The 55,856-nt window shown below is 70.3% G+C and carries 51 protein-coding genes and 1 tRNA gene; 30 read left to right on the forward strand and 22 right to left on the reverse strand.

Going from position 1 to position 55,856, the window contains the following annotated elements; translation table 11 throughout:
- Positions 1-135 precede the first annotated feature (135 nt).
- Positions 136-588: a subtilase-type protease inhibitor gene (locus ACWGO0_RS08905; protein ID WP_453530249.1), complete on the reverse strand. Its 453-nt coding sequence runs from the start codon at positions 586-588 to the stop codon at positions 136-138.
- Between the two features lie 386 nt (positions 589-974).
- Here ACWGO0_RS08905 and ACWGO0_RS08910 point away from each other — a divergent pair.
- A tRNA-Met gene (locus ACWGO0_RS08910) sits at positions 975-1,048 on the forward strand.
- A 150-nt stretch (positions 1,049-1,198) separates the two neighbouring features.
- Complete coding sequence (locus tag ACWGO0_RS08915; RefSeq protein ID WP_453530252.1) at positions 1,199-2,062, forward strand: NAD(P)H-binding protein; 864 nt, start codon at positions 1,199-1,201, stop codon at positions 2,060-2,062.
- A gap of 75 nt (positions 2,063-2,137) precedes the next feature.
- Here the strand turns inward: ACWGO0_RS08915 and ACWGO0_RS08920 are convergent, their stop codons facing one another.
- Entirely contained in the window at positions 2,138-3,091 is a 954-nt protein-coding gene (locus tag ACWGO0_RS08920; RefSeq protein ID WP_453530255.1) for an AraC family transcriptional regulator, read from the reverse strand.
- Between the two features lie 113 nt (positions 3,092-3,204).
- On the opposite strand from ACWGO0_RS08920, the gene ACWGO0_RS08925 reads away from it, so the two are divergent.
- The gene (locus ACWGO0_RS08925) at positions 3,205-4,062 is read left to right on the forward strand and encodes an NAD(P)H-binding protein (RefSeq protein ID WP_453530257.1); all 858 of its coding nucleotides are present in this window, start codon (positions 3,205-3,207) and stop codon (positions 4,060-4,062) included.
- Between the two features lie 11 nt (positions 4,063-4,073).
- Here ACWGO0_RS08925 and ACWGO0_RS08930 read toward each other — a convergent pair whose 3' ends face one another.
- Positions 4,074-5,225, reverse strand: a complete 1,152-nt coding sequence (locus ACWGO0_RS08930) for a flavin-containing monooxygenase (protein ID WP_453530260.1) — start codon at positions 5,223-5,225, stop codon at positions 4,074-4,076.
- A gap of 174 nt (positions 5,226-5,399) precedes the next feature.
- Between ACWGO0_RS08930 and ACWGO0_RS08935 the strand changes: the two genes are divergently transcribed.
- On the forward strand, positions 5,400-5,852 hold the full coding sequence (locus ACWGO0_RS08935) for a DoxX family protein (RefSeq protein ID WP_453530703.1): 453 nt from the start codon (positions 5,400-5,402) through the stop codon (positions 5,850-5,852).
- Entirely contained in the window at positions 5,849-6,265 is a 417-nt protein-coding gene (locus tag ACWGO0_RS08940; RefSeq protein ID WP_453530263.1) for a Zn-ribbon domain-containing OB-fold protein, read from the forward strand. Before ACWGO0_RS08935 ends, ACWGO0_RS08940 begins: the two co-directional genes overlap by 4 nt.
- Positions 6,266-6,290: 25 nt before the next feature.
- On the opposite strand, the gene ACWGO0_RS08945 is transcribed toward ACWGO0_RS08940, so the two are convergent.
- From ACWGO0_RS08945 to ACWGO0_RS08960, 4 genes are all read right to left on the reverse strand, one after another.
- Entirely contained in the window at positions 6,291-7,382 is a 1,092-nt protein-coding gene (locus tag ACWGO0_RS08945; RefSeq protein WP_453530266.1) for a barstar family protein, read from the reverse strand.
- A 52-nt stretch (positions 7,383-7,434) separates the two neighbouring features.
- Positions 7,435-7,839, reverse strand: coding sequence for a hypothetical protein (locus tag ACWGO0_RS08950; RefSeq protein WP_453530269.1), 405 nt, complete (start codon positions 7,837-7,839; stop codon positions 7,435-7,437).
- Positions 7,840-7,946: 107 nt separating this feature from the next.
- A complete protein-coding gene (locus ACWGO0_RS08955; protein WP_453530272.1) occupies positions 7,947-8,612 on the reverse strand; it encodes a pyridoxine/pyridoxamine 5'-phosphate oxidase in 666 nt (221 codons plus the stop codon).
- Positions 8,613-8,649: 37 nt separating this feature from the next.
- Positions 8,650-9,831 (reverse strand): thiolase C-terminal domain-containing protein, encoded by a 1,182-nt coding sequence (locus tag ACWGO0_RS08960; RefSeq protein WP_453530275.1) that lies wholly within the window; start codon positions 9,829-9,831, stop codon positions 8,650-8,652.
- 162 nt (positions 9,832-9,993) lie between these two features.
- On the opposite strand from ACWGO0_RS08960, the gene ACWGO0_RS08965 reads away from it, so the two are divergent.
- Complete coding sequence (locus ACWGO0_RS08965) at positions 9,994-11,208, forward strand: acyl-CoA dehydrogenase family protein (RefSeq protein WP_453530278.1); 1,215 nt, start codon at positions 9,994-9,996, stop codon at positions 11,206-11,208.
- Positions 11,208-11,717, forward strand: coding sequence for a nitroreductase family deazaflavin-dependent oxidoreductase (locus ACWGO0_RS08970; protein WP_453530281.1), 510 nt, complete (start codon positions 11,208-11,210; stop codon positions 11,715-11,717). The genes ACWGO0_RS08965 and ACWGO0_RS08970 overlap by 1 nt, the downstream gene beginning before the upstream one ends.
- A gap of 169 nt (positions 11,718-11,886) precedes the next feature.
- Here the strand turns inward: ACWGO0_RS08970 and ACWGO0_RS08975 are convergent, their stop codons facing one another.
- Positions 11,887-12,534: a TetR family transcriptional regulator gene (locus tag ACWGO0_RS08975; protein WP_328905225.1), complete on the reverse strand. Its 648-nt coding sequence runs from the start codon at positions 12,532-12,534 to the stop codon at positions 11,887-11,889.
- A gap of 324 nt (positions 12,535-12,858) precedes the next feature.
- Here ACWGO0_RS08975 and ACWGO0_RS08980 point away from each other — a divergent pair, with 324 nt between their 5' ends.
- Positions 12,859-13,674 carry a VOC family protein gene (locus ACWGO0_RS08980; protein ID WP_453530284.1) on the forward strand — a complete coding sequence of 272 codons (816 nt, stop codon included), beginning with the start codon at positions 12,859-12,861 and terminating at the stop codon, positions 13,672-13,674.
- A 250-nt stretch (positions 13,675-13,924) separates the two neighbouring features.
- Complete coding sequence (locus tag ACWGO0_RS08985; protein WP_453530287.1) at positions 13,925-16,351, forward strand: outer membrane protein assembly factor BamB family protein; 2,427 nt, start codon at positions 13,925-13,927, stop codon at positions 16,349-16,351.
- Positions 16,352-16,412: 61 nt separating this feature from the next.
- On the opposite strand, the gene ACWGO0_RS08990 is transcribed toward ACWGO0_RS08985, so the two are convergent.
- The gene (locus ACWGO0_RS08990) at positions 16,413-17,102 is read right to left on the reverse strand and encodes a hypothetical protein (protein WP_453530290.1); all 690 of its coding nucleotides are present in this window, start codon (positions 17,100-17,102) and stop codon (positions 16,413-16,415) included.
- Between the two features lie 227 nt (positions 17,103-17,329).
- Between ACWGO0_RS08990 and ACWGO0_RS08995 the strand changes: the two genes are divergently transcribed.
- Positions 17,330-17,875, forward strand: a complete 546-nt coding sequence (locus ACWGO0_RS08995; RefSeq protein ID WP_453530292.1) for a hypothetical protein — start codon at positions 17,330-17,332, stop codon at positions 17,873-17,875.
- Positions 17,876-17,911: 36 nt separating this feature from the next.
- Here the strand turns inward: ACWGO0_RS08995 and ACWGO0_RS09000 are convergent, their stop codons facing one another.
- From ACWGO0_RS09000 to ACWGO0_RS09010, 3 genes are read right to left on the reverse strand one after another with little or no spacing between them, the layout of a single operon-like run.
- Positions 17,912-18,685, reverse strand: coding sequence for an enoyl-CoA hydratase/isomerase family protein (locus ACWGO0_RS09000; RefSeq protein ID WP_453530295.1), 774 nt, complete (start codon positions 18,683-18,685; stop codon positions 17,912-17,914).
- Positions 18,686-18,691: 6 nt separating this feature from the next.
- Positions 18,692-19,144 carry a Zn-ribbon domain-containing OB-fold protein gene (locus tag ACWGO0_RS09005; protein ID WP_453530298.1) on the reverse strand — a complete coding sequence of 151 codons (453 nt, stop codon included), beginning with the start codon at positions 19,142-19,144 and terminating at the stop codon, positions 18,692-18,694.
- 1 nt (position 19,145) lies between these two features.
- Positions 19,146-20,294 carry a lipid-transfer protein gene (locus tag ACWGO0_RS09010; protein WP_453530301.1) on the reverse strand — a complete coding sequence of 383 codons (1,149 nt, stop codon included), beginning with the start codon at positions 20,292-20,294 and terminating at the stop codon, positions 19,146-19,148.
- A gap of 110 nt (positions 20,295-20,404) precedes the next feature.
- Between ACWGO0_RS09010 and ACWGO0_RS09015 the strand changes: the two genes are divergently transcribed.
- The 3 genes from ACWGO0_RS09015 to ACWGO0_RS09025 all read left to right on the forward strand — a co-directional run bounded on the left by ACWGO0_RS09015 (position 20,405) and on the right by ACWGO0_RS09025 (position 22,720).
- Positions 20,405-21,985 carry a FadD3 family acyl-CoA ligase gene (locus ACWGO0_RS09015; protein WP_453530304.1) on the forward strand — a complete coding sequence of 527 codons (1,581 nt, stop codon included), beginning with the start codon at positions 20,405-20,407 and terminating at the stop codon, positions 21,983-21,985.
- A 64-nt stretch (positions 21,986-22,049) separates the two neighbouring features.
- On the forward strand, positions 22,050-22,325 hold the full coding sequence (locus ACWGO0_RS09020; RefSeq protein ID WP_453530307.1) for a hypothetical protein: 276 nt from the start codon (positions 22,050-22,052) through the stop codon (positions 22,323-22,325).
- Positions 22,322-22,720: a PIN domain-containing protein gene (locus tag ACWGO0_RS09025; RefSeq protein ID WP_453530310.1), complete on the forward strand. Its 399-nt coding sequence runs from the start codon at positions 22,322-22,324 to the stop codon at positions 22,718-22,720. The genes ACWGO0_RS09020 and ACWGO0_RS09025 overlap by 4 nt, the downstream gene beginning before the upstream one ends.
- Positions 22,721-22,908: 188 nt before the next feature.
- Here the strand turns inward: ACWGO0_RS09025 and ACWGO0_RS09030 are convergent, their stop codons facing one another.
- Together ACWGO0_RS09030 and ACWGO0_RS09035 are read right to left on the reverse strand one after the other, a co-directional pair.
- Positions 22,909-23,082: a hypothetical protein gene (locus tag ACWGO0_RS09030; RefSeq protein ID WP_453530313.1), complete on the reverse strand. Its 174-nt coding sequence runs from the start codon at positions 23,080-23,082 to the stop codon at positions 22,909-22,911.
- 194 nt (positions 23,083-23,276) lie between these two features.
- On the reverse strand, positions 23,277-26,249 hold the full coding sequence (locus ACWGO0_RS09035) for an AfsR/SARP family transcriptional regulator (protein WP_453530316.1): 2,973 nt from the start codon (positions 26,247-26,249) through the stop codon (positions 23,277-23,279).
- Between the two features lie 250 nt (positions 26,250-26,499).
- Here ACWGO0_RS09035 and ACWGO0_RS09040 point away from each other — a divergent pair, with 250 nt between their 5' ends.
- Positions 26,500-27,720, forward strand: coding sequence for an amidohydrolase family protein (locus ACWGO0_RS09040; RefSeq protein WP_453530319.1), 1,221 nt, complete (start codon positions 26,500-26,502; stop codon positions 27,718-27,720).
- 45 nt (positions 27,721-27,765) lie between these two features.
- Here ACWGO0_RS09040 and ACWGO0_RS09045 read toward each other — a convergent pair whose 3' ends face one another.
- Together ACWGO0_RS09045 and ACWGO0_RS09050 are read right to left on the reverse strand one after the other, a co-directional pair.
- Complete coding sequence (locus tag ACWGO0_RS09045; RefSeq protein ID WP_453530322.1) at positions 27,766-28,593, reverse strand: MerR family transcriptional regulator; 828 nt, start codon at positions 28,591-28,593, stop codon at positions 27,766-27,768.
- Positions 28,594-28,644: 51 nt separating this feature from the next.
- Positions 28,645-29,544 (reverse strand): MurR/RpiR family transcriptional regulator, encoded by a 900-nt coding sequence (locus ACWGO0_RS09050; RefSeq protein ID WP_453530325.1) that lies wholly within the window; start codon positions 29,542-29,544, stop codon positions 28,645-28,647.
- Positions 29,545-29,675: 131 nt separating this feature from the next.
- Here ACWGO0_RS09050 and ACWGO0_RS09055 point away from each other — a divergent pair, with 131 nt between their 5' ends.
- Genes ACWGO0_RS09055 through ACWGO0_RS09080 form a run of 6 tightly spaced genes read left to right on the forward strand, consistent with a single transcriptional unit; the run spans position 29,676 to position 36,140 of the window.
- On the forward strand, positions 29,676-30,860 hold the full coding sequence (locus tag ACWGO0_RS09055; RefSeq protein ID WP_453530328.1) for a C45 family autoproteolytic acyltransferase/hydolase: 1,185 nt from the start codon (positions 29,676-29,678) through the stop codon (positions 30,858-30,860).
- A gap of 13 nt (positions 30,861-30,873) precedes the next feature.
- Positions 30,874-32,529, forward strand: coding sequence for an ABC transporter substrate-binding protein (locus tag ACWGO0_RS09060; protein WP_453530331.1), 1,656 nt, complete (start codon positions 30,874-30,876; stop codon positions 32,527-32,529).
- A gap of 6 nt (positions 32,530-32,535) precedes the next feature.
- On the forward strand, positions 32,536-33,483 hold the full coding sequence (locus ACWGO0_RS09065; protein WP_453530334.1) for an ABC transporter permease: 948 nt from the start codon (positions 32,536-32,538) through the stop codon (positions 33,481-33,483).
- Entirely contained in the window at positions 33,480-34,328 is an 849-nt protein-coding gene (locus ACWGO0_RS09070) for an ABC transporter permease (RefSeq protein ID WP_453530337.1), read from the forward strand. The genes ACWGO0_RS09065 and ACWGO0_RS09070 overlap by 4 nt, the downstream gene beginning before the upstream one ends.
- Before the next feature lie 4 nt (positions 34,329-34,332).
- Positions 34,333-35,316 carry an ABC transporter ATP-binding protein gene (locus ACWGO0_RS09075; RefSeq protein ID WP_453530340.1) on the forward strand — a complete coding sequence of 328 codons (984 nt, stop codon included), beginning with the start codon at positions 34,333-34,335 and terminating at the stop codon, positions 35,314-35,316.
- Positions 35,313-36,140: an ABC transporter ATP-binding protein gene (locus ACWGO0_RS09080; RefSeq protein ID WP_453530343.1), complete on the forward strand. Its 828-nt coding sequence runs from the start codon at positions 35,313-35,315 to the stop codon at positions 36,138-36,140. The genes ACWGO0_RS09075 and ACWGO0_RS09080 overlap by 4 nt, the downstream gene beginning before the upstream one ends.
- A gap of 115 nt (positions 36,141-36,255) precedes the next feature.
- Here ACWGO0_RS09080 and ACWGO0_RS09085 read toward each other — a convergent pair whose 3' ends face one another.
- On the reverse strand, positions 36,256-36,459 hold the full coding sequence (locus tag ACWGO0_RS09085; RefSeq protein ID WP_003967102.1) for a cold-shock protein: 204 nt from the start codon (positions 36,457-36,459) through the stop codon (positions 36,256-36,258).
- A gap of 319 nt (positions 36,460-36,778) precedes the next feature.
- Here ACWGO0_RS09085 and ACWGO0_RS09090 point away from each other — a divergent pair, with 319 nt between their 5' ends.
- From ACWGO0_RS09090 to ACWGO0_RS09105, 4 genes are all read left to right on the forward strand, one after another.
- Positions 36,779-37,657: a menaquinone biosynthetic enzyme MqnA/MqnD family protein gene (locus tag ACWGO0_RS09090; RefSeq protein ID WP_453530346.1), complete on the forward strand. Its 879-nt coding sequence runs from the start codon at positions 36,779-36,781 to the stop codon at positions 37,655-37,657.
- A gap of 322 nt (positions 37,658-37,979) precedes the next feature.
- Entirely contained in the window at positions 37,980-39,656 is a 1,677-nt protein-coding gene (locus ACWGO0_RS09095; protein ID WP_453530349.1) for a serine/threonine-protein kinase, read from the forward strand.
- Between the two features lie 72 nt (positions 39,657-39,728).
- Positions 39,729-40,928: a cyclic dehypoxanthinyl futalosine synthase gene (gene mqnC / locus ACWGO0_RS09100; RefSeq protein ID WP_453530352.1), complete on the forward strand. Its 1,200-nt coding sequence runs from the start codon at positions 39,729-39,731 to the stop codon at positions 40,926-40,928.
- 17 nt (positions 40,929-40,945) lie between these two features.
- Positions 40,946-41,584 (forward strand): hypothetical protein, encoded by a 639-nt coding sequence (locus tag ACWGO0_RS09105; protein WP_453530355.1) that lies wholly within the window; start codon positions 40,946-40,948, stop codon positions 41,582-41,584.
- An 8-nt stretch (positions 41,585-41,592) separates the two neighbouring features.
- On the opposite strand, the gene ACWGO0_RS09110 is transcribed toward ACWGO0_RS09105, so the two are convergent.
- The 3 genes from ACWGO0_RS09110 to ACWGO0_RS09120 form a co-directional block, all read right to left on the reverse strand.
- A complete protein-coding gene (locus ACWGO0_RS09110; RefSeq protein WP_453530706.1) occupies positions 41,593-42,360 on the reverse strand; it encodes a DUF3152 domain-containing protein in 768 nt (255 codons plus the stop codon).
- Between the two features lie 79 nt (positions 42,361-42,439).
- Positions 42,440-43,261 (reverse strand): hypothetical protein, encoded by an 822-nt coding sequence (locus ACWGO0_RS09115; protein WP_453530357.1) that lies wholly within the window; start codon positions 43,259-43,261, stop codon positions 42,440-42,442.
- A 10-nt stretch (positions 43,262-43,271) separates the two neighbouring features.
- Positions 43,272-43,799, reverse strand: a complete 528-nt coding sequence (locus tag ACWGO0_RS09120; protein ID WP_453530709.1) for a SigE family RNA polymerase sigma factor — start codon at positions 43,797-43,799, stop codon at positions 43,272-43,274.
- 142 nt (positions 43,800-43,941) lie between these two features.
- Here ACWGO0_RS09120 and ACWGO0_RS09125 point away from each other — a divergent pair, with 142 nt between their 5' ends.
- The 6 genes from ACWGO0_RS09125 (at position 43,942) to ACWGO0_RS09150 (ending at position 52,775) form a co-directional block, all read left to right on the forward strand.
- Positions 43,942-44,634: a demethylmenaquinone methyltransferase gene (locus ACWGO0_RS09125; RefSeq protein WP_328905249.1), complete on the forward strand. Its 693-nt coding sequence runs from the start codon at positions 43,942-43,944 to the stop codon at positions 44,632-44,634.
- Positions 44,635-44,771: 137 nt separating this feature from the next.
- Entirely contained in the window at positions 44,772-46,055 is a 1,284-nt protein-coding gene (locus ACWGO0_RS09130; RefSeq protein WP_453530361.1) for a geranylgeranyl reductase family protein, read from the forward strand.
- A 123-nt stretch (positions 46,056-46,178) separates the two neighbouring features.
- Positions 46,179-46,652 (forward strand): SseB family protein, encoded by a 474-nt coding sequence (locus ACWGO0_RS09135; RefSeq protein ID WP_453530364.1) that lies wholly within the window; start codon positions 46,179-46,181, stop codon positions 46,650-46,652.
- Entirely contained in the window at positions 46,649-47,293 is a 645-nt protein-coding gene (locus ACWGO0_RS09140) for a hypothetical protein (protein ID WP_453530367.1), read from the forward strand. The genes ACWGO0_RS09135 and ACWGO0_RS09140 overlap by 4 nt, the downstream gene beginning before the upstream one ends.
- The gene (locus ACWGO0_RS09145; protein ID WP_453530370.1) at positions 47,293-51,981 is read left to right on the forward strand and encodes a putative T7SS-secreted protein; all 4,689 of its coding nucleotides are present in this window, start codon (positions 47,293-47,295) and stop codon (positions 51,979-51,981) included. The genes ACWGO0_RS09140 and ACWGO0_RS09145 overlap by 1 nt, the downstream gene beginning before the upstream one ends.
- A 32-nt stretch (positions 51,982-52,013) precedes the next feature.
- Positions 52,014-52,775, forward strand: coding sequence for a hypothetical protein (locus ACWGO0_RS09150; protein WP_453530373.1), 762 nt, complete (start codon positions 52,014-52,016; stop codon positions 52,773-52,775).
- Between the two features lie 273 nt (positions 52,776-53,048).
- Here the strand turns inward: ACWGO0_RS09150 and tnpB are convergent, their stop codons facing one another.
- Positions 53,049-54,545 (reverse strand): IS607 family element RNA-guided endonuclease TnpB, encoded by a 1,497-nt coding sequence (gene tnpB, locus ACWGO0_RS09155; RefSeq protein ID WP_453530376.1) that lies wholly within the window; start codon positions 54,543-54,545, stop codon positions 53,049-53,051.
- 274 nt (positions 54,546-54,819) lie between these two features.
- Positions 54,820-55,650 (reverse strand): C40 family peptidase, encoded by an 831-nt coding sequence (locus ACWGO0_RS09160; protein WP_453530379.1) that lies wholly within the window; start codon positions 55,648-55,650, stop codon positions 54,820-54,822.
- Positions 55,651-55,856 lie beyond the last annotated feature (206 nt).

Genomic DNA, 55,856 nt, shown 5'->3' on the forward strand with positions numbered 1-55,856 from the left:
TTGTGTGGTGTGTTTTTGTGGGGGGGCGGTGGTTGGTGTGGGGGGGTTGCCCCGGGGGGGGCGGGCGGCGCGGGCGCGGCGCGCGGGGGGCCCCCCCCCCCCCCGCGACGCGCGACCGTATCCGCGCGGGCTCGATCAGAAGGCGAAGACCGCGCCCTCGGCCAGGCTTCCCTGCATCTCGCACGGGTTGCCGAAGGTGGTCGACCAGGAAACGTTCCGTCCCTGCCAGGCACCGCTGGCGGTGATCACGACGGGGTCCCACTGGCGCGTACAGGTCCGCTGTGACGACGACGTCGTCAGCTGGGTGAACTCGCCCTCGACGGAGCGCAGTTCCGCGCACGCGGCCGCGGGTGAGGGGTGGGTGCCATCGGGGCGGGGCGCGCAGCTCAAGGTCACGGCTCGCTCGACGGTGGCCGTGGCGGCCGTATCGCCCTTGCTGACCGTCAGTACGAGCGCCGACGGGGCGTGGAGGCCGGCCGGCTGGGCGGGCTGGGCCTGTGCGATGCCCATGGCCATGGGCATCGCGCCGGTCACGACAAGTGCGGTTCCCGTGAGGGCTATGCCGATTTTGGCGAGCATGTAACGCATCTGTGAAACTCCTTCGCTTGGGGGGGCGATTGCGGTCGGGAGTCTTGCCCATGCGGACAGTGAGCGCATGTCGATCAGCTCATTCCGGCCCGGCCTCCTCGTCCCGGATCTACCGAATGGTCGTTTGGGCAGCTCGCGGCGGGTGCGGACGCCTCCCCGGGGGTGTCCATCATGTGGACAATTTGCGGTGGTACAACCGCGAACTATCCCCTGACCTGCGCGTATTTCAGGCTGGTTCACTCAGCGAACGGACTGCTTCGGCCGGAAAATGTCGCTGGACAGGCGATCGGTGGGGCGCTGCGACCGGCCGTGCGACGGATTGCCCGCACTTCGCGAGGGCCGTGGTCCTGGAGCCGCTGCGGCTGGCGTACTGTGATGTCTACCGACGCGGGGTGGAGCAGCTCGGTAGCTCGCTGGGCTCATAACCCAGAGGTCGCAGGTTCAAATCCTGTCCCCGCTACTGCACGAAGAGGCCCGGATCCAAGCACTGGATCCGGGCCTCTTCTGTTAAGGGCGTACAGGTGCCGGTTCCCGTACCGCCGGACGTCCGGACATCCATCCCGGTTTCTGGGACATGGCGCCGGGTGGCCTGCCGGGACAGAGTTTCGGTATGACCCAGATGGCAAGCACACACGAATCCGTAGTGGTGATCGGCGGCACCGGCAAGACCGGGCGCCGCGTCGTGGCCCGGCTCCGCGACCAGGGAATCGAGACGCGGTCGGCCTCCCGGTCCGGGGATACCCGGTTCGACTGGGCGGACCGGGCCACGTGGGGGCCCGCCCTCGCCGGTGCGACGGCCGCCTACATCGTTCCGTACGACCCCTCGCCCGCCGCGGCGCCCGCCCTGGTGGCGGAGGCGGTGGCGAGCGGGGTACGGCGGCTCGTCCTTCTCTCCGCCCGGGGCGTGGACATCCCCGGATACTTCGGGGCGTCCTACGACGGCAGCGGGCCGCACACGGAGGCGGAGACCGCGGTACGGGACTCGGGCGTCGAGTGGACGATTCTGCGCCCCGGCTGGTTCGCCCAGAACTTCAGCGAGGGCGTCTTCCTGGACGGCGTGAACGCGGGTGAACTCGCGCTGCCCACCGCGGACGGCGCCGCCGCGTTCGTCGACGCCGAGGACATCGCGGCGGTGGCAGTCGCCGCGCTCACGGAGGACGGCCACCAGGGCCAGGTGTACGAACTGTCCGGCCCTCGGGCCCTCACCATCGATGAGGTGCTCGCCGAGATCGCGAAGGTGACCGGGAACAGGGCCACCTATGTCCCGACGAGCGAGGACGAATTCCGGTCGGCCCTGGTCGCCCAGGGCGTGCCCGAGGAGGAGGCGGAACTCTGGATCGCCGGCCTGGAGCCCGTCCGGACGGGCCGTGAGGCGGCGCCGGCCGACGGCGTCCGGCGCGCACTCGGCCGCGAACCCCGCGACTTCACCGACTTCGTACGGGACGCGGCGGCGGGGGGCGCTTGGCGGGGGTGAGCGGGGGTGAGCGGGGGGTGGCTGGGCGCCCACTCAGCACCCCCACCAAGCACCCCCACTCAGCACCCGCACTACTCAGCCCGCCGGGGCCTCGTGCTCCCGGCGGGCTTCGGGCACGGACCGGCGGTACGCGCTCGGGCTCTCGCCCCGTAGCCGCTTGAACGCCGCGCTGAACCCGAACGCGTCCGCGTACCCCACGCGCCGCGCCACGGACGCCACCGTCAGCTCGGGGCGTGTCAGCAGGTCGGCGGCGAGCGTCATCCGCCACTCCGTCAGATACGCCACCGGTCCCTCCCCGACCAGCTCCGTGAACCGCTTCGCCAGGGTCGTGCGCGACACCCCGGCCCGGCTCGCCAGCTCCGCCGTCGTCCACGGGTGCGCCGGGTCCTCGTGCATCGCACGCAACGCGGGCCCCGCCACCTCGTCGCCGAGCGCCCGGTACCACTTGGGCGGGTCCGCCTCCGGCCGGTCGAACCAGTCGCGCAGCGTGCACACCAGCAGCCAGTCGAGCAGCCGGTCGAGCACGATCTGCCGGCCCGGCCGCGCCGCGGTGATCTGCGCCTCCAGGTAGTCCCGCATCGGCGCGCAGTCGCCGTCGTCCGGTACGACGAGCGCCGGCGGCAGAACGCGGAGCAGCCGTTGCGGGGCTTCGGCCTGTACGTCGTAGGCGGCGGCCAGCAGCACGGTGGGGCCGGTGATCTCATCGGCGGCAACCGGCCCGCCGCCGGTACCCGTGGACCAGCGCACGTCCCGTACCCCCGAGGCCCCCGCCCCGTCCCCCGTGCCCCGCTCCGGGTCATCGGTGAAAACGAACGGCGCCGGCCCCCGTACGATCGCGGCCTCACCGAGCCCCAACCGCTGCGGAGCACCGCCCTCCGGGACGATCCACCCGGCGCCGCGCATCGGCACGCACAGGGTCAGATACGCCCCGTCCGTGAACCGCAGCGACCACGGCGGCCACAGCACCGAACGGCCGAACACCGCTCCCTTGCCCCGCACTCCGTGCAACAGCTCATCGAACACGTCCATGGCACAACGATAGGCAGACGCGGGCGGACGCCCCGGCTGGAGCGGACGATCGCCTATGTCCCGCGGACGGACAGCCATGGTCGCGGACCCCGCCGCCGCGATGGAATCGCCTCATGACAACAACGGAGCGAGCACACGACATCCTCGTCCTCGGCGCCACCGGCAAGACCGGCCGCCGGGTCGTCCGGCACCTGCGCGACAGCGGTACGGCCCGGGTCCGGGCGGCTTCGCGCTCCGGTGAGGTGACCTTCGACTGGACGGTCCCTTCGACCTGGGAGCCCGCGCTGAGCGGCGCCTCGGCCGTCTACCTGGTGGCGCCCGAGGACCCGGCCCTCGTGAAGGAGTTCGTCACGCAGGCGGTGAGCGCGGGCGTGCGCCGTTTCGTGGCGCTCTCCGGGCACGGCGTCGAGGCGGCATCCGGAGAGGACTTCGGGCAGGACTTCGGGCAGGGCATGCTGGCGGGTGAGGCGGCGGTACGGGAGTCCGGCGCCGAGTGGACGATCCTCAGGTCGAGCAACTTCTTCCAGAACTTCGACGAGGACCTTTGGCACGCGCCGCTGAAGGCGGGCCGCCTTGCCCTGCCGATCGGTGCCGTGCCCGAGCCGTTCGTCGACGTCGACGACGTGGCCGAGGTCGCGGCGGCCGTCCTCACCCGCGACGGTCACGCGGGCCGGACCTATGAACTGACGGGCCCCCGCGGGCTGAGCTTCGCCGAGGCCACGGAGACGATCGCCCGGGCGGCGGGACGCCCGATCCGTTACGAGGAGCTGACCCCGGAGGCGTACCGCACCGAACTCCTGGGCCAGGGCTGGCCGGAGGCCATGGCGGACCTCCTGGGCGGGATGTTCGCCCTGCACCGGGCGGGTCATTCGGCGGCACTGGGCGACGGAGTCCAGCAGGTCCTGGGCCGCGAACCGGCGGACCTGGCCGTGTGGGCGCGACGCGTCGCGGCGACAGGGACCTGGTCGTAACCCACTAGAATTCAGGCGCTGTTCGCCAGCCGCTTGGCGATCTTCCCGGCATCCAGGGCCATTTCACGGAACATGCCGCTGATCGGGTTGGTGAACCCGGTGAAGTACAGCCCCGGCGCGTCCTTCGGCGTACGTCCCCCATGCACCACCGGACGTCCCCGCGCGTCCAGGACGCCGAGGTGGCCGACCAAGCCCTCCAGGGCCCGCAGGTACCCGGTCGCGGCGATCACAGCGTCCGGGGTGATCCGGGTCCCGTCGGCCAGGACCACCGTGTCCCCGTCGAAGGACTCCACGGTCGCCACCGGCACCACCCGGCCCGTCCTCACCGCATCGATCAGGCCCACGTCCTGGACCGGGATCGCACCGTCCTTGACCCGGGAGTACAGGCCGGTGGCGGGGCGGGGCAGCCCCTGGGCGGAGAGGTCAGGGACGGCGAGCTTCGCCATGACCCCGCCCAGCCGGTCCACGAGCCGCACCGGCAGCCGGCGCACGAGAATGCCGGTCGCCTGGGCGGGCCAGCCCGCCGTTGAGCGCCGCACGATGTGCGGAACGGTGCGTACCGCGATACGTACCCGGGAAGCGCCGCCCTCCACCAGGTCGACGGCGATCTCGGCCCCCGTATTGCCGATGCCGACCACGAGGACGTCCTTGCCCGCGTACGGGGCGGGGGTGCGGTACTCCGAGGCGTGCACCAGCTCACCGGTGAACGTGTCGCGCCCGGACCAGTCCGGAACGCGCGGGGTGTGGTTGTAGCCCGTGGCCACGACGACGGCCCGCCCGGTCAGCACCCGGCCGCCGCTCGCGGTCAGCTGCCAGCCGGTGCCGTCGGCGGCCCGGTCGACGCGGGAGACCTCGACGCCGGTGACCACTTCGAGTTCGTGGTGCTCGGCGTACTTCTCCAGATAGCGCACCACGTCCGCACGGGCGACCCAGCGCCCGAATCTTCGGGGCATCGCCAGGCCGGGCAGCGCGGACCAGCGCCGGGTGGTGTGCAGGCGCAGCCGGTCGTAGTGGCGCCGCCAGGAGGCCCCGACGCTCTCGGACTTCTCCAGCACGACGGCCCGTACACCCTGCTCCCGCAGGGCGGCGGCGACGGCGAGACCGCCTGGGCCACCGCCTATGACGTAGACGGGCCGACGGTCGGTAAGTGCGCTTTCGGACATGATTATGGAGCGTAATCGCGTGCTCACTTGATTGGTCTCGGTCAAGGCCGGAATCGGTTGCGAATTGATCACGGGGTCACCTCTTGCGCGGGGCGCCCCGGATCAGGTGAACTGACGTACCGTCAGATTCCCGGTCGTGACCGGCCGTGACCGGAAGGAGCGCCGATGCAGCCGATGCAATCGATCGTGCTCGGTGGAGCCGAGTGGCTCGCCGTCCTGCGCATAGGGCTCGGCCTGTGGTGGCTGGAGAGCTGGCGCCACAAGGACAAGAAGGGCTGGTTCGAGCGCGGCACGGGCATCGCCTGGGCGGCGGACGTCGCCGGAAAGCACCGCTGGGCGGTGGTCCGCACGGGCTTCGAGCGCGTGGTCGCACCCCGCCCGAAGGTCATGGCGTACGTCGTCGTGTACGCCGAACTCGCCCTGGGTCTGGGGCTGATCGCCGGGTTCCTCACCCCCGTAGCCCTGGTCGCCGGGCTCCTCCTCAACCTCCTCTATCTGGTGCTGATGGTCCACGACTGGGCCGAGCAGGGGCAGAACGCGATGATGGCGCTGATCTCGCTCGTCGCGCTGTTCGCCATGTCCTGGCAGACCTGGTCGCTCGACGCCGCGATCGGCCTGTTCCTGTGACGGCGGAGGCGGTGCGCTTCGACCTCCCTGAACCGGACGCCTTCACCCGCCCCTACTGGGACGCCGCTGCGGAAGGCCACCTGCTGCTGCGCCGCTGCGGCGCCTGCGCCCGGGCCCACCACTACCCCCGGGAGTTCTGCCCCCGCTGCTGGAGCGAGGACGTCACCTGGGAACGCGCGAGCGGCCACGCCACGCTCTACACCTGGTCGGTCGTCCACCGGAACGACCTGCCACCGTTCGGCTCACGGGTCCCGTACGTCGCAGCCGTGGTCGACCTTGCCGAGGGCCCGCGGATGATGACGGAGATCGTGGACTGCGAGGAACAGGCCCTGGCGATCGGCATGCGTCTCCAGGTCGCGTTCCGGAGGGAAGGGGGCGGGGAGGCGGTCCCTGTCTTCCGCCCCCGGCTCTGATCGATGCCCGGCGGCGGACCGTGGATCACGCCAGGGTGACGCGCATGCCGCCCTCGGCCAGGAGATCGAGGATCACACCGAACAGGTCGTAGGGCCGGCCATCCGGTGACAGTGCCCGGGACAAGTGCTCGCGTGCGGTCGCGGCGTCCCGCCAGAGCAGAGTTGCGGGGGCGGTGTAGCCGAAGGTGCCACCCAGGCAGTCGTAGAGGGCGCCAAGACTGCCGCCGAAGTAGCCACCCGGCCCGTTCACCGCCTCGCCGAGCGCCAGGTAGAGGCCCGGTTCGTCGGTGACATGCCGACCGTCGAGTTCGTAGGCGTGACCGGCCGGGCGGTCACCGGGGGCGCGGTAGGCAGCTCGCTCCCGGACGAGATCGTGCCAGGCCCAGCGGTGCCGGGTATCAAGGCCGGCCCAGGCGGCCGCCGTGTCGGGCGGCCCGACGAGCCACCGCTCCCAGACGGGCCGGGCGTGTTCGGGAACGGGTGTGAAGAGCCCTTCGAGCTCCAGGTCGATCAGATCCGTCCCGTACGAGGACGGGCGCCAAGCACTGACTCTGGCCCAGAGCAGGCGTTCGGTGAGCGGCTCACCTCGATCGTCTCGAATCTCCAGGGCGGCCTGCTCCAGGTCCAGCGCCCGCCGGGTGCCCTTCGCCAGTGCTGCCCGCAGCTGATCACCCTCGGCGAGCCCCCGCAGGACGAGCGGGGGCGTCGGCCGTTTGTGCGGCAGGACACGGGCGAATTCCCGGCAGGAGCCCAGCCATCGGTGCCCGTCATGCACGCGAACGCGGCCCCTGTGTCCCTCGGGCGGACCTTCGTAGTCGTCCAGGCCGGTGAGCACGAGACTGTCTGCCCCAAGGGGCTGCCCCGGACTCTCCGCGTCCTCCAGCAACCAGGGGTCGAGTGCCTCGTCGTCCGGCACCAGCCAGAGTCGGTGACCGACCCAGCCGCCCACCTCTGCTTGTGGAACCCAGCCGAACAGCTCGTAGGTCCCGCGTCGGGGTTCTCCGAACAGCCCTTCCGCCTCGGCACAGACGCCCCAGGCATGCCCGTGCTCCGTCTCGGTCAGCGTGTACCGCGTTCGCCCGCGATGGTCCTCGTCCTCGTGCACGCTGGGAATCATGCCGGGACCAGGTTCCAACGGCGAAGTCATTTTCCCCGTAGCTACGTGGGTCTCACTCGTCCTGCACGAACTGCGCCAGCACCAGTGCGTGCAGCAGCTCCGCATCCACGAACTCCCCCTGCTCCGGCGCCCCGCACCGCCAGCTCAGCGGATACGTGTTGCCGTCGGCCGCCGGAATCCCCACGTACTGGTCCCGGACGGTGGGCCCGAAGCACTTGGCCCCTGGCGGCCAGTCGTACTCCTTGCTCGATCCGGGCGGGATCAGGAAGTACGTCCACCTCCCGCCCGCGATCTCCCGCACGACCGGCCCGGGTTCGCCGTCGGTGACCGTACCGAGGTGATGCAGCACCGCCTCGCCCCGTACGCCGCGCAGCCGGATGGCGTCGAAGTAGATCCCGGTCAGATGGAGTTGGAGCCCGGCGGCGGGTACCCAATCGGGGAGTTCATTGCTCGTCATGCCTACGAGGATTCCGGTGGTTGCGTAGCGTGACCAGGAGGACACGGTCTACATCGGACCTTCGTGTCCGGCGCGTTCAGCGACTGATTTCGCAGGTCCGCCCGGGCTTACGGCCAGAGCAGCTCCCTCACCCATGACCCGCCGTCCAGGCGGTAGCGCAGTCGTACGTGCTGCCGCCGCGCGTCGCCCTGGAAGAACTCGACCTCCTCCGGCTCGACGACGTACCGCGTCCAGCTCTTCACGTCCGCGTCGGGTTCGGTCTGCGCGCGCTCCCAGGCGGTCTCGGAGGCCCGCACCAGCTCGTCCCGCGTGTCCAGGATCTCGCTCTGCCGCCCCACCAGCGCCGAGGCCAGCGCACCGGTCGAGCGGGCATGCAGATCGGCCAGGCTCTCCGCCGGGCTCGCGACGGTGACCGTTCCCCGTACCCGTACCTGCCGCCCCTGAGCCGGCCAGTAGAAGCCCAGCGCGGCATACGGGCGGGCGGCGAGCTGGTGGCCCTTCGCGCTGGTGGCGTGCGAGGCGAAGTGCCAGCCGCGCTCGTCCGCGTCGTGCAGCATCAGCGTCCGCACGTCGGGGCGGCCCTCGCCGTCGACGGTGGCGAGCGACATGGTGTGCGGCTCCGGCTGCCGCGCGGCCACGGCCTCGGCGAACCAGGCGTGGAAGAGGGCGACGGGTGCGGCGGGCGCGGTGGCCGGGTCGAAGGCCGGGAGGTCGATGTCCCACACGCGCTGGGCGTGGAGCAGGTCCAGGAAGGTGCTGTGCGAATCGGGCATGGGCCCATTCCATCGCAAAGGGCCCGGCGCTTCCCTCTCACCCCCGCCCCAGCACCACCGTCCCCGATGAGCAGAACCAGCCACCCGTGCCCGAGGCCACGGCCAGCTCCGGGAGTCGGCCGCCGGGGCGGTGCACCTGGCGTTCGCCCGCCTCGCCGCGCAGTTGGCGTACCGCCTCCACCAGCAGGAACAGGCCCCGCATGCCCGGGTGGCAGGCCGAAAGGCCGCCGCCATCCGTGTTGACCGGGAGCTCGCCCGTCAGGCCCGTCCGGCCCTTCTCCATGAACGGGCCGCCCTCGCCCTTCGCGCAGAAACCCAGGTCCTCCAGCGTCACCAGCGTCATATAGGTGAACGCGTCGTAGATCTCGGCGAGGTCGATGTCGGCGGGACGCACCCCGGCCCGTTCGAAGGCCAGGCGGCCCGAGACCGCCGCGGGGGAGACCGTGAAGTCCTCCCACTCGGACATCGTGGAGTGCGATACGTACTCGCCGGTGCCCAGGATCCAGACGGGGTCCTTCGCCGTGTCCGGTACGTACTCCTCGGCGGCCAGCAGCACCGCGCATCCGCCGTCGCTGCGGATGCAGCAGTGCAGCTTGGTGAACGGGTCCGCGATCATCGGGCCCGACAGGACCTCGTCCACCGTGATCGGGTCCCGGAACATCGCGTCCGGGTTGGCCGCCGCGTTCGCCCGCGCCTGGACTGCGACCTCGGCGAGCTGTTCCGGTGTCGTGCCGTACTCGTGCATGTGGCGGCGTGCGGCCATCGCGTACTTGGCGATCAGTGAGTGCCCGTACGGCACTTCGAACTGGAGCGGGCCGCGTGCCCCGAACGACAGGTTGGACGTGCGGCGGCCCGCCCTGATGTCGGCGCGGGCGGTGGAGCCGTAGACGAGGAGTACGACGTTGGCGCGACCGGCGGCGATGGCGTCCGCCGCGTGGGCCGCCATGACCTCCCAGGTCGCGCCGCCGACCGCCGTGGAGTCCACCCAGGTGGGGTGGAGACCGAGGTATTCGGCGACCTCGACGGGCGCGAGCATGCCGAGCCCCGCGGAGGCGAAACCGTCGATGACGGACCGGTCCAGGCCCGAGTCGGCGAGCGCCCGGCGGGCGGCCTGGGCGTGCAGGGCGTACGGGGTGGCCTCGTCGACGCGTCCGCAGTCCGCGAGCGATATGCCGACTGCGGCGACCCGGCGCGGGGCGGGGGAGGGTGAGGAAGGCATGAATCTGATGGTACGTCAGATAGTGCCGGCGGCAAGGGGTGTGCGTCACGGGAGGGGGTGCGCGGCTCTGGGTTTCTGGGGGGTTCCCACCTAGCATGACGGGCCGTCAGGTCAGGGCGCTGGTTCCTGATCGAGGGGAAGTCGAGGGGAAGGAGCCCGACGATGGACGCCGCCTTCACCGCGGAACAGGACGAGATCCGCCGTACGTTGCGTGAGCTGCGGACCAAACGCAGCGGACAGGACGAGGCCGGGGCCGACGCAGGGGCCGTCGACGGGTACGACGCGGCCCTGTGGCGGCAGCTCGCCCGCGACCTAGGGCTGCCGGGGCTCGCGATCCCCGAGGCGTACGGAGGTGCCGGGCGCGGGACCGCCGGGCTCGTCCTGGCCTGCGAGGAGACCGGCCGGGCCCTGCTGCCCTCACCGCTGCTCGCCACCGCCGCACTCGCCGCCCCGCTGATCACCGCACTCGGCACCGAGGCCCAGCGCGCCGCCCTGCTGCCCGGCATCGTGGCGGGGGAGCTGACCGCCGCCCTCGCCGTCCCGGGCGCCGGCCTCTCCACCGCCCTCGGCCTGACCGGCGACGAGAGTGAAGAGAGTGGTGGCAGCGGTGGCTGGGCGGGTGGCGGCCGGGCCGGTGGCGTACAGGCCAGGCCGGCCGGTGGCGGGCAGGGCTGGCGGCTGTACGGCGAGGCGGCACAGGTGCTCGACGGCCACAGCGCGGGACTGCTCGTGGTCGCCGCCCACATGGGCGGCTTCCCGCGCAGCCGTACGCTCCTCTTCCTCGTGCGTACGGACACGGCGGCCGGACTCGTCCGCACGAGGCAGACCTCGATGGACGGGACACGGCCGGTCGGGCGTATCGAACTCCGCGACACCGAGGCCGAACTCCTTGGCGTGGACAGTGCCATTGAGGCAGCGGCGGCCCTGGTCGCGACCGGGCGCACGGCCGCCGCCGTGCTGGCGGCGGAGGCAGCGGGCGTGGCGGCGAGCGCACTGGACCGTACCGTCGCGTATGTGAGGAGCCGGGAGCAGTTCGGCCGGGCGGTCGGCTCCTCCCAGGCGGCGAAGCACCGTCTCGCGGACGCGTACGTACGGGTGCAGGGGGCCCGCTCGGCGGCGTACTACGCGGCCTGGGACCCGGCGGGCGCGGGTCTGGCGCTGGCCCAGGCGCTGGAGGCACTGCGGGTCACCGCCGCCGAGGCCGTCCAGTTGCACGGCGGCATCGGGTTCACGTGGGAGCACGAGGCGCACCTCTACTTCAAGCGGGCCACGGCCGACGAGCTGCTCTTCGGGCCCGTACACCGGCTGCGCGACCGTGCGGCACAGCAGGCCGGGCTGTTCCTGACCGGTACCGCCGGGGCAGAGGTGGCCGTCTGATGGCGCCCGGAGTCCGGCTGGTCCAGAAGGTCTCGTCGACCCGCGCCTTCGCGCGGATCGCCCCGCACGTCATCCCGGTCATGGACCGCGCGGTGCACCGGCTCAGCCGGGGCAGGGTGATGCTCAGCTCGCAGATGCTGCCGGGGCTGGTTCTCACCGTGCGCGGTGCGAAGAGCGGGCAGCTCAGGACGGTCCCGCTGGCCTGCATGCCGCAGAAGGGTCCGCCGGAGAGTTGGATCCTGGTCGGCAGCAACTTCGGGCGGACCGGGCATCCGGCCTGGACCGCCAACCTGCTCGGCAGCCCGGACGAGGCCGTCGTCAGCTGGAAGGGCCGGGACGTGCCGGTGCGCGCGCGGCTGCTCCGGGGCGCGGAGCGGGCCGAGGTGTGGGAGGAGGCGCTGAGGTTCTGGCCGCCGTACGCGACGTACCAGGCGAGGATCGAGCGGGAGATCCGGCTGTTCCGGCTGGAACGGCGGGAGCAGGGGGAGCAGGGGGAGCAGGGGGACTGAGGGTCAGGGCGCATGGCGGCCGGGGCCGCGGGCGCCGACGGCGGACCACAGGGTGGTCCGCCGTCGGTGAGACAGGACGTGGGTGCCCGGGTTGCGGCTGAGCGCCCAGCGTGCGGGGGAGCCGGCGCCGCGACTGATTGGCCTGGTCGGCCTGTTCGGCCTGCTTCGCCTACCTCGTCGGCTTCTTGCCGGTGATGCCCAGGTGCACCAACAGGGCGAGATTTGGCTTGAGTTCGGCCTGCTTGACGCCCCAGGTGGTGAAGCCCTTCTGGTGCGAGGCGACCGCGGCCAGCATCGCGACGAGGGAGCCCGCCATCGCCGCAGGGCTGACGTCCTTGTCGACCTTGCCCTTGGCCTGAAGCTCCTTCACCGATTCCGTAAGGGAGTTGGTGACCGAGTTCAGGATCTTCATGCGGATCTTGTAGAACCGCTTGTCGCCTTCGGCCGCGCCGAGGTCGACCACCCGGAGAATGGCGTCGTGACGGCGCCAGAAGTCGAGGAATCCCTCGACCAGTTCCTCGGAGGTCTGCCAGCCGGCCTTGCCGACCCAGGAGCGGCCGGCGACCAATTGGGTCAGTCCGGCGCCTTCCTTGGCCATTTCCTCGGCGATTTCGAGGACAGCGCCCTCGACGTCGGGAAAGTACTGGTAGAAGGTCGCGGGTGAAGTCCCCGCCTTCCGGGCGACGTCGATGACTTTGACGTCCCGGTACGGCGAGGAGCTGAGCATCTCGCTGAGGCAGTCGAGCAGCTTCTGCCGCGTCGCCTGACCGCGTCGACCGGCCACGCGGCCGTCGACGGTACGTACTTGTCCTGTCATGCCGTCAGCTTACCGAGGGGTGATCGGAGCGCGATTCGGCCGACTGCAAATGGGGAACGCCGCAGGACCGGCGGGGTGTGTGGTGGGTTTTCGGCCACGGCGGCGACGGGGGGCGCCGCCCCGTTGTGCACGGGGGATAAGTGTTATCAACAGCCTGTGGACAACTTCGGTGGACAACTTTGTCCACGCCGGGCGCCGGGCCGTCACGATTGGGGCGAATGTTCTATATGGGTGCGCCGGGGCGCGCTGCGACGCGCCCGACGTTACGTTGACTGTGACGGGCGTCACTGCTACCGCGTCACTGCGACGGAAGGATCCGGGCCCATGGCCGCATTCGCGCACTCCGTGCCGTGCTGGGTGGATGTGCAGCTCTCCGACCTCGAAGCGGGCAAGCGCTTCTACGGCGGGCTCTTCGGCTGGACCTCTCGCGCGGGCGACGGCCTGCCCTTCGCCGACGCCTTCAGCGACGGCCGGCTCGTCGCCGCGCTCGCCGCGAAACAGGACGGCCGGATGCCGACCGCCTGGGGCATCTACTTCTCCACCGACGACATCACCGCCACGGTGGCCCTGATCAGGGAAGCCGGCGGCCAGGTGATCACCGACCCGGTGCGGGCGGGCCGGGCCGGGGTGCTGGCCCAGGCCGCCGACCCCGGGGGCGCGGTCTTCGGGCTGTGGCAGGCGGGCGACCGCGCGGGCTTCGAGAAGCAGAACGAGCCGGGATCCTTCTGCTGGACCGAGGTCTACACCCGGCGGCCGGAAGTCGTCGACCCCTTCTACGCGCGGGTCTTCGGCTTCCAGGGGACGGACATGGACGAGACCGCCGACACGGTGACCGGAACCGGCACCGCCGAGTCCGGCATCGACTACCGGATGTGGTCGCCCGCGGACGCCGAAGCCGGGCCCGATACTGCGGTCGGCGGGCGCAGCGTCATCACGGACGCCTTCCCCGCCGAGATGCCCAGCTACTTCCTCACCTATTTCGCCGTCGCCGACTGCGACCGGGCCGCCGAGACCGTCGTCCACCTGGGCGGCCGGGTCACCGCTGCGCCGTTCGACATCCCGTACGGGCGGATGGCCGTCGTCCAGGACGACCAGGGCGCCGCCTTCGCCGTACTCCAGCCGACCGAGCTGCTGCCCTGACGCGAGTTCCTGCTCTGACGCCAGCGATACGTGGCCTTCCGGCGCCCCCGACCCCCGTCCCCGGTGTCCCGGTACCGGACGAAGTGACATGAGACACCCCGATCCGCCCCCGGGTTCGCAACCGGGGGCTCCGACAGGAAGAATCGGGGTGCGCACCGCCAGGTGGTGCCCAGTGGTGAGACGCTGCACATGGCGGGATTTCGCGGGCTTCTGTTCTCTGAGGTCCGTACGGGGAGGTGGCAGGCAAGTGATGGAACAGCTGACGCAGCACGACCCGAGGCGGATCGGCCCGTTCGAGGTGCTGGGACGACTCGGCGCCGGCGGCATGGGGCTGGTCTATCTCGCGCGCTCGGCGTCGGGCCGGCGGGTGGCGATCAAGACGGTACGCACGGAGCTGGCCGAGGATCAGCTGTTCCGGGTCCGCTTCACGCGCGAGGTGGAGGCGGCACGCGCGGTCAGCGGTTTCTACACGGCCGCCGTGGTGGACGCCGACCCGCGAGCCGCGGTGCCGTGGCTGGCCACCGCCTACGTACCCGCCCCCTCGCTCGAAGAGATAGTGAATGAGTGCGGGCCGATGCCGACCCAGGCGGTGCGGTGGCTGGCGGCCGGTATCGCGGAGGCGCTCCAGTCGATCCACGGCGCGGGCCTCGTCCACCGCGATCTGAAGCCCTCGAACGTGCTCGTCGTCGAGGACGGGCCGCGCGTGATCGACTTCGGGATCGCGTCCGGTGTCTCCAACACCCGGCTGACCATGACGAACGTGGCGGTCGGCACTCCCGCCTACATGTCCCCCGAGCAGGCGCGGGACTCGCGGAGCGTGACCGGGGCCAGCGATGTGTTCTCGCTCGGTTCGACGCTGGTGTTCGCGGCGACGGGGCATGCGCCGTTCCACGGTGCCAATCCCGTGGAGACGGTGTTCATGCTGCTGCGGGAGGGCCCCGACACCGAGGGCCTGCCCGACGATCTGAGACCGCTGATCGAGTCGTGCATGCAGATGGACGCCACACGGCGGCCCAGCCCTGCCGACCTCCAGGCCCAGCTCGCCCCGCACCTCTTCGCCTCCGGCAGCGACGACAGCGGTACGGCGTCCGCGTGGCTTCCGCACCGGGCCACCGCGATGATCGAGCAGCGGCGCGGCGGTGGCCGCACGGTCGCACCGGCTGCCCAGGTACCGGCCCCCGCGCACGCCCCGGCGCGCGCTCCCGCGCCGGTAGCAGCGCCCCCGCAGCCGCCGAACCCGCCGCAGGGCGGCGCGGACTGGGACACGGCCTGGCGCAGCGGCGCCGATCTCCGTTCCCCGTCGCCCGGTCCGGCACACGCCTCGTCGCCTGCTCCCGACGGCGGCCCCGTACAGCTGGCCGGTGCGAAGGTGCCGATCGGTCCCGGGCCGCGGCCCGGCGAGATCCGGGGCGCCGCTGCCGCGCACGCAGATCCGGCCACCGGCTGGGTGCGCCCGCCCGCGGGGGTGAACGGCGCCACAGCGCCGGCCGCTCCCGTGCCCGCCCCCGCGCCCGCCCCGGATGCGGCGCCCGCCGCTCCGGACCGCTGGCGGCCCTGGCGTTTCCGCATGTCGAACGATGTGTGGGGTACGCCGGTCGTCGCCGGGGACCTGCTGTACGTGACGTCCTTCGAGGTCCACGCGCTCGATGTGGGCAACGGGCGGCGCCAGTTCAAGACCCGTGACGTGGCCTGGGCGATGGCGGTCGACGGCGGCCGGATACACGGTTCGGACGGCCCGTCCCTGTACGCGCTCGACGCGACGAGCGGTGCCGAACGGTGGCGGTTGCAGACGGATGCCTGGGTCTACTCCCTGAAGGCCGACCGCGGCACCGTCCTGACCGGGACGAGGGGCGGAGGCGTACAGGCATGGGAGGCGTCCAGCGGCGAGAAGCTGTGGGAGACCTCGGGTGTCCAGACTGACTTCGAGACGCCGGAGTCCGGGCCCGTGATTCATGACGGCACGGTGTACCTGTGGCAGGACGCCCGGCTGCGGGCCGTCGACGCCCGTACCGGTGGCGAGCGGTGGTCGTACCCGATCGGCGACGCGGCCTCCTGCGGCGGTGTGCCGGTACGGGTGGCCCCCGCGCCGGACGGCTGCGTGTACGTCTCCGCGGGGACCCGGGTGCTGGCCATCGACTCGGTCTCCGGCCATGTGCGCTGGCACTTCGAGTCGCCGGCCGTCTTCCTGTCCCCGCCGGCGTTCGCCCCGGGGCCCGCGGTCACCGGGGGCGGGGTGTACCTCGCCGACTACCTCGGCACGGTGTACGCGCTCGACGCCTCGACCGGCAAGGACCGCTGGCGGATCGCCACGGAGGCCCGCCAGTCCATCGAGCCGGTGCTGGTGGCGGCGGGCAACGTGCACGTCGGCAGCGGCAGCGCGCTGTACACGCTGGACGCGGTGACCGGCACTCCGAAGTGGCGGTTCGCGGCGGGCGGTGAGGTCGTGGGCGCGCCGGTGGTCGCGGACGGACGCGTGCACTTCGGCTCCGCGGACCACGTGCTCTACACGCTGGACGCGGCGGGCGGCCAGCTCCGCTGGAAGCTCGCCACGGGCGGCGAGATCACGGGCTCGCCGGTGGCGCAGGCGGGCGTGGTGTACGCGTGCAGCAAGGACCGCTGCGTGTACGCGCTGGACGCGCTGAAGGGCACGGGCACGGGGAACAGGGCGCGGGCGTAGGGCGGATCCCCGGCCTTCCCGGCGGCCCCGTCCGGGTGGTCCCCGGCGGCCCGTCCCGGCGTCAGAACTGCGGTGGTGGGCGTCGGTGGTCGGGGGGCTCGTCCTGGACCGGGTACGAGCGGGTTTCCTGGTCCTCGCGGGGGCCGGGGTCAGGACCCCCGTACGGGTGCGTCTGCCGCTCCGGGTCAGGACCCACGTACGGGTCCATCTCCCGCTCCGGCCAAGGAGACGTCTGCGCGGCGGGCCCCGGCTCCTGCGTGGGTGGCCACGTGTCCGGATGGTCCGATCCCGGCGGTGCGAAGGGTTCCGTACGCCGGGTCCGCCGTGCGGCACGCGCTCCCTGCCGCCCCGACATCAGCGCCGCCCCCAGCAGGATCAGCAGTCCGCCCGCCCCCGCGATCGCCACTCCTGTCTGGAGTCCGGTGCCCTCCCCGCCCACGGTCAGTCCGCCGGCGGCCTGACCCTGACGGACCATCCACAGCACGGTGAAACCCAGCACCACCACGCCCGCGAACGCCACCACGAAGCGCGACCGGAGCAGCACCCCGACCAGGGTCACCACGGCGGCGAAGAGGAACGGCAACAGGATCGAGCCCAGCACCGCGGACTCCGTGGCGGTGATGCCTTCGAAGAGGTCCTGAATCCGGTAGTCGCGCCCGAGCCGGTCCTCGTACCAGTGACGGAAGGGGCTCACTACGGCAGCCGCCGCCCCGATGAGAGCGACGACGGAGCCGAGGACATTGCGGATCACTGGCAGCCTCCCGATGCACCCCTCCGAAAACTGACGCTACGCGCGGCCGATCGCGCCCGCGACCGGAGCTGCCATCCCGCCGGGGCCGGGCGCCCGCAGACGATGACAAGACCGTGACAGGGCCATGACCGGACTGCCGGTCACGGCCGGAATGCTGTGCGTTACGGTGTCGCGCGGTCCGCTCGACGGCCGATGGATGTGTCGACAACACAAGGGGGGCTGCATCGATGATGCGGCGACGTATGAGGTTCGCGGCGGTACTGGTCGTGGTCGTGCTCGCACTCACCGGATTCTCGACCTCCAGCAGCGGAGGCAAGGGCGGCGGGAAGAGCCGCAGCGGAAAGAGCAGCAGCTCGGGCGGTGGCTGCTCCAGCTCCAAGAAGAGCAACAGCGACTACGACTACGACGACAGTTCCTACGACGACTCGTCGAGCAGTTCCTCCGGCGGCACCGACTACGGCACGCCGACCCCGGTCTCCACCGCATCCGACGCCCCCGCGGCACGCGTCATCCGCTGCGCCCAGCCCCGCAAGGGCAAGCGCAGGGCCACCACCTCGTCCGTCATCGAGCTCAGGTCCACGGCGTCCGGCACGGCGAAGACGTACGACATCGAGGTGACCTTCCTGGACGCACTCGGGAACACCGTCGACACGGGCGAGACCACCGCGGAGCTGGCGTACGGCGACGTCAAGAGCCTCACCGTGCGCATGGACAGCCCCCGCAAGGTGTCGAAGGTGAAGAAGTGCCGGGTCACGGCGGAAGTCCGCTACTGACCGAGGCCCGCCCCGCTCACCGCAGCCGGTACGTGATCACCGCAGCCGGTATGTGCCGCCCCCGCTCCGCTTCCCGAACAGCTCGGCCTGCTCCTCCGGTGCCAGGTTCCCGAGCGCGATCAGCTGCGGGGCGTGGGCCAGTGCCTGCGTCCGCGCCGCCTCCTTCGCCGACCACAGAGCCCGTACGGTGCCCTGGACCGCGGCCGTCGGGTACGAGGCGATGACGGCCGCCGCCCGCAGCGCCGCGGCCACCGCGCCGCCGACCGGGGTGACCTCGCTGACCAGCCCGGTCTCGTACGCCCGCCGGGCCGTGACCCGTTCGGCGGTGCCCATCAGGGACATCCGGGCGACCTCGCCGAACGGCATCCGCTGCGCCATCGAGATCGCCTCGTACGCGCTGACCATGCCGTACGTCGTGTGCGGATCGAAGAACGTCGCCTCCTCGGACGCGATGACGAACTCCGCCTCGCCCAGCAGATAGAAGGCTCCGCCGCAGGCCATCCCCTCCACCGCCACGATCACGGGCTTCCACAGGTCGTTCGCCTTGGGCCCGATCGCGATCAGTGGATCGTCGATCGCGTACGGGGAAGGGGGCTGCGGAACATCCACCCCCCGGTCGATCCCCGTGCAGAAGGCGCGACCGCCCGCTCCGGTGAGGACGACGGTCCGTACCGCCTCGTCGTAGCGGAACGCCCGCCAGGTGGCGGCGAGTTCATCAGCCGTGGCGAGGTCGATCGCGTTGAGCTTCGCAGGCCGGTCGAGGGTGACGAGCGCGACCCCGGTCTCGTGATCGGTCTCCGTACGCAGCACAGCCGCTCACCGCTCCAGCAGCCAGCGCACCACGGATACGCCGGGGGCTTCGGGCCCGACGGGGCAGAAGACCGCCTTCACCCCCGCCCCGATCCGCAACCTCCCCGGATCGACCGAGTTCAGCGGCGCGTCCGGCCCGGTCACCACGTTCCCGACCAGCCGGATCTTCGGTGCCTCGGCCAGCTCGACGACGACCGCGTTGTACGGGGCCTGTGCGGCGTACGCGGGGAGGAGGGGCGGATGCGGCACCACGAACGACCAGATCCGGCCGCGCCCGCTCATCAGCCGCCACTCGCTGTCGAAGGACTGGCAGTGCGGGCAGCAGGGCCGGGGCGGGAAGCGGAGCTCGCCGCACTCGGGGGTGGCGCACGCCTGGACGCGGAGTTCGCCGCGGGCCGCGTACTCCCAGAAGGGCGCCCCGTCCTCGTCGGCAACGGGCACGAGCAGACTGTCCGACATCTCAACTCCTCAGCAGAACGGCGGAGGTGGGCACACCCTCACCCGCCGTGACCAGGCAGGTCGCGGCGTCGGGGACCTGGGCGGTGGACACACCGCGCAGTTGCTTCACACCCTCGTTGATGAGGTTGAAGCCGTGTACGTACGCCTCGCTGAGCCCGCCGCCGCCCGTGTTGAGCGGCAGCCGTCCGCCGGTCTCCAGGGCCCCGCCCTCGGTGAAGGCGGCGCCCTCGCCGCGTCCGCAGAAGCCGTAGCCCTCCAGGGAGAGCGGGATGAGCGGCGTGAAGGCGTCATAGATCTGTGCGACGTCGACATCGTCGGGCCCGAAGTCGGCCTGTTTCCACAGCTGTCGGGCCGCCGTCCAGGCGGGGCCGGTGAGCGGGTCGTCGTTCCAGTAGTTGACCATCCCGTGGTGCTGGGCGGGGAGTCCCTGGGCGACGGAGTGGATGTAGACGGGCTTCTGCCGGCAGTCGCGGGCGCGTTCGGCGGAGACGATGACGCAGGCGAGCGCTCCGTCCGTCTCCAGGCAGTTGTCGAAGAGGCAGAGCGGCTCGCTGATCCAGCGCGAGGTCATATACATGTCGCGGGTCAGCGGACGTTCGTACATCATCGCGTCGGGGTTCTGGTTGGCGCGGTTGCGGCAGGCGAGGGCGACGTTGAAGAGATGGTCGCGGGTGGCCCCGTACTCGTGCATATAGCGCCGCGCCAGCATCCCGATCTCGTCCGAGGGCCGCAGCAGCCCGTACGGACGGGTCCACTGGGCGGGGGTGGGGAGCTGCACGGCGGTGTTCTTCCAGGGCCGGGGCCCCGATCCGCGCTTCCGGGACCGCCAGGCGACCCCCACGCTCGCCTGCCCGGTGGCGACGGCGGCGGCGAGATGGGCGACCGTCGCGCACGAGCCCCCGCCCCCGAACCCCGCCTTGCTGAAGAAGGTGACATCGCCCGCCCCGATGGCCTTGGCGATCTCGACCTCGTCGGTCTCCTCCATCGTGTACGAGGCGAAGGCGTCCACCTCCGATGGAGCGATCCCGGCATCGTCGAGGGCGGCAACGATGGCCCGACAGGCCAAGGTCTTCTCGCTCTCCGGGAGTCGCTTCGCAAATCCCGTCTGCCCGATGCCCGCTATCGCTGTCACGTCTTTGAGCGTCGCCATCGCCACCTCCGAGGCCGTCATGACTGCTGACAGCGCCAGAGGCTACAGCTAATCTGACGGATAGTCAGCTACGAGGCAGCTACTGTGCGGTTCGGCCGGGAGGTCATGTGATGCGCGGCGACGAGGAATGGTCCACCATCCCGAAGCTGGTACGGACGGCGGCCGAGCGGTACGGGGACCGCGAGGCGGTCGTCGAGGGCCGCACCCGTATCTCGTACGCGGAACTCGGCGAACGCGTCGAACGGGCCGCGGCGGCGTGCATGGCCTCCGGCGTGGAACCGGGAGACCGGGTGGCGGTGTGGGCCCCCAACACTCTGGACTGGATCGTCTCGGCCCTCGGGGCGGTGACGGCGGGCGCGGTCCTCGTGCCTCTCAACACCCGCTTCAAGGGCACGGAAGCGGCGTACATCCTGGAGCGGAGCCGCGCGAAGCTGCTCTTCGTCACGGGCACGTTCCTGGGTACGTCGTACGTGGCGTCGCTGCGCCGGGCCGCTGTGCAACTGCCGCACCTTGAACGGGTGGTGGTCCTCGCCGACACGGCACCCGAGGACTACGTCACCTGGAAGGACTTCCTTGCGGCGGGTGAGGGAACATCCCCGGCGGCGGTACGCGAACGGGCGGACGCGATCACCCCGTCCACCCCCTCCGACATCATCTACACCTCGGGCACGACGGGCCGCCCGAAGGGTGCGGTCATCACGCACGCGCAGACCCTGCGCTGCTACGCGATCTGGAGCGACCTGGCCGGCCTCCGCGAGGGCGACCGCTACCTCATCGTGAACCCGTTCTTCCACACCTTCGGCTACAAGGCGGGGATCATCGCCTGCCTCATGCGGGGCGCGACGATGGTTCCGCAACCGGTCTTCAACGTGGACACGGTCCTGGCGAACATCGCCGCGGAACGCATCTCGGTGCTGCCTGGCCCGCCCACCCTCCACCAGTCCCTCCTGGACCACCCGTCCCGCTCGGCCCACGACCTCTCCGCCCTCCGCCTGGTGGTCACGGGCGCTGCGGTGGTCCCCCTCCAACTGGTGAACCGCCTGCGCACGGAACTCAACATCGCCACGGTCCTGACCGCCTACGGCCTCTCCGAGGCGAGCGGAATCGTCTCGATGTGCCGCAGGGGCGACCCGGCGGACGTCATCGCCGCCACCTCGGGCCGCGCGATCCCCGGCACGGAGATCCGGGTCCTGTCCACGCCCGGCACTCCCGGCGAGGTCCTGGTCCGGGGCTTCAACGTCATGCAGGGCTACTTCGAGGACCCGGCCACGACGGCCGCCACGATGACCCCCGACGGCTGGCTCCGCACGGGCGACATAGGAGTCCTGGACGACGCCGGCAACCTCCGCATCACGGACCGGATCAAGGACATGTTCATAGTCGGCGGCTTCAACGCGTACCCGGCGGAGATCGAACAACTCCTGGGCCTGCACCCGGACGTGGCGGACGTGGCGGTGATCGGAGTCCCGGACCCGAGACTGGGCGAGGTCGGCAAGGCATACGCGGTACGCAGGCCGGGCTCGACGGTGACGGCCGACGACCTGATCGCCTGGTCGAGGCGGGAGATGGCGAACTACAAGGTCCCGAGGACGGTGGAGTTCGTGCCGGAACTCCCGAGGAACGCGAGCGGCAAGGTGCTGAAGGGGGAGCTGCGGGGGAGGGGGCCCGCTGGTAGTCACTCCTCGGGGTGAAGCGATCACCCCGAGGAGTGGAGCAAGCTGCCGCGTGCGCATGCCCAGAGGTATGGTGATGGGTATGGCAACCAAGAAGTACACGGTCACGCTGCCGGAGGAGCTCGCGGAGGAGATCCGGAGCGAGGTGGGCCCGGGGGCGTTCAGTGCGTACGTCACGCACGCCATAGAACGGCAGCGTGAGCATGACCGGCTGGGGGAGCTGGTGGCGTGGATGCAGGAGAAGGGCGGGCCGCTCACGGAGGAGGAGCAGGCCGCGGCCTCGGCGGAGCTGCGTGACATCGAGCGGTGGTTCGAAGAGCGTGAATCCGGTGCGCAGGGTGGGGCGGCGGCCGCGTGACGACCGAGCTCTGCTTTGTGCTGGACTGCGAGGCCCTGGCGAGGGCTGTGCGGCGTGAGCGGAACCTGACCGGGGTGCTCACGAAGGCTCACCAGGCGGGCATTCGGGTGGTGACCAGTTCCATGACCCTCATCGAGGCGTATCACAGCAAGATCAGGCACGCGGAATGGAGCTGGGCCATGTCCCGGGTCGTCGTAGAGCCTGTGACCAGGGATGTGGCCGACGAGGCGATTCGCTTGCTCGGGTCCACCGGTCTGCACGGCCACAAGTACGCCATCGACGCGGCACTCGCGGTGATCGCGGGGCGCCAGCGGGGGCGGGTGGTGGTGTTCACCTCGGACGAGGACGACATGCGGAAGCTGTGCGGGGGCGGGGTACAGGTCAGGGGGTTGTAGGGGGACGCGAAGTGGGGCCCGAGCCGGGTGGCTCGGGCCCTCTTGCGCATGGGTAGCTCAGGTGGCGTGAGCGTCCTGCGTGGTGACCGGGGTGCGTTGGCGTGAATACGTGAACCGTGTGCAGACATGCAGCGGCCGCGATGGCTCCCCCTCCGCGCCATCGCGGCCACTCCCCGTGCGGGTTAGGTCTACTTGGCCGGCTCGCTGGTGGCGTGCGCGTCCTGGGTGGTGGCTTCTCCGCCGGTGGCGTGCGCGTCCGTCGGCTTGAGCGGCTCGCTCGTGGCGTGCGCGTCCAGGGTGGTGATTTCTTCGCCGGTGGCGTGCGCGTCCGTCGGCTTGAGGATGTCGCTCTTGTCGGCCATGACGTTCAACTCCTGAATACGTTGAGGCTATGGATGGACAAGCCCGCCCGGCGGTTCCCCCGAGGATCGCCGGACGGGCCTTCCAGGGCCGTTCACCCTAGCGGTGAGGCCACTCGACAATCCGTCTGCCCCCCGACGCGACGGATCGATGAGAGGAGAATGTCGTGGGGCGATAAACGATTGATGAACGCGGGTCAGGAAGCCCGCGCAACCCGTGCCGGGTGCAGCAGTTCGCGTACGGAGTCGGCCTCCGGAGACGCCAGGTCATCGAAGATCGAAAGGGCCTCGGTCCAGCAGACGTGGGCCCGGTCGGTCTGGCCGATCGCCGCGAGGCCGCGGCCGAGTGTCGTGAGGACGTTGGCGCGGCGCCATTCGCCGCCGATGCCTCGCAATACGGCCAGCGCCTGTTCGGCATGTGATGCCGCGTGGGCCGGCTGCCGGACCGCGAGGTGTACCTCGGCGAGCCTGAACAGAGTCATCCCGTGCCACAACTGCTGTCGGCTGTCGCGGAATATGGCCATGGCCTCGGTCAGTGCTTCCTGCGCGAGGCCGGTCTGACCGGTGCCGGTGAGGGCCAGCCCCAGCGCGTACTTGCCGTTGGCGAGGCGCAGCGCAAGACCGGAGGCGTCCCCTTCATAGATGCTGACGCCCTGCTGAGCGAGGTCCACGGCGCTTGCCGTTCTCCCGGTGGCCAGGTGGACACGTGAGAGGTTGCAGAGGGCCGAAGCCTCGCCCGGCTTGTTTCCGTCGGCACGGAAGGCGGCCCGTGCGTCGTTGAGGTGGCTCTCGGCGTCGGTGTGCCGGTTCTGGTACAGGGCGATGATGCCCCGCTGGTTCGGGACCTGCCCGAGGGTCACCGGATCGTTGACCTGTCGGCCCAGCTCAAGAGCGCGTCTGGCTTCTGTCTCGGCATCGGCGAATCGTCCCGAGACGCTGTGTACGTGTGTGAGCATCGTGCGCGCACGCCCCTCGGCCTGGGCGTCACCTGCGGCTCGCGCTGCCTCGCTCACCGCTGTTGCCGCGGTGGCGAACTGGTGTGAGTTCGCCCCCGATTCGCCCAGATCCACCACGGCCATCAGGAGATCGGAAGCGCGCCGAGACATGCCGATCCCGGCCGACTGACGTGCGCAGGCCAGGAGGCCGCTGGATTCCGCGAAAAGCCAGTCCAGGGCGGTCTCTCGGTTCTGGAAGGTGAGACCGGGGTGCTCGGTGCGGGAGAAGTGGTCGAGCACCCGTTCCCCCGGCCGCTCCAGCGCATACACCCCCGCCGCCGTGGCCAGATAGAAGTCCAGCAGTCGCGAAAGCGCCAACTCCCGCTCCACCGGCGGCTGCTCGTCCCGTTCCGCGCATGCACGCGCGTAGAGGCGGACCAGGTCGTGGTAGCGGTAGCGGCCCGGGGCCGCTGATTCCAGGAGGGACGTGTCGACCAGGGACTCCAGTACGTCCTCCGCCGTGTGGATCTCCAGGTTCAGCAGCGCCGCTGCCGCCGCCAGCGAGATGTCCGGGCCGTCCGCCAGGCCCAGCAGGCGGAACGCGCGGGCCTGGGGCGGCTCCAGCTGGCCGTAGCCGAGTTCGAAGGTGGCCTTCACTGCCAGGTCGCCCGCCTGGAGTTCGTCCAGGCGGCGGCGCTCGTCGGCCAGCTTCGCGGCCAGGACCGAGACCGTCCAGGTGCGGCGGGCGGCCAGGCGGGAGGCGGCGATGCGGATGGCCAGGGGGAGGAAGCCGCACGCGGCGACCACGTCGAGGGCCGCCTCGCGTTCCGAGTTGACGCGTTCCTCGCCGACTATGCGGGTGAAGAGCTGCAGCGCTTCCTCGGGGGACATCACGTCCAGGTCCACCAGGTGCGCGCCCGCCAGGTCGACCATGCGGACCCGGCTCGTGACCAGCGCCGCGCAGCCCGCCGTGCCGGGGAGCAGGGGGCGGATCTGGGCCGCGTCGTGGGCGTTGTCCAGGAGGACCAGGATGCGGCGGCCGTCGAGGGTGGAGCGGTAGAGTGCCGCCCGCTCGTCGAGGGAGTCCGGGATCGCGGAGTCCGGGGTGCCGAGCGCGCGGAGGAAGGCGCCGAGGACCGTTTCGGGCTCGGCGGCTCGGGCTCCCGCGCCCTGGAGGTCGACGTACAGCTGGCCGTCCGGGAAGTGCGGGCGGGCCTGGTGGGCGACGTGGACGGCGAGGGTCGTCTTGCCGACGCCCCCGATGCCGGCCAGCGCGGACACGGCCATGACGGAGCCCTCCGCCGTGGCGAGCCGGTTGCCCAGTTCGCGTACGAAGGAGTCCCGGCCCGTGAAGTCCGGCACGGTGGCGGGAAGTTGGGCCGGGCGGATCGGGGCGGGGGCCGGGGAGGGGGCGTCGGCCGGGTGGGCCAGCTCCTCGTCGGCCTGGAGGATCCGCTGCTGGAGCTGGGCCAGTTCGGGGCGCGGGTCGACGCCCAGCTCCTCGGCGAGGAGCCGGCGCGTGTCCGCGTACACCGCGAGAGCCTCGGCCTGCCGGCCGCTGCGGTAGAGCGCGACCATCAGCAGTTCGCGGAGGCGTTCGCGCAGCGGATGCGCCGCGGTGAGCGCGGTCAGTTCGGAGACGGCCTCCGCGTGGCAGCCCGCCTCCAGGTCCAGGTCGAGCCGCGTCTCGGTCAGCTGGAGGCGCCACTCCTCCAGGCGGGTGCGCTGGTTCTCCGCGTACGGGCCGGGCACGGAGGCGAGGGCCTCGCCGTCCCACAGGCCCAGCAGCTTGTTGATCAGGGCGCGGGCCCCGTTCCGGTCCCCGGCGGCCCGGGCCTTCTCCGCCTCGGCGGCCAGATCCTGGGCGAGCGTGACGTCGAGGGCGTCGCGGCCGATCCGGATCGCGTACCCGCCGGACTCGCTGACCAGGGTGTCCTGGCCGAGGATCTTGCGGAGCCTGGAGGCGTACGTACGGATCGTGGCCAGCGCCTGCGAGGGCGGGTCCTCGCCCCAGAACGCGTCGATGAGTTCGGCGGCGGTGGCCGTGCGGCCGTCGCGCAGGAGCAGCGCCGTCAGCAGGGCCCGCTGCTGGGGCGATCCGGAGGGCAGTGCCTCCGCTCCGCGCCAGGCGCGAACGGGGCCGAGTACGGCGAAGCGCAGTCCGGCGCCGGCCGCCCGCTCCTCCGGAGCGCGCTGCTCCGGAACACGCACGCGTGGCCCGTGGTCACGGTCCATTGATGCCCCCTGTCCTGCTCGCCCCGCCGGTCCTGCCGATCTCGCCCGTCCGGAATGCCGTGTGCGTGGTGATGTGCGGTCGTGCATCCGGATCGCTCCATACCGCTGGTATCGCGCTCAACAGTCTGCCTTGTTATGGGCGGTCTCGTCAGCAGTGGGTGACGCTCTGCACAAGCTCTCGACAGGGATTCGGAACCGGGGCCCGTACAGATAGCTGACGGTTCGTCAGATCAGCGCTACCGTGGAACGCATGGAGACCTTCCCGAAGATCATCTCGGTGGACGACCACACGGTGGAGCCCGCTCATGTCTGGCGGGACCGGCTCCCGTCCAAGTACGCGGACTCCGGTCCGCGGATCGTCCGGGCACCGCTCAAGGAAATGACCTTCCTGGGCGGCAAGTTCGCGCCCGTAATGGGGGCGAAGGGGGACGACGGGCCGATAGGCGACTGGTGGGTGTACGAGGATCTGCACCGGCCGCTCACCCGGCTGGACACCGCCGTCGGCTACGACAGGGACGAGATCAAGCTCGAGGTCATCACGTACGAGCAGATGCGGCCCGGCTCGTTCTCGGTGCCCGAGCGGCTCGCCGACATGGACGTCAACCACGTCCAGTCCGCACTCTGTTTCCCCACATTCCCGCGCTTCTGCGGCCAGACCTTCACCGAAGCGAAGGACCGTGAACTCGGGCTGCTCGGCGTGCGCGCGTACAACGACTGGATGGTGGAGGAGTGGTGCGGCCCCGACGCGCGGGGCCGGCTCATCCCGCTCACCCTCGTCCCGCTCTGGGACGCCCGGCTCGCGGCGGACGAGGTCCGGCGCAATGCGGCGAGGGGCGTGCGCGCGGTCGCGTTCTCCGAGATACCTCCCCATCTCGGGCTGCCGTCCATACATACGGACGAGTGGGATCCGTTCCTGCGGGCCTGCGACGAGACCGGGACGGTGATCGCCATGCATATCGGCTCCTCGTCGAGGATGCCGTCCACATCGGCCGACGCCCCGCCCGCCGTCGGGTCCACCATCACCTTCGCCAACTGCTGCTTCTCGATGGTCGACTGGCTGATGAGCGGCAAGTTCGAGCGCTTCCCGAACCTGAAGATCATGTACGCGGAGGGGCAGATCGGCTGGATCCCGTACATCCTGGAACGCGCCGACGTGGTCTGGGAGGAGAACCGGGCCTGGGGCGGAGTCGCCGACAAGGTGCACCGGCCGCCGTCCGAGCTGTTCACGGAGCATGTGTACGGCTGCTTCTTCGACGACCCCTTCGGGCTGAAGAACCTCGACGCGATCGGCGTCGGCAATGTCCTGTACGAGACGGACTATCCGCACTCCGACTCCACCTGGCCCAAGTCCCGCGAGGTGGGGGAGGCGCAGATGGGGCACCTGGACGCCGATGTCGTGGACCGGATCGTGCGCCGTAACGCGATCGATCTGCTGGGCCTGACGGACGAAGGGCTGTGGGCGGGGGCATGAGGGGCAGGGGGCGTTCCGTGCGGAACGCCTCCCCGCCCACCCGCATCAGGCCCTGGTCACGGGCGCCTGGAGTTCCGTCACCCACTTCTCCTGGTCGTCCGGGCACTCCAGGTTGACCTCCCGGGCGTGCCCCGCCGACCGGTAGCCGTTCGCGTCGATCCACCGGCCCAGCGTCTGCGCGGTCGGCAGGATGCCGTCCATGGAGCCCCGGTGGACGATCGTCGCCGCCTCGAACGCGGGCAGTTCGACCACTGTGATCCCGGTGTCGCCGAGCGGCCCGACCGGGGCGGAGACCGTCACCCCGGCGTGCACCACGATCGCGCCGTCACCGGCCGGGGCTGACTCGTAGTACGCGATACCGGGGCCGGACGGTGCGACCCCCACCGTGCCCAGCAGCGGGAACAGCCGGTCGTACAGCGGGCCGATCACCGTGGTGATGTCCCCGGGCTCGAAGCTCGCGGCCGTGCCGCTCAGCTCCGCCACCCGTACCGCCGGCACCTGCTTGATGACGACATCATCTGCGGACATGTGTCCCTCGCTCTCGATCGACCGGAGCCTCGCCTCGACCTGCGTCAGCCGGGCCGCCGCCGCGGCCATCGCCGTCTCCAGCTCCGCCCGCCGCAGCCGCAGCATCCCGCGCAGCTCCTCCGGGCCCACCTGCTCGTCGAGGATCGCCTGCACCTGCTGGAGCGTGAAGCCGAGATCCTTGAGCGCGATGACGCGGTTGAGGCGGGCGAGCTGTGCGGCGCCGTAGAAGCGGTACCCGGTGGTGGGGTCGGTGCGGTCGGGGCGCAGCAGCCCGATGGCGTCGTAATGGCGCAGCATCCGGGCCGACACCCGCCCGTACCTGGCGAAGTCTCCGATGGTGAACATGATGTCTCCCAGTGCACGGGCTCACACGGTGTGAAGGTCAAGCACGACCGCTCAGCCGCGCCGCTTGGGGTCCAGCAGCTGTTCCCGCAGCGCCGTGAGCTGGTGCGAGGACTCCACCGCCCGGGTCTCGTCGAGCGTGGCCAGCGCCAGGATCAGCGCGTCCGCGACGAGCAGGCCCGTCAGTGACTCCGCCGTGATGCCGGTCGGGGTGTGCGGCGCCGTCAGGACCGCCTCGACGCGGTCCGCGTACGCCTCGCCGAGCTCGTCCGTCACGAGGATCACCTTGGCTCCGACCGCCCGCGCCCGCTCCATCATCACGGTCAGCTCCACCAGCCGGCGGCCCGGCTGGAAGATCACCACGGCGTCGCCCTGGCCCAGGGCCAGCAGCTGGTCGGCGAGGGCGAAGCCCGTCTCGGAGACGAAGCGGGCCCGGCGGCCGATCCGGCCGAGCGCCAGTGCCAGGTGGCGGGCGCCCGGTTCGGAGGCGGCGATGCCGTAGCAGAACACCTCGTGGGCCTCGGCGAGCACGGTCACCGAACGCCTCAGTGCCTCCGGCTCGGTGAGCCGGCGGCAGTGGTCGATGCGCTCGCGGGCCTCGTCGAAGACATCGCCCCAGATGGCGTCGAGGTCCCGGCCGACGTGCGCGATGCGCTGCTTCAGGCGTACTTCGGGGGCGACGGACGCGGTGAAGTCGTTGGCCAGCTCGCGCTTGAGGGCGGGCAGACCGGCGTACCCGAGGCGCTGGAGGGCCCGTACGACGGTGGCGTTGCTGGTGGAGCTCGCGGTGCCGAGCTCCTGGGCGCTGGCGAAGAGCAGCTGCTCGACGGGGGCGCTGACCAGGTACTGCGCCACGGCCCGTTCGGATGCGGACAGTTCCTCCCATTGGTCGCGAATCGCTGCGCGCAGCCGCGTCACTCCGGTCTCGTTCTCTGGAATTTCCATTACAACCATTGACTTCCGTGTGACCGGCGTTACTGTCCTGGGCAGAACGTTCCAAAGGGAACGCATCCTGAAATCGACGTTACAGGATCGTGGTGATCCTCCGACGCCGCTCGCGGGAGCGTTCCGTCGCGAGGAGAAGAATGGCACCCCGTCCCACGGAACCCGCCCCCGCCCGGGTCCTTCCGGTCATCGAGATCTCCGGCAGCCCGCTCGACCGCGGGCGCCAGTACGGCGAAGCCGTACGCCCCCAACTGCATGCCGCCCTCGGCTACTACGAGGAGGCCTTCGGCCAGTCCGCAGGGCTGACCTGGGACCGGGTCGCCGCCCGCGCCGCCCGCTGGCTGGAACCCGTACGCGACTACGCGCCCCACCTCGTCCAGGAGATGCAGGGCATCGCGGACGGCGCCGGGGTCGGCCTGCTCGACGTCCTCGCGCTGAACGCCCGCGGCGAGGTCATCTACGACAAGTCCTTCGCGCAGATGGACGAGGAGGGGCGCAGGGAGGACGAGGAGCCCGCGGAGGGCTGCACCTCCTTCGCCGCCTACGGCGAGGCCAGCGGCGACGGCCACGTCTACGCCGGACAGAACTGGGACTGGCGGGCCGGCGTCGCCGACACCGTCGTCATGATCCGGATCGTCCAGCCCCCCAAGCCGACCCTGATCATGCAGGTCGAGGCCGGACAGATCGGCCGCCAAGGCGCCAACTCCGCCGGGATCGCCTTCAACGCCAACGGCCTCGGTGGTCGCTTCGACGACACGATCGGGCTGCCCCAGACCGTCGTACGCCGCAGTGTCCTGGACCAGAGCACCATCACCGACGCCCTCGACGTGCTCTGCCGCACCCGGGCCCACATCGCCAGCAACGCCCTGCTCACCTGCCGCGAGGGCTTCGCCATCGACCTGGAGACCACCCCGGCCGGACACGGCTGGATGTATCCGACCGACGGCCTGCTGGTGCACGGCAACCACTACCAGGCCGGCATCCCAGGACCGCTGGCCGCCGCGGGCTACCGGCCGATGTCCTCCGACTCACTGGTCCGCGTGCCCCGCGCCGAGCAGGGACTCAGGGCGCTGCGCGCCTCCACGGGCCCCGACGAGTCCCGCAAGATCATCCGCCAGGCGATGTCGGACCACCTCGGCCACCCGGAATCCCTCTGCACCCACCCCGACCCCCGCACGCCGGTCATCAAGCACTGGGCCACGCTCGTCTCCTCCCTGGCCGACCTGACCACCGGCGACTACCACGTGACCGCCGGAACCCCCTGCGACCGCGAGTACCAGCACCTCCCCTGGAACCTCTACGACGGCCCGTACGGCCAGAACTGACGGGAAGACAGTCATGAACCGCATCTCCGCAAGAAGGACGGCTCTGGCCGCGGGTCTCGTCGTGGCGACGGTCGTCGCGGCCACGGGCTGCAGTGGAGCCACCCAGAACACCGGGGGCGGCGCCGGAAAGGCCGAAGCCGCCGCGCTCGCCCTCACCCCGACGACCCCGGCGGCCAAGGGCGAACTCGCCAACGCCAACTGGCTCCTGGAGGACGAGCCGGACTCCCTGGACCTGGACACCCAGGGCTCCAGCGCGGGCCGCGTCGTCCTCACCAACGTCTGCGAGCGGCTCTACCAGCTCCAGCCGGACATGTCGACGAAGCCCTTCCTCGCCGAGAAGGCCGAGACACCGGACGACAAGACCCTCGTCCTCACCCTGCGCTCCGGAGTCACCTTCCACGACGGCACCCCGATGACCGCCGACGACGTGCTGTGGAGCCTTCAGCGGCACGCCGACCCGGACATGGAACAGGGCGACGAGTTCGGCAACATCGCCGCGATGAAGAAGACCGGCGACCGGCAGATCACGATCACCTTCAAGGCGCCGGACGCCATGTTCTTCAAGGCGCTCGCCGGAGACGCGGGCATCGTCTGGAACAAGGAGCAGGTCGAGAAGGCGGGCGAGGACTTCGGTACGCCGGGACAGACCGACGCCTGCACCGGTCCGTACCGGCTGAGCAGCTGGAAGTCCGGCGACTCGATCACCATCCAGCGCTACGACGCGTACTGGGGCGCGAAGCCGCTGACGAAGCAGGTCACCTTCCGCTGGGCCGCCGACAGCGCACTCGTCAACGCCCTCACGACCGGGGCCGCCGACGGCGCGTACGCCGAATCGCCCAACACCGCCGCCGCCCTCGACGGCAAGAAGGGCATCGAGCAGCACTACGGTCCCTCCACGGCCTCCCTCGTCCTCATCCCCACCGAGCGCGGCGGCCTGAAGGACGCGAAGGTCCGCCGGGCCCTCTCGCTCGTACTGGACCGCAAGGGAATCGCCGCCTCCGGTTACGGGGGCATGGTCCAGCCCTGGGGCACGCCGGTCGGCTCCGGCGCCTGGGGTTACGAGAAGCCCGTGTTCGAGGCCGCCCAGAAGGACATCGCGTACGCCCCCGCCTCGCCGTCCGCCGACGATCTCGCCGCCGCCAAGGCGCTGGTGAAGGAGTCCGGGGCCGACCCCTCCACCCCGATCGTGATCGGTACGGACGCCAGTCAGGGCCGTACCGTCGTCGCCAACGCCGTGCGCTCCGCGCTCCAGCGGATCGGCCTCAAGGGGCAGATCAAGACGGTGCCGACCTCGCAGTTCGAGCAGTACTACAGCGACCCGGCGATCCGCGGCGAGATCGACGTGCTGGTCGCCGACTGGTACATCTCCAAGGCCGACCCCATGGGCTTCTACGACAACGCCCTCTCCGACTCCTCCAACAACTGGGTCGGCTTCAAGGACGCGGCGTACGACGCCAAGGTGAAGCAGGCACTCGCCACGCTCGACGACGCCGAGCGCGCGAAGCTCACGGTCGACGTCCAGAAGACGTTCACCGAGGCGGCCGTGTGGATCTCGGTCGCCCAGGTGCCGTCCGTCCTCGTCATCAACGAGAAGCTGACAGGACCGCCCGCCTCCATGGCCTACCTCTACTACCCGTGGGCCGCCGGACTCGGCGCGAAGAAGGGCTGACAGACGATGCTCGCCCGGATCTCCCGGCGGCTGGCCGGACTGCTGGCCACGCTCCTCGCCGCCTCCTTCGTCATCTTCGCCGCCGTGTACGCGGCACCCGGTGACCCGGCCGTCTTCCTGGCCGGGGGCCGCGACAAACTCACCCCGGAAAAGCTGGAGCTGGTCCGGGCGCAGTACCACCTCGACGAGCCGCTGGTCGTGCAGTACGGCCGCTGGCTCGGCGACTGCCTCCAGTTCGACCTCGGCCGCTCCTTCAAGTACAGCGACGAGGTCGCCGATCTGCTGGTCGCCCGCTTCCCGACGACGCTCGCCCTGGTGGCGTACGCGACCGTGCTCTTCGTCGTCCTCGGTGTCGGCGCCGGCATCCTCGCCGCCGTCCGCCGGGGCACCTGGATCGACTCGACCGTCGTCGGCGGTACGACACTGGCCGCCTCCGTGCCCTCGTTCGTCTCGGCCATCGCGCTGGTCGCGCTGTTCGGCGTCCAGCTCGGCTGGTTCCCCGTGACCGGCAGCGGCGAGGGCTTCGCCGGCACCCTGCACCATCTGACGCTGCCCGCCCTGTCGCTGGCACTCGGCGCACTCGCGCTGATCAGCCGGGTGACCCGGCAGGCGATGGCCGACGCGGGCGCCGCCGACCATGTGGAGGTCGCCCGCGCCTCCGGCATCCCCGAGCGCGAGATCGTGGTCCGCCACGTCCTGCGCAACGCGCTGGGGCCGATCGTCACCATGTGCGGCCTCGTCATGGCGGGCATGCTCGCCGGCACCGTCGTCGTGGAGACCGCCTTCGGGATCAGCGGCATCGGCTCGCTGCTCGTCGGCGCGATCAACACGCACGACTTCCCCGTCGCGCAGGCCGTACTCCTGCTCATGGTCACCGGCTACATCGTGGTGACCACGCTCGTCGACCTGCTGCACCCGCTGCTCGACCCGCGCGTGAAGGAGGCCGCCGTATGAGCGCCCTGACCCTCGCCCCTACCGGGCTCAAGACCCGTGCGGGCAGGTCCCCCAGCGTCATGATCGCGGGCGCGGTGCTCGTCCTGGTGGTCCTGGCCGCCGTCCTGGCGCCGTTCATCGCCCCGTACGCCCCCGACGCCATCGACCTCTCGGCGTCCCTGGTCGGCACGGGAGGCGAGCACCTGCTCGGCACCGACTCCTCCGGTCAGGACCTGCTCTCCCGGGTGCTGTACGGAGCCCGCACCAGCCTGATCGCGCCGATCCTCCTGCTCTCCATCGCAGCCGTCCTCGGCGTCGCGCTCGGCACGCTCGCCGCCTGGCGCGGCGGCTGGACCGACACTCTGGTCTCCCGGCTCACCGACGTCATGTACGCCTTCCCCGGGCTGCTGTTCACCGTCCTGATCATCGCGGTCTTCGGCGCCGGAATCACCACCTCCGTGCTCGCGCTCGGCCTCGCCTACACCCCGACGGTCGCCAAGTACACCCGCTCCGTGGCGCTCGCCGAACGCCGCAAGCCCTATATCGACGCCTACCGAGTCCAGGGCATGGGCGGCGCCCGGATCTGCGCCCGCTATCTCGTCCCCAACCTGGGCCGCTCGGTCCTCGGCTACCTGGTGGTGCTGTTCGGCGAGGCCCTGATGTCGCTGGCCACGCTCTCCTATCTGGGCTTCGGCGCCCAGCCGCCCAGCTCCGACTGGGGCCTGATGGTGCAGGAGGGCCAGGCGGCCGTCGTGCAGGGCGCGCTGCTGCCTGCCCTGGTGCCCGGCATCGCCATCGCCCTCGTCGTGGTGTCCTTCAACGTCGTCGGGGTCTGGGCCGCCGACCGACTCGACAGCAGGAGGTAGCCGCATGCTCCTCGACATCGAGAACCTCACCCTCGAACTCCCCGGCACCGCACGCCCCGTCCTCACCGACGTCTCCCTGCGGGTGGCGGCCGGAGAGGTGGTGGGCCTGGTCGGCGAGTCCGGATCCGGCAAGTCGACGACGGCCAGGGCGGCGCTCCGTACGCTCCCCACGGGCACGGCCGTCTCCGGCTCGGTACGCGTCGACGGCACGGACGTCCTTGCCCTGAGCGGCGAGGCACTGCGCCTGCACCGGGCGCGTACGGTCGCGATGGTCCACCAGGACCCGCGCGCCGCCCTCAACCCGGTCCGCCGCATCGGCGACTTCCTGGTCGAGCGGCTCGCGGGCACCGGCCTCGACAAGAAGGCGGCCCGCACCCGGGCCGTCGAACTCCTCGGCACGGTCGGCCTCCCCGACCCGGAACGCCGGGTACGCCAGCGCCCGCACGAACTGTCCGGCGGCATGCTCCAGCGCGTCGTCATCGCGGGCGCGCTGGCCGCCGAACCCAGGCTGCTCCTCGCCGACGAGGCGACCAGCGCCCTGGACGTCACCACCCAGGCCGAGATCCTCGCCCTGCTCCGCACCCTGCGCGCCGAGCGGAGCCTCGGGCTCCTGTTCATCACCCACGATCTGCACCTGGCCGCCGCCTACTGCGACCGCGTCTACGTGATGTACGCGGGCCGGGTCGTCGAGCAGCAGCCCGCCGCGGCCCTCTTCGAACGGCCACGGCACCCGTACACAAGGGGACTGCTCGACTGTTCGCCGACGCTCGGCGAGACCGGCCGGGAGATCCGCCCGATCCCGGGCCGCCCGCCCTCGCTGGCGGACACCTTCGGCGGCTGCGAGTTCGCCGACCGCTGCCCGGACGCCGAACCGGAGTGCGCCGACTGGCGGCCGGAGCCGGTGCCGCTGGACGGCCCAGGCACGGCGAGCTGCCGCCGCCTGCCCGTTCTCACAGGTACAGGTAAAGAGAATGGGAGCCTCCGATGACCGAGTCCGCACCGCTGCTCGCCGTGGACGGTCTGCGCAAGGCGTACGCGCTGCCCGGTGGCGGCAACCTCACCGCCGCCGACGGCATCACCTTCGGCGTGGAGGCGGGCGGCTCGCTGGGGATCGTCGGTGAGTCCGGCTCCGGCAAGACGACCGTCGCCCGGATGCTGGTGGGCCTCGTACGTCCCGACGCGGGCACCGTCTCCGTCGCGGGGCGCGCCCGCACCCCGCGTACTCCGCGCGGCCGTACCGCCAGGCTGGCCAGCGCCCGGGAGATCCAGATGGTCTTCCAGGACCCGTACGTCTCCCTGGACCCGCGCCTCACCGCCCGCCAGTGCCTGACCACGGCGCTGCGGCTGCACGGCAGGGAGGAGTCCCTGGCCGACGGGCTGCTCGACCGGGTGGGCCTCGGTGCCCGCGAGGCCGGGGCGCTGCCGCACGGTCTGTCCGGCGGTCAGCGCCAGCGCCTGGCCATCGCGCGGGCCTTGGCGGTGGACCCCAGGGTGCTGGTCCTCGACGAGGCGGTGGCCGCGCTGGACGTCTCGATCCAGGCGCAGATCCTCCAGCTACTCGGCGAGATCCGCCGGGACACCGGGGTCGCCCTGGTCTTCGTCAGCCACGATCTGGCGGTCGTCCAGCACATCACGGACGAGGTGCTGGTGATGCGCCGCGGCACCGTGGTGGAACAGGGCCCGACGGAAGCGGTGCTGGCCGTTCCGCGGGACCCGTACACCCGGCTGCTGCTGGCCTCGGTGCCGAGGGCGGGCTGGGACCCGGCGGACGCCGTCACGGCCAGGGCGGCCATGGCGGTACGGGGCGCCTGAGCCACGTACGAGTGAGTCCGGGAGCAAAAGGCAGGAGCCCCGTTCCCCGCCGAGGCGGAGGAGCGGGGCTCCTTGGGTACTGCTTTAGCCGGCCGCGATCGACCGACCCGGGCAACTAGGCCGGGGTGACGTTCTCAGCCTGCGGACCCTTGGGTCCCTGAGTGACGTCGAAGTTCACGACCTGGTTCTCCTCGAGGGAGCGGAACCCGGACGCGTTGATCGCGGAATAGTGAACGAAGACATCCGGGCCGCCGCCGTCCTGGGCGATGAAGCCGAAGCCCTTTTCAGCGTTGAACCACTTGACGGTTCCGGTAGCCATAAGCCCTCCTTGGGCCAAAGGGTTGCCCTGCTCCAGAACCTGCAAACAAGTCTGAAAACTACAAAAGCCTGCGGGTTACATGCTCCGCAGGCTCTGTACTGCAAGGGAAACCAAACTGCAACTTGCGGCGAGCCTAGCACGCACTCTGCGGAGAGCGGTAGGGGCAAAGATCACTTGATCCGGATGTTTGATTAGCGGACCCGGCGGGCTCCCGGCGAGCCCCCTGAGAGGACTCCGGGAGAGGCGGGCGAGCTGCCCCGAGAGGCCGCCGGGACGCCCCGCTGATGCCGCCCGGCGGGCACGGGTCTAGCCTCGCGATGTGGACAATTCAACCGTCTCTCCCGTCGAAGGCGACGACCGTCGCAGCCGGCCGCGCGTCGGCCACATCCAGTTCCTCAACTGCCTCCCGCTGTACTGGGGACTGGCACGGACGGGGACCCTGCTCGACCTGGAGCTCTCGAAGGACACCCCGGAGAGACTCAGCGAGCAACTGATCAGGGGCGAGCTCGACATCGGCCCCGTCACGCTGGTCGAGTTCCTGCGCAACGCCGATGACCTGGTCGCCTTCCCCGACATCGCCGTCGGCTGCGACGGGCCGGTCATGTCCTGCGTGATCGTTTCGCAGCTGCCGCTCGAACAGCTCGACCGGGCCCGGGTGGCGCTCGGTTCGACCTCGCGCACCTCCGTACGCCTCGCTCAGCTGCTGCTCGCCGAGCGGTACGGGGTCGAGCCCGACTACTACACCTGCCCGCCCGACCTCGGGCTGATGATGCAGGAGGCGGACGCCGCCGTGCTGATCGGCGACGCGGCGCTGCGCGCCAACCTGCACGACGCACCCCGGCTCGGCCTCCAGGTCCACGACCTCGGGCAGATGTGGAAGGAGTGGACGGGGCTGCCGTTCGTCTTCGCCGTCTGGGCCGCCCGCAAGGACTACCTGGCCGCGCATCCCCTGCATGTGGCCAAGGTCCACGAGGCGTTCCTGGCCTCAAGGGACGTGTCCCTGGAGGAGGTCGCCAAGGTCGCGGAGCAGGCGGCGCGCTGGGAGTCGTTCGACGCGGAGCTGCTGGAGCGGTACTTCACGACGCTCGACTTCCGCTTCGGCCCGGACCAGTTGGAGGGGGTGCGGGAGTTCGCCCGGCGGACCGGCCCGACGACCGGCTTCCCCGCCGACGTGAAGGTGGAACTGCTCGGCGGCTGAATGGGGATTCCCGGACTCTCCGGAGGTTTATCGCCTTACCGCCGGGGGCGGTCCGGAGCATTCCCTTCCGGTGAATGGAGCGAAAGGGATACGGGTCCGTCAGGTGTGCCCCGCGCCATGAATAGGGGACGGCATCCGGCGGGCGTCCCGCTCGCGTCCCGGTATCGACCGGATCAACGGCACATTCACGCCTTTCGCGGTGGCGAAAACCGCCGTTCGTTCCCTATAGGGGTGAAATCGGCAGAACGTTTCCCTGTGACCGGGTGGCCCATGCCCCTAGGCTTCGGGTCGCAGGTCGGGACGGGCCACAGGGGGAGTCCATATGCAGCCGCTGGAAGCCGGCGAACCGCACACCATCGGCGCCTACCGGCTGCTCGGCAGGCTCGGTGCGGGCGGGATGGGCCGGGTCTATCTGGGGCGCAGCGCGGGCGGACGTACCGTCGCCGTCAAGGTCGTCCATCCGCACTTCGCACTCGACGAGCAGTTCCGCGCCCGGTTCCGCCGCGAGGTCGAGGCGGCCCGGCGGGTCGGCGCGCAGTGGACGGCCCCGGTGCTGGACGCCGACCCGGACGCCGCCGTGCCGTGGGTGGCGACCGGCTATGTGGCGGGCCCCCCGCTCTCGCAGGCCGTCACCGCGCACGGCCCCCTGCCCGAGTACGCCGTACGGACCCTGGGCGCCGGTCTCGCCGAAGCGCTGGCCGCCGTCCATGCCGAGGGCCTCATCCACCGGGACGTGAAGCCGTCCAATGTGCTGCTCGCCCTCGACGGCCCCCGGCTGATCGACTTCGGTATCGCCCGCGCGACCGGCGCCACCGTCTCGCTCACCTCCACCGGGGTGTCGGTCGGCTCGCCGGGCTACATGGCGCCGGAGCAGATCCGCGGCCTGGACGTCTCCGGCGCCGCCGATGTCTTCTCGCTCGGCGCGGTCCTCGCGTACGCGGCGACCGGTCGCGCGCCCTTCCCCGGCGACTCATCCGCCGTACTCCTCTACAAGGTGGTGCACGAGGAACCGGAGCTGGGCGATCTGGAGGGCGAGCTGCGTGACGTGGTCGCCGCGTGTCTGACGAAGGACCCCGCGGGCCGGCCCGGCCCGGCGGACCTCGCCCGGCGGCTCGCGCCCGGCGGCGCCGCCGCGATGGTGGCCTCGGGCTGGCTGCCCAACCCCCTGGTGCGTGAGGTCAGCCGCGCGGCCGTGGCGCTGCTGGACCTGGAGCCGCAGGAGGCCCCGGCGTCGCAGTCGGGTCCTGTGCCGTTCAGCAGTGCGTCGCTGGGGAATCCGGTGCTGGGCGTGTTCGGGCCGCCGATCGCCTCGACGCCGCCCCGGCCGACCGTGCCGCCGTCGACCGGTGGTTCCGGTGGCGGCGGGGTGCCCGAGCAGCGCGCGTCCGACCCCCGGTTCTCCGTCACCGTGAACGCCCGGCCCGGCGCCCGCCGGGGCCGACGCGTGAGCTGCACCGTCGCGCTGGCCGTGGCGGGCGCGCTCGCCGCCGTCACCGCGGGCACCGGGATGCTGTCCGGCCTGTTCCCGGACAGCGACGACACGAAGAAGCCGAACACCGACGCGGCGGCGCCCACGCCCAAACGCTCCGGCACACCCTCGTCCGGTGCGCCGGGTGGCCAGGTGGGTGCGCTCCCGAAGACGTTCGCCGGCACGTGGAAGGGGCCGTTGACCGAACGCAGCGGCGCCCCGCACGGCACGCTGACCGCCGTGTTCACCCAAGGACGGAAGGGCACGGACGTGGCCCGGATGAAGGTGTCGCTCACCGTTCTCGGCACCACCGTCACCTGCAACAGCATCGGCAAGCTCTCCTCCGCCACCGCCCGGGTGGTGAAGATCCGTGAGCGCCTCGACCCGGCCGAGCCGAGCAGCGCGGGCCTCTGTACGAGCGACGCCGCCGACCTCACCTTCACCCTGACGCCCGAGGGAACCCTCACCTACCAGTCGTACGAGGAAGGGGCGGGGAAGCCGCGTGGCACGCTGACCCGGTCCGGCGGCTGAGGCCGACAGGGCCTGGCGTAGGCTGGATCGGTCCGTGGATCCGATGTAAAACCACCGAAAGGTGACAGCCCGGTGACCGAGAAGGCCGACCTTCAGACCGTCCTCGACCGCGCCGCCGAGGGTGGGCGGATCTCCCCGGAGGAGGCGCTCGACCTCTACCGGTCGGCCCCGCTGCACGCGCTCGGATCGGCGGCCGACGCCGTACGCCGACGCCGTTACGCGGGTACGGAGCACATCGCCACGTACATCATCGAGCGCAACATCAACTACACCAACGTCTGCGTCACCGCGTGCAAGTTCTGCGCGTTCTACGCGGCGCCCAAGGACACGGACAAGAGCTGGACCCGCGACCTCGACGACATCCTGCGCCGCTGCGCGGAGACCGTCGAGCTGGGCGGCACCCAGATCATGTTCCAGGGCGGCCACCACCCGGACTTCGGTGTCGAGTACTACGAGACGCACTTCTCCGCGATCAAGAAGGCGTACCCGCAGCTGGTCATCCACTCCCTCGGCGCCTCCGAGATCGAGCACATGGCCCGGATCTCCAAGGTCTCGGCGGAGGAGGCCATCCGGCGGATCCACGCCGCCGGTCTCGACTCCTTCGCGGGCGCGGGCGCCGAACTGCTGCCCGCCAGGCCGCGTACGGCGATCGCCCCGCTCAAGGAGTCCGGCGAGCGCTGGCTTGAGATCATGGAGATCGCGCACGGCCTCGGCGTCGAGTCCACCTCCACGATGCTGATGGGCACCGGCGAGACCAACGCCGAGCGCATCGAGCACCTGAGCATGATCCGCGACGTACAGGACCGCACGGGCGGCTTCCGCGCCTTCATCCCGTACACGTACCAGCCGGAGAACAACAAGCTGAAGGGCCAGACGCAGGCCACGATCTTCGAGTACCTGCGGATGATCTCCATCGCCCGGCTCTTCCTCGACAACGTCGCCCACATCCAGGGCTCCTGGCTGACCACCGGCAAGGAGGCCGGCCAGCTCTCCCTGCACTACGGGGCGGACGACCTCGGCTCGATCATGCTGGAGGAGAACGTCGTCTCCTCCGCCGGTGCCAAGCACCGCTCCAACCGCCTGGAGATCATCGACCTGATCCGCAAGGCGGACCGGGTCCCGGCCCAGCGCGCCACGACGTACGAACACCTCCTCGTGCACGACGACCCGGCGAACGACCCGGTCGACGAGCGCGTCGTCTCGCACATCTCGTCCACCGCCATCGAGGGCGGCACGGCCCACCCGGAGCTGAAGCTCCTCAGCGCCAACTAGGGCCTTCGGATGCTGCCTTGCTGACGATTCACGCCGCCGACGCGGTACTCGGCGCCCCGGAAGGGGTGGACGCCGTGGCCGTGGACGGCGGCGTGGTCGTCGCTGTCGGCCCGCACGCGGAGCTGACCGACGCCCGCCCGCAGGCCCGGGTGCGGCGCTGGTCAGGACTGATCACCCCGGGCCTGGTCAACGTCACGGCCACGGCCCTGCTGGAGACGGCCTACCACCCCGACCCCCGCGAGGCGGACGCCCTCGGCACCCGACCGCTGACCGGGGACGCGGTCACCGCGCTCGGCATGGACGACGCCCGCTGGGGCGCCAGTGCCCGCCGCGGACTGCAACGGATGCTGCGCCACGGCACGACCGCCGTCGCCGGAACGTTCACGCGCCCCGCCGTGCGCACGGCGGTGAGCCGCTCCGGACTGCGCGTCCATGCCCCGCGTACGGGGGACGGCACCGGTTCCGCCTCCCTGTCCCTGGACCCGCTGGCGGGGGTACGGGAGTTGACGGACGCGCTCGCCGGACCTCTGGCCGTAGGCGGCCCCGCCGACCTGGCGGTGTTCGCGGTGACGGACGCGACGGAGCTGACCGCGGTGGGCGCGGGCAGCTGCGTCGCGACGGTCCTCGGCGGGCGGCTGGTCTTCCGCTCCACCTGATCTGCCGGTCAGGGCGTGGGCGGACCGCCCAGATACCGCCCGCCCGAGGTGTACGGCCAGGCGTTGGACACACACCCCTTCAGCCCCTTGATCTGCTGCATCATCGCGGGGGCCGGGAGGCCGGGCCCCGGGCAGGTCTCGTGGCCGCGGCCCAGCCAGTGGCCGACCTCGTGATTGATGATCAGTGCCCGGTACTCGGCGGCCGAGCCGTCGAACATCGGTGAACCGAGCTGCCACCGCCGCAGGTTGACCATGACCTTCTCGCCGCCGCGGCAATTGACCTCGCCGCGGGTGTTCAGCCCGTACGAGCCGCAGATCCGGTCCGTGGTCGCCGGGGTCGCTATGCGGATCACCAACCCCGCCGATCCGTCCGCCACCTGGCGGAAGGAACGGGCCCCTCCACGGCTCCAGCCGCGTGGATCGGCGAGGATCGCGGCGATCTCCTCGGCGGCACTGTCCGGATCGACGCGGATGCCGTCCTCCACCTCGACGCGGTAGGGGCTGCCGTTACCGCCGGACGACGCGCCCGCGCGCGCCACCGTGAAGGTGCCAGGACCCGAAGCGGGCACGGACTCCGGGGCCTCGGGCTTCCGCGCCCCCGAACTCGGTGACGCCTTCGGCGAGGCCGGTGGCAGAGTCGGTACCGCCTTCGGAGGGGTCCGGGACGGGGCGGGGCCGGGCGGCTCGCGAAGGGCGGCGTTCGTCGTGCCGTCGCCCTGCCCCGGCAGGTCGACGAAGAGCACCGCGACGACGACGGCTGCCACGACCGTCAGCACGGCGAGCAAGGCACGCCCCCTCTGCCGACGTCTTCGACGCGTCCGGGACAGCTGCCGCCGGTGGCCCCGCCCACGCTGCTCAGCCACCCTGGACGCTGACCTGCTTCTTGAGCACCGGGTGCTCGTCCGCGTACCGCACCACGTCCAGCAGCCCGCTCTCCCGGACGCCGTCCAGGAGCTGCTCGGCACTCACCGGGGCGGATGCCTGGGCCTCTTCGTCCGGGTAGATGTCCAGCCGGACGTCACTGCTCCCGTAGGCGAAGGAGATCGAGGTGCTGGTCGTCGCCATGGAGCCGGAGGAACTGACCCGGACCCTGGCCTCGATACCGTCGGCCAGCTCCGCCGTCTCGCAGGTCATCTTCTTCGACGGAATGTCCCGGCACTCCCCATCGGCCTCGCCGTCGTCCGGCCGCACCGTGAAGCTCACGCTGAACACCTTGCCGTCCTTCTCCCCCTGGTACTGGGCAACGGAGGAGTCGATCGGCAGGATCGTCCCGACCGCGTCAGGCAGCGCCTCGTCCAGCGCGGTGGCAGCCCGCTGCTGGAAGTCCTCGAACCGCTCGCGCTCGGCGGGAGGCAGACCCTCCAGGCTGCCGTCCTCCGACTCGCCCGGGGTGGGCTCCACATGGACGGGCGTACGGTACGGCGCCGGCGCGGGCGAACCCGCGCCGGACGCGCCGACGCCCACGCTCGTACGCTCATTGCCGCCGCCCGGCAGCGCGACCGCCCCGAGTGTCGTCAGCGTGGCCACCCCGAAGGTGCCCGCCGCGACCGCCAGCCGCGCCCGCGCCCGGCGCCGCCGCCCCTGGGAGACGGCGCCCGGCACCAGGTCGGGCAGGGCGGGCAGGCCGGCGGCCGTACGGTCCATCGCGTCCCTGACCAGCGAATCGTCCTCGCTCATCACGTACTCCTCAGCTCTCGTGTGTGTAGACATGGGCCTGGCCCAACTGCTCCCGCAGCCGCGCCAGCGACCGTGAGCACTGGCTCTTCACCGTGGACTCGCTGCACCGCAGCAGCCCGGCGACCGACTCGACGCTCAGGTCCTCCCAGTAGCGCAGGACGACCATCGCCCGCGCCCTGGGAGGCAGTTCGGCGAGCGCGGCCATCAGCGTCACGGTTAGTTCGGGACCGACGGCGGCCGACGGCGTATCGACGCGGGTGTGGGCGAGGAAGTCGCGGAGCCGACGCCGGCGCTCCGCGAGATACGTCCGGGTCAGGACGGTGCGCGCATAGGCTTCGGGATGGTCGGCCGCGCTCGCCCGCCGCCAGTGCTGGAACAGCTTCGCCAGCGTCGTCTGCGTCAGATCGCGGGCGGTCTCCGCGTCGCCGCAGAGCAGATACGCCGTCCGGTACAGACGTCGCTGGTTCGCCCGGGCGAACGCCTCGAAGCCGGTGTCACCGGTGCCACTGGTGTCATCCGTGGACTCCCGACTGTGCATTACGGACATCTGCCCCCCTCTCCGGTTCTCGGTGGTCTCACCCCTGTACTGAGTACCGCCGGGCCCAAAAGGTTGAAGACGACTTTGCCGTCGGCCCCACGCCGCCGCGAGACGACCGGGGCCGGGCTGCTTGAATGGGACGGTGACCCGAGCCTCCCTGGAAAAGCAGCCGCACGAAGTCGCCTCGATGTTCGACGACGTGGCGGCGAAGTACGACCTCACCAACGATGTGCTCTCGCTCGGCCAGGCCCGGCTGTGGCGCAAGGAGGTCGCCAAGGCCGTGCACGCCCGGCCGGCCGAGAAGATCCTCGACCTCGCCGCGGGCACGGCGACGTCCTCGCTGCCCTTCGCCGCGACCGGCGCGTACGTCGTGCCGTGCGACTTCTCGATCGGCATGCTGCGGGAGGGCAAGAAGCGCAACTCCTGGCTGCCCTTCACCGCGGGCGACGCGACGAAGCTGCCCTTCCGCGACGAGACCTTCGACGCGGTGACGATCTCCTTCGGGCTGCGCAACGTCCAGGAGACGGAACAGGCGCTGCGCGAGCTGTACCGGGTGACCAAGCCCGGCGGACGCGTGGTGATCTGCGAGTTCTCGCAGCCGACGTGGGCGCCGTTCCGCACGGTCTACACCGAGTACCTGATGCGCGCCCTGCCGCCGGTCGCCCGCGCGGTGTCCTCCAACCCCGACGCGTACGTCTACCTCGCCGAGTCGATCCGCGCCTGGCCCGATCAGGCGGGCCTCGCCGGACTTCTCCAGAAGGCCGGCTGGTCCGACGTCGCCTGGCGCAACCTCACCGGCGGAGTGGTGGCCCTGCACCGGGGCGTACGCCGCTGACTTCCTGCCCGGCAGAAGCCGGACCAGGCACGATCGGCATCGGGGAGCCCTTCGGGAAGTTGACCGGCGGGCCCCCATAGACTGCATGGGACCTGTGCCGAGCGGCACGCGATTCCGAGTCCTCGGGAGATCCGACCGTGACCGAGCCCCTCTCCGAACACAGCGCGGATGTGATCGTCGTCGGGGCGGGCCCAGCCGGCTCCACGACCGCGTACTACCTCGCCAAGGCCGGGCTGGACGTGCTCCTCCTGGAGAAGACGGCCTTCCCCCGCGAGAAGGTCTGCGGCGACGGCCTCACCCCCCGTGCCACCAAGCAGCTCGTCTCCATGGGCATCGACATCTCCGAAGAGGCCGGCTGGCTCCGCAACAAGGGCCTGCGCATCATCGGCGGTGGCGTCCGCCTCCAGCTGGACTGGCCGGATCTCGCCTCGTACCCGGACTACGGTCTGGTCCGTAAGCGCGACGACTTCGACGAGCAACTGGCCCGGCAGGCGCAGAAGGCGGGCGCGCGGCTGTACGAGCGCTGCAACGTCGGCGCCCCGATCCTCGACGAGCGCACCGGCCGCATCACGGGCGTCAACGCGAAGCTCGGCGAGGAGAAGACCGAGGTCACCTTCCACGCCCCGCTCGTCGTCGCCGCCGACGGCAACTCCACGCGGCTCTCCCTCGCGATGGGCCTGCACCGCCGCGAGGACCGCCCCATGGGCGTCGCGGTGCGTACGTACTTCACCTCGCCCCGCCACGACGACGACTACCTGGAGTCCTGGCTGGAACTGTGGGACCGCCGCGGCCCGCAGGAGCGCCTGCTCCCCGGCTACGGCTGGATCTTCGGCATGGGCGACGGCACGTCCAACGTCGGCCTCGGCATCCTCAACTCCTCCTCCGCCTTCAAGGAGCTGGACTGGCGCGAGGTGCTCAAGGCGTGGTGCGCCTCGATGCCGGAGGACTGGGGCTACACCCCCGAGAACATGACGATGCCGATCCGCGGCGCGGCCCTCCCGATGGCCTTCAACCGCCAGCCGCACTACACCAAGGGCCTGCTGCTCGTCGGTGACGCGGGCGGCATGGTCAACCCGTTCAACGGCGAAGGCATCGCGTACGCCATGGAGTCGGGGCAGATCGCCGCGGACGTCATCGTCCAGGCACACGCCCGCGCGACCCCCGCCCAACGCGAACTGGCGCTGAACAACTACCCGAAGGTCCTCAAGGAGACCTACGGCGGTTACTACACGATGGGCCGCGCCTTCGTGAAGCTCATCGGCAACCCGAAGGTCATGAAGGTCGCCACCCAGCGCGGCCTGACGCACCCGCTGCTGATGAAGTTCACCCTGAAGATGCTCGCCAACCTGACCGACCCGACGGGCGGCGACGCGATGGACCGCATCATCAACGGCCTGTCGAAGGTGTCGCCGAAGTCCTGATCATGCAAGACCGGCTGCCCGGCCGATGGCTGGGCAGCCCGGCGCACGCCTGACCAGACGAGATTCGGCCGGTAGGTCACATCACGTTGCATTCGGAAATTTATGCGTGTGATGATCTCACCCATGACCATGGGTGGGGATGGAATACCAGGGCAGCAACGTCCTTTGCGTCTGGCGGATTTGGCGGGGCCGGCAGGGCCTGTGCGGGAAACAGTGCCCGATGCCGAGGGCGATCGGTCGAGTGCCGCCCGCCGCGAGTTCGCCGCGCTGTTGGGTGAGTTTCGGCGTACGGCGGTTCTGGTCCCTCTTGATGGTTCCGGGAGCCTGTGGTCGGCGGATCGCAACGGGGTGCGGTGGATCTGCGCGTTCTCGGACGAGGCTGCGTTGGCGAGGTTTGCTCATGCGCAGGGTGAAGCGGACCGGGAGTGGGCGTACCAGGCGATTCTGGGTGCGCGGTTGCTGGATGTGATGGTGCCTCTGCTGCCGGGTCCTGCTGGGGTGGCGCTGGACGCGGGAAGCGGGGACGGGATGTTGTTCCCGCCGGTGGCCGGTGTGGTTCCGGATGCGGTTGCGGTGGATCTCGGGGTGTCGGCGTGAGCGGCCAGGAGCCGGATCTTGCGGTGCCGGCGGAGGCTTTGGCGTTGATTGCTCAGGGGATCGACAAGGCGCACGGAGAGCTGAAGGACCTGGGGATGATCGGGGAGGCGTCGACCGGGCGGGGGTTCTCCGATCTGGCGCTGACGGGTCTGGAGTTGGGGCACGGCGGTCTGACGGACGGGTTCAGGACGTTCTGCGAACGCTGGGAGTGGGGCGTTCGGGCGTTGATGATCCGGGGGAACGGGTTCGCTTCGGCGGTGGGGCTGTCGGCGGGGGCGATCCATGAGCAGGAGCAGTACGTGAAGGACACGTTCAAGATCGCGGTGAACGGGGTGAACGGCAATCCGCATCTGACCGAGGACGAGGTCAAGGCGAAGGACTGGGACGAGATCCGTTCCCAGACGCCGTACGACGGTGCCGACTGGAGCCCGGAGTCCATGCGTGAGGCGAACGAGGAGGTCGGGCGCGTCTGGCGGGACACCGGCTATGACGTGCAGGACGGTGTGTACGACTCGATGCGCAACTCCGGTGTGATCACCCCTGAGCAGCGTGAGCTGATGGAACAGGAGGCGCGCGACACGTTCGATCCGTCCGACGAGGCGATCGCGCAGGCGCAGGAGCCGAACTGGGGGGATCGCTGATGCCGGACTGGGGCGGGATGCTCGACAGTGGTCTCGGCAAGCTGGAGGACGGCTGGGAGGAGGGGAAGAAGAAGGTCGGCGAGGGGGTCGACTGGGCGACGGACAAGGCCGGTGACGGTCTTGACCACATGGGTCAGGGTGCGATGGCCGATGTGGTGGAGGACTGGGGCGACCGGACGGCCTCGTCGCTGGGCGCGCAGGTCGGTGAGCAGCAGCTCGGGCAGACCCGGCAGGCCAATGAGCTGATCCACGGCAGCACCGTCAAGATCAACGCGAGTGTGCAGAACCTGCGGGACTTCGGGGACGCGTTCGATCTGGTCGGGCGGGGCATGAAGAGCCTTGACTCCAGCCGGTGGAGAGGTGTCGCGGCCGAGGCGTTCCGCGACAAGTTCTCCACGCTTCCCACGGACTGGGTGCGTGCGTCGGAGGCGTTCGGTGCCGCGGCAACGGCGCTTGAGATGTACGCCTCGACGGTGGCGTGGGCGCAGGGCAAGGCCCAGGACGCGATCGAGGCGTTCCACGACGGCGAGAAGGCCTCGCAGTCGGCGGCCACCGCGTACAACAAGCAGGTCGACGCCTACAAGGACGCGTACGGCGGCGCGAACCCACTGCCCAGGCCGGACACTTTCGTGGATCCGGGCACGGCCCTGCGCGAGCGCGCCCAGGAGATCCTCGACGAGGCCCGGCGCCAGCGCAACGACGCCGCGGCCACGGCGAACAAGGCAGTCACAGCAGCCCTCGCACACGCACCCGCCGAGCCCTCCGCCACCGACCGGGCCAAGTTCAACCTGGCCGACTACAGCGCCGGGCAGGCGGTGGAGGTACTCCACGTCGGTGGCGGCGTGGTCAAGGGCGTCGTCGGGATCACCAACTTCGTCCGCTCGGTCCACCCGCTGGACCCGTACAACATCACCCACCCCGCCGAGTACTACAGACACGTCAACATGACCCTGGCGGGCCTGGCCTCCACCGCGGCCCACCCCGACCGCGCCCTGAAGAACGCCTGGGAGGCCGCCAAGGGCGACCCCAGCGAGTTCATCGGCCGTCTGATACCCGAAATCCTCGGCACGAAGGGCACGGGCGGCCTGCGGAGCGCCGTACGCGCGGGCATGAGGGACGGTGCCGAGTCAGGCGCGCGGAAGGGAGCACGGCACACGGTCGACCGCGAGCCGGAGCCCTCCGCGAGGTGCCCCGCGGACAAGACATGCAAGATCGACCCGATCGACGTTGCCACCGGACGGATGGTGCTGCCGCAGACAGATATCGCGTTGCCCGGTTCGCTGCCGCTGATCTTCCAACGCTCCTTCGAGTCGTCCTACCGCGCGGGCCGCTGGTTCGGCACGGCATGGGCGAGCACAGTGGACCAGCGCCTGGAGATCGACTCCCAAGGCGTGATCTTCGTCCGTGAGGACGGCAGCCTGCTCGCCTATCCGCATCCCGCACCAGGCGTCCCCGTCATGCCCGCCCACGGACAGCGCTGGCCACTGGACCGTGACTTGGCTGGGGACTACACGGTCACCGACCCGGAGACAGGCCGGGTCCGGCACTTCGCTGTCCACCGGCACGATCTGGCTCTGCTGGTCCAGATCGACGACCGCAACGGTCGCTGGATCACCTTCGAGTACGACGATGACGGCGCCCCGACCTCGCTCGTACACCACGGTGGCTACCACCTGAAGCTCACCACAGACCAGGGCCGAATAACCGCCCTGCATCTGGCCGGAGCGGCTCCGGACGGCACCGACCAGGAGATCCTCCGCTACGGCTACGCCGAGGGCCGCCACCTCACCGAGGTCACCAACTCCTCGGGCCGTCCGCTGCGATTCGGCTACGACGACCACGGTCGCATCACGTCCTGGACCGACACCAACGGCAGCCATTTCGACTACGTCTACGACGACGATGATCGCTGCACCTCCCAGTCCGGATCCAACGGCCATCTGCGCTCAACTCTCACCTACAACGGCACCGACCAGGACACCGGCCTGCGCGTCACGACGCTCACCGACTCGCTGGGCCACACCAGCCGCTATCTGATCAATGAGCGCGCGCAGGTCGTCGCCGAGATCGACGCGACCGGCGCCGTCACCCGTTTCGAGTACGACCGCTACAACCGGCTGCTGTCCCGCACCGACCCGCTGGGGTATGTCAGCCGCTGCGAGCACGACGAAGCGGGCCGCATGGTGGCGGCCATCCGCCCCGATGGACGCCGCTCCACCGCCGAGTACAACGATCTCGGCCTACCCGTGAAAGTGACCGGCACGGACGGCAGCATCGTGCGCCAGACCTACGACGCCCACGGCAACCGCACCTCGGTCACCGATGGTTCACGGGCCACCACCCGGTTCGCGTACGACGAGGCGGGTCACCTCACTTCCGTTACGGATCCCCTCGGCCACACCACTCACGTACGCAACGACCGGGCAGGGCTCCCCGCCGAGATCACCGATCCGCTCGGCGAAAAGACCCGCTGCACACGCGACGCCTTCGGCCGCCCGGTCGTACTCGTCGACGCCCTCGGGGCGACCAGCCACCGGGAGTGGACCACCGAGGGCCACATCGCCCGGCGGACCGAGCCCGACGGCAGCGAACAGACCTGGACCTACGACGGCGAGGGCAACTGCCTGACCCACACCGACGCCATGGGCATGGTCAGCCGCTTCGAGTACACGGACTTCGACCTGATGGCGGCGCGCACCGGGCCCGACGGAGTCCGCTACGAGTTCGGTCACGACACCAACCTTCAGCTCACCCAGGTCACCAACCCTCATGGGCTGACCTGGAACTACTCGTACGACCCGGCCGGCCGACTCACCACGGAAACCGACTTCGACGGTCGCACGCAGACCTATGGCCACGACGAGGCAGGCCGATTGACCAGCCGTACCAACGGCCTCGGTCAGACCATCCGTTACCAGCACAGCGAACTCGACCAGCTGCTCCGTAAGGACGCGGACGGTGCGATCACCACCTTCGAGTACGACATATTCGATCAGCTCGCCGCAGCCACCAGCCCTGACGCGTCACTGACCTGGCTACGCGACCGCCACGGACGACTCAGGTCCGAAACCGTGAACGGGCGCACACTCACCTACACCCACGACACGCTGAGCCGACGCATCTCCCGTACGACCCCCTCCGGCGCGGTCAGCACATGGACCTACGATGCCGCCGGTCAACGCAGCACGCTCACCACCTCCGGCCGGACCGTAGCCTTTGCCCACAATGCTGCGGGCCAGGAGACCGCCCGCCACATCGGCGAGACGATCAGCCTCACGCACGAGTTCGACACGGCAGGCCGACTCACCAGCCAGCACGTATCGGCCCGAGGCAGCAGCCTCCAGCGTCGCGCCTACACCTACCGGGCCGGCGGCAACCTCGTCGGCATCCAGGACCGGATCTCCGGCGACCGTCACTTCGACCTGGATGCTGAGGGCAGGGTCACCGCAGTCAACGGGTCGAACTGGACCGAGAACTACGCCTACGACGAGGCGGGCAACCAGACCCAGGCTGCCTGGCCCACCTCCCACCCCGGCCAGGAAGCGACGGGGGAACGCTCCTACACAGGCACACGCATCACCCGCGCCGGGAACGTCCGTTATGAGCACGACGCGCAGGGCCGCATGGTGCTGCGCCAGAAGACCAGACTGTCCCGCAAGCCGGACACCTGGCGCTACAACTGGGATTCCGAAGACCGGCTCACTTCGGTCACCACTCCTGACGGCACCCGTTGGCGCTACGTGTACGACCCCCTCGGCCGTCGTATCGCCAAACAGCGAATGGCTGCCGACGGGGGCTCCGTGCTGGAACAGGTCTCGTTCACCTGGGACGGAACCACTCTGTGCGAGCAGATCACAGAGACTGACGCCCTGCCCAACCCGGTCGCCCTCACCTGGGACCACGTTGGCTTCCGCCCACTTGCCCAGACGGAACGCATCCTCTCGGCAAGCTCCCCGCAGGACACGGTCGACGAACGCTTCTTCGCCATCGTCACTGATCTCATCGGCACCCCGAGCGAACTCGTCGACGAGTCGGGCACTCTCGCCTGGCACACCCGCAGCACACTATGGGGCACAACCACATGGGCCGGCGCCAGCACGGCGTACACCCCACTCCGCTTCCCCGGCCAGTACTTCGACCCGGAAACCGGCCTCCACTACAACTACTTCCGCTACTACGACCCCGAGACCGCCCGGTACGTCACGCAGGACCCGCTCGGCCTGGAGTCGGATCCCAACCCGATGATGTACGTCCGTGATCCGCTCCAGGGAGCGGACCCACTCGGCCTGTATGACTGCACGAAAGTGACCAGGGTTATCGACCAGTCCATCGAGCGGGCAATGGACGGGCGTCGCCGAACAGCGAGTGGATATCATGGTCATCTTTCAGCAGAACGTGAGCTGGAAATCCTCTCGCAGCCGGACGGCATATACATTTCCAACGGAGGTGCCGAGCGGCTCATATTCCACCAGGGAACGGACATCGTGGTGATGGAGAGCAAGGGCGGCAAGGCAGGAAATGTCATCACGAGCTATGGGCCCTCCGGACCGAAGAATGAAAGTGGTGCGGCAGCATGGGGAGGATCTCCGACCGACCCGGGACCGCCAGTGACCCGTGAACAAATCATCAATGGGCGGATCCCTACACCCAAAGGTGGCATGCTGCCGCCCGCGACACTCCTTCGTTAAGGAATCTCTTGACCATCAAACCAAATACTGGCATGAAACCGGACCTGGAGTTGGCAAACGGGTTCAATGTCTCCACGACCGGTCGCCCGATTCCCTTCCCGCCTCGCTACTCACTCTCGGGCGGTTTCGTCACAGCATCTCCCCACACGGACTTTCCCAGCCACGAAGTGCTGCTTTCTGAGACCTTCGGAAGTACCGACTGGCTGTGGTCGGGAGATGATGAATTTCGCTTCGGGAAACATGGCGGAGGGCTGCGGGGAATGATTCTCGCGGTGCCCGAGCAGGAGTCGGCCGAAGGATGGAGCCCAGAGAGATGGCTCGAAACGTCGGCGATGCAAGGCGGCCTCCAGTCCATCACCCCGAACAACTTCGATGCGAGGCCGACAGAGGTGCGATGGGTGGAGGCATCAGGCGACCGATTGGTGTGTGCGTTCACCGATTCACCGACGGCGCCGAGTGACCTCATGCGGCTCCGAGTGGCACCTAATCTGGACATTATCTTCGCCGACCACGTCTACTCAGGGTGGATACTGGAAAATCCTGCCGCCCATCTCGTACAAGAGTGGGAGCCCGCCCCACCTACCGGAGCCCCGGAGGGATTCGGCGTTGCGTTGCGGGACTACCTGACTCTGTTCGTCGAGCCCAGGATCGGGATGATGCAGGACGGTGATACTGCCCTGCTGGCCGAGCTGGACTCCCTCCTCGCCCGACTCGCGACGCTCCCGGTAGATCAGCGACGCACGGTCATTCAGGATCAGGTATCCGACCTGCGCGAGCGCTGGTACGGCGAATAGCTGCGCATCCAGGGTCTTCGAACTTGATGGGGGTACGGCCAGCACGGGTGGCTCTACGCGCGACGGTTGACCTGGATTACCCCCCGCCCGGCGGAAGGGAGCCGTGCAGTCGAATGTGGGCCACTCCGCTGTCGGGGAACGTGCCCAGACGGACGTGGGAGACCACCGTTTGGGCGCGCAGGACGATGGACGCGGAGCATCTCGTTCCGTTGCTTTGGTCATCAAGTGATCTAAGCCGTCCTGGTGTTTCCACCGGGATGGTCCGTGACGGTGTCACCACAGTGCGAGTTGCGCTCTGGTGTCCTGTTGACGGTCTCCCGTTTCCTTCCCGGCCCTGAGGCTGGGGATTGTGCCACCTGCCCGCTCTGCCTGGGCCTTGCGGCGTGGGCTGGTGGTGCGGGTCTTGTGGTCGGCTCCACGGGGCTTCGACCCCGCCATGGCGGCGGTGTCCAGGTCTCCGGCCACTCCGGTACCTGTCGTGTGGGTCGCCAAGGCGACCAGGTTGTGTCCTGCGTTCGCGTCCCGGTCCAGGACGAGGCCGCAGTTGTCGCACTCGAAGACACGCACGCTGAGGGGCAGCTTGGCTTTCACCACACCGCAGCGCGAGCAGGTCTTCGAGGAGGGGAACCAGCGGTCGGCGACAACAAGTCGCGTACCGCGATGGCGGGTCTTGTAGGTGAGCTGCCGCCGGATCTCACCGAACGCGGCATCCGCAATCCGACGGGACAGCCGCCGGTTACGGCCCATCCCGGCAACATTGAGATCCTCGACGACGACCGTGCCGTATTCACTGGCGAGGCGCGTCGTCAGTTTGTGGATCGTGTCCTCGCGGAGGTTCGCGACCCGGTGATGGATCTTGTTCCGCGCGGCGTTGGCCCTCTCCCAGCGCTTCGACGCCCGCTGCCCTGTACGCCAGTTGGGACCCCGACGGCGTGAGACGACCCGGCTCGCGCGGCGCAGCTGCTTCTGAGCATGGTCCAGATGGCGTGGGTTCGGCTCCTCACTCAGCACTCCGTCGCTGTCCGCGAGGACCGCGAGGGTCTTGATGCCGAGGTCGATACCGACCGTCGCATCCGGACGGGCCACCCTCACCAGATCGTGCCGCTGTTCCACCTGAAACGCGACGAACCAGCGGCCCCGGTCCAGACGGACCGTGGCAGACAAGATCCGCATGTTCTCTGCGTCGATCAGAGCCCGCAGGTCAGCGCGGTTCTCATGAAGACGGACCGTGCCGATCCTCGGCAGAGTGACATGCCTGCCGTCAGGCTCGATACGGATCGTGCCGGTGGTGAACCGGCAGGCCGGCCGCGCCTTCCGCTTCGCCTTGAAGCGGGGGATACCCATCTTCGGGCCCCTGCGCTTGCCGCTCCTCGACCTTGCGTAGTTGTCGAACGCCGCCGACGCGCCTGCCAGGCCGGTGTTGTATGCCTCCTTGGAGTTCTCCGCCCACCAGCCGGCGAAACGCGGGTTGGTGCGCTTGTCCGCGTTGAACGCCTTCCGCAACGCGGGCAACGACCACGACCGCCACTCAGTCAGCTGATCCTCGGGGATGCCGTAGGACTGCTCGGCCTTGCGCTGCCACCACACAGCAGTGACGTACCCGACCGCCCAGTTGTACGCAGCCCGCGCGGCACCTGCGTGCGAGTACAGGTGGCGCTCGGCCGTGACGTTCGGGTCCAGCGCGAGCTTGTGCGCGAGGACGGTGAAGCCCTGCTGCGGCCTGAACTTCTTCATCCGGCCGCCTCCGGGCCGGTGGCGACTGTGCTTCACAACATCAGGTTATGCACCAAAAGTACTGGATATCCACAGAAAGAAATAGGAACAGTTGTTCATCCGGCTTAGCATTTGCGGTCGGCCGCAATAGCAGAACCATGGCTCGGAGACCCGCGACAAGCTCAAGTGGCCGCGCTTCAACAACAGCGGCACCCACACCGGCTACTGCGCCCTGCGCTGACCGGACCGGCCCATGGCGAAGGGCCGCCACTCCCGAGCGGGGGAGTGGCGGCCCTTCGGCACGCTTCAGCCGTACGCGTGCGCTTGTGAATCAGAGAACGCGGACCGCGCCGGTCGGCATGTCGTAGTCCAGGGACCGCTGCACGACACCGGTGCTGGGGTTCTGCGCCCCGACGTACTGGCCGCCTCCCACGTAGACCGCGACGTGGTACGCGCTTCCCTGGCCGCCCCAGTACAGGATGTCGCCCGGCTGGAGGTTGCTCAGCGAGACCGAGGTGCCGGCCGTCGACTGGGCCCCCGAGACGCGCGGCAGTTCGACGCCGGCCGTGCGGAACGCTGCCTGGACGAGCCCGGAGCAGTCCCACGAGTTGGGGCCGGTGCTGCCCATGACGTACGAGTCGCCGACCTGCGCCTTGGCGAAGGCCACGACGGACGCGGCGGAGCCACTGACGTTCGACGAGGAGTACGAGGGCGTGGAGGAGCCCGCGGAGGCGCTGAGCGTCGTGCGCTCGGCGGTCCGGGAGGCGCGCTCGGCGGCGGCCTCCTTCTCGGCTGCCTCGGCCCTCGCCTTGGCGGCTGCCTCCGCCTTCTTCTCGGCCTCGGCCTTGCGTACTGCCTCCGCCTTGGCCTTCTTGGCCTTCTTGGCGGCGGTCTCGGCCGCGGCGTCCTCGTGGGCCTGCGTCTCCAGGTCCAGGGCGACCTGCTGCGTGGCCTCGGCGGAGGCCACGACGGCGGGGGAGAGCCCGGAGGTGATCGTGGGCATCTCGATGGTCTGGGTCACCGGCTCGGCCTGAGCCGGACCGGCGGCACCGGCGACCGCGATGGTGCTGAGGACGCCACCGGCAACTCCGGCTCGCAGCGCCGTCTTCGAGGCACTCTGGCGGGGTTTCCGGTGGCTGGGTATGTGAGCGGTGTGGGACATGAGAACTAGCGCTATCAGGGCATCCGGGGTCCCTTCAAGAAACGTGTGTTGCGACACAGTTACGTCCGGAACCTGTGAATCCGCTTTCTGACGGCCTTTATTGACGCCGTAACGGGCAAATCGGGCACGCGCCATCAATGCTGTGATCACCAGCTTTCAGTAATACGTCCGGATTGCCCGGCGCTTACCATCCGTTCACACCGATG

The sequence above is a fragment of the Streptomyces sp. NPDC055749 genome (assembly GCF_053617235.1).

What these genes read in the sequence shown, in the direction of transcription:
- ACWGO0_RS08905 (WP_453530249.1), bottom strand. Translation starts at nt 588, where the DNA reads ATGCGTTACATGCTCGCCAAAATCGGCATAGCCCTCACGGGAACCGCA.
- ACWGO0_RS08915 (WP_453530252.1), top strand. Translation starts at nt 1,199, where the DNA reads ATGACCCAGATGGCAAGCACACACGAATCCGTAGTGGTGATCGGCGGC.
- ACWGO0_RS08920 (WP_453530255.1), bottom strand. Translation starts at nt 3,091, where the DNA reads ATGGACGTGTTCGATGAGCTGTTGCACGGAGTGCGGGGCAAGGGAGCG.
- ACWGO0_RS08925 (WP_453530257.1), top strand. Translation starts at nt 3,205, where the DNA reads ATGACAACAACGGAGCGAGCACACGACATCCTCGTCCTCGGCGCCACC.
- ACWGO0_RS08930 (WP_453530260.1), bottom strand. Translation starts at nt 5,225, where the DNA reads ATGTCCGAAAGCGCACTTACCGACCGTCGGCCCGTCTACGTCATAGGC.
- ACWGO0_RS08935 (WP_453530703.1), top strand. Translation starts at nt 5,400, where the DNA reads ATGCAATCGATCGTGCTCGGTGGAGCCGAGTGGCTCGCCGTCCTGCGC.
- ACWGO0_RS08945 (WP_453530266.1), bottom strand. Translation starts at nt 7,382, where the DNA reads ATGATTCCCAGCGTGCACGAGGACGAGGACCATCGCGGGCGAACGCGG.
- ACWGO0_RS08950 (WP_453530269.1), bottom strand. Translation starts at nt 7,839, where the DNA reads ATGACGAGCAATGAACTCCCCGATTGGGTACCCGCCGCCGGGCTCCAA.
- ACWGO0_RS08955 (WP_453530272.1), bottom strand. Translation starts at nt 8,612, where the DNA reads ATGCCCGATTCGCACAGCACCTTCCTGGACCTGCTCCACGCCCAGCGC.
- ACWGO0_RS08960 (WP_453530275.1), bottom strand. Translation starts at nt 9,831, where the DNA reads ATGCCTTCCTCACCCTCCCCCGCCCCGCGCCGGGTCGCCGCAGTCGGC.
- ACWGO0_RS08965 (WP_453530278.1), top strand. Translation starts at nt 9,994, where the DNA reads ATGGACGCCGCCTTCACCGCGGAACAGGACGAGATCCGCCGTACGTTG.
- ACWGO0_RS08970 (WP_453530281.1), top strand. Translation starts at nt 11,208, where the DNA reads ATGGCGCCCGGAGTCCGGCTGGTCCAGAAGGTCTCGTCGACCCGCGCC.
- ACWGO0_RS08975 (WP_328905225.1), bottom strand. Translation starts at nt 12,534, where the DNA reads ATGACAGGACAAGTACGTACCGTCGACGGCCGCGTGGCCGGTCGACGC.
- ACWGO0_RS08980 (WP_453530284.1), top strand. Translation starts at nt 12,859, where the DNA reads ATGGCCGCATTCGCGCACTCCGTGCCGTGCTGGGTGGATGTGCAGCTC.
- ACWGO0_RS08985 (WP_453530287.1), top strand. Translation starts at nt 13,925, where the DNA reads ATGGAACAGCTGACGCAGCACGACCCGAGGCGGATCGGCCCGTTCGAG.
- ACWGO0_RS08995 (WP_453530292.1), top strand. Translation starts at nt 17,330, where the DNA reads ATGATGCGGCGACGTATGAGGTTCGCGGCGGTACTGGTCGTGGTCGTG.
- ACWGO0_RS09005 (WP_453530298.1), bottom strand. Translation starts at nt 19,144, where the DNA reads ATGTCGGACAGTCTGCTCGTGCCCGTTGCCGACGAGGACGGGGCGCCC.
- ACWGO0_RS09010 (WP_453530301.1), bottom strand. Translation starts at nt 20,294, where the DNA reads ATGGCGACGCTCAAAGACGTGACAGCGATAGCGGGCATCGGGCAGACG.
- ACWGO0_RS09015 (WP_453530304.1), top strand. Translation starts at nt 20,405, where the DNA reads ATGCGCGGCGACGAGGAATGGTCCACCATCCCGAAGCTGGTACGGACG.
- ACWGO0_RS09020 (WP_453530307.1), top strand. Translation starts at nt 22,050, where the DNA reads ATGGCAACCAAGAAGTACACGGTCACGCTGCCGGAGGAGCTCGCGGAG.
- ACWGO0_RS09030 (WP_453530313.1), bottom strand. Translation starts at nt 23,082, where the DNA reads ATGGCCGACAAGAGCGACATCCTCAAGCCGACGGACGCGCACGCCACC.
- ACWGO0_RS09035 (WP_453530316.1), bottom strand. Translation starts at nt 26,249, where the DNA reads ATGGACCGTGACCACGGGCCACGCGTGCGTGTTCCGGAGCAGCGCGCT.
- ACWGO0_RS09040 (WP_453530319.1), top strand. Translation starts at nt 26,500, where the DNA reads ATGGAGACCTTCCCGAAGATCATCTCGGTGGACGACCACACGGTGGAG.
- ACWGO0_RS09045 (WP_453530322.1), bottom strand. Translation starts at nt 28,593, where the DNA reads ATGTTCACCATCGGAGACTTCGCCAGGTACGGGCGGGTGTCGGCCCGG.
- ACWGO0_RS09050 (WP_453530325.1), bottom strand. Translation starts at nt 29,544, where the DNA reads ATGGTTGTAATGGAAATTCCAGAGAACGAGACCGGAGTGACGCGGCTG.
- ACWGO0_RS09055 (WP_453530328.1), top strand. Translation starts at nt 29,676, where the DNA reads ATGGCACCCCGTCCCACGGAACCCGCCCCCGCCCGGGTCCTTCCGGTC.
- ACWGO0_RS09060 (WP_453530331.1), top strand. Translation starts at nt 30,874, where the DNA reads ATGAACCGCATCTCCGCAAGAAGGACGGCTCTGGCCGCGGGTCTCGTC.
- ACWGO0_RS09065 (WP_453530334.1), top strand. Translation starts at nt 32,536, where the DNA reads ATGCTCGCCCGGATCTCCCGGCGGCTGGCCGGACTGCTGGCCACGCTC.
- ACWGO0_RS09070 (WP_453530337.1), top strand. Translation starts at nt 33,480, where the DNA reads ATGAGCGCCCTGACCCTCGCCCCTACCGGGCTCAAGACCCGTGCGGGC.
- ACWGO0_RS09075 (WP_453530340.1), top strand. Translation starts at nt 34,333, where the DNA reads ATGCTCCTCGACATCGAGAACCTCACCCTCGAACTCCCCGGCACCGCA.
- ACWGO0_RS09080 (WP_453530343.1), top strand. Translation starts at nt 35,313, where the DNA reads ATGACCGAGTCCGCACCGCTGCTCGCCGTGGACGGTCTGCGCAAGGCG.
- ACWGO0_RS09085 (WP_003967102.1), bottom strand. Translation starts at nt 36,459, where the DNA reads ATGGCTACCGGAACCGTCAAGTGGTTCAACGCTGAAAAGGGCTTCGGC.
- ACWGO0_RS09095 (WP_453530349.1), top strand. Translation starts at nt 37,980, where the DNA reads ATGCAGCCGCTGGAAGCCGGCGAACCGCACACCATCGGCGCCTACCGG.
- ACWGO0_RS09115 (WP_453530357.1), bottom strand. Translation starts at nt 43,261, where the DNA reads ATGAGCGAGGACGATTCGCTGGTCAGGGACGCGATGGACCGTACGGCC.
- ACWGO0_RS09120 (WP_453530709.1), bottom strand. Translation starts at nt 43,799, where the DNA reads ATGCACAGTCGGGAGTCCACGGATGACACCAGTGGCACCGGTGACACC.
- ACWGO0_RS09135 (WP_453530364.1), top strand. Translation starts at nt 46,179, where the DNA reads ATGACCATGGGTGGGGATGGAATACCAGGGCAGCAACGTCCTTTGCGT.
- ACWGO0_RS09145 (WP_453530370.1), top strand. Translation starts at nt 47,293, where the DNA reads ATGCCGGACTGGGGCGGGATGCTCGACAGTGGTCTCGGCAAGCTGGAG.
- ACWGO0_RS09150 (WP_453530373.1), top strand. Translation starts at nt 52,014, where the DNA reads ATGAAACCGGACCTGGAGTTGGCAAACGGGTTCAATGTCTCCACGACC.
- ACWGO0_RS09160 (WP_453530379.1), bottom strand. Translation starts at nt 55,650, where the DNA reads ATGTCCCACACCGCTCACATACCCAGCCACCGGAAACCCCGCCAGAGT.